This window comes from Pseudomonas sp. 6D_7.1_Bac1, from assembly GCF_025465945.1.
In the GTDB taxonomy this organism is placed as follows: Bacteria; Pseudomonadota; Gammaproteobacteria; order Pseudomonadales; family Pseudomonadaceae; genus Aquipseudomonas.
In genome coordinates this window covers 1-56,202 of sequence record NZ_JANLNW010000084.1, presented here as the reverse complement: position 1 = coordinate 56,202, position 56,202 = coordinate 1, and the positions used below count along the sequence as shown (strand labels likewise).

At 58.9% G+C, this 56,202-nt stretch carries 56 protein-coding genes and 5 tRNA genes (1 of these 61 only partly in view); 17 read left to right on the top strand and 44 right to left on the bottom strand.

All coding sequences use genetic code 11. The annotated features are described in order from the left end of the window. Positions 1-1,247, bottom strand: the 5' portion of a protein-coding gene (locus tag NTD87_RS26965; protein ID WP_262117214.1) for an ABC transporter ATP-binding protein. It extends 565 nt beyond the left edge of the window; only the first 1,247 of its 1,812 coding nucleotides appear in the window; its start codon is at positions 1,245-1,247; the stop codon falls past the left edge of the window. Positions 1,248-1,523: 276 nt separating this feature from the next. Between NTD87_RS26965 and NTD87_RS26960 the strand changes: the two genes are divergently transcribed. Continuing rightward, a complete protein-coding gene (locus NTD87_RS26960) occupies positions 1,524-1,937 on the top strand; it encodes a VOC family protein (RefSeq protein ID WP_262117213.1) in 414 nt (137 codons plus the stop codon). Between the two features lie 151 nt (positions 1,938-2,088). Here the strand turns inward: NTD87_RS26960 and NTD87_RS26955 are convergent, their stop codons facing one another. The 5 genes from NTD87_RS26955 to NTD87_RS26935 all read right to left on the bottom strand — a co-directional run bounded on the left by NTD87_RS26955 (position 2,089) and on the right by NTD87_RS26935 (position 9,088). Next, positions 2,089-3,696: a GMC family oxidoreductase gene (locus NTD87_RS26955; RefSeq protein ID WP_262117212.1), complete on the bottom strand. Its 1,608-nt coding sequence runs from the start codon at positions 3,694-3,696 to the stop codon at positions 2,089-2,091. 163 nt (positions 3,697-3,859) lie between these two features. Further along, a complete protein-coding gene (locus tag NTD87_RS26950) occupies positions 3,860-5,077 on the bottom strand; it encodes a mandelate racemase/muconate lactonizing enzyme family protein (protein ID WP_262117211.1) in 1,218 nt (405 codons plus the stop codon). Between the two features lie 13 nt (positions 5,078-5,090). Beyond that, positions 5,091-6,413, bottom strand: coding sequence for an MFS transporter (locus tag NTD87_RS26945; protein WP_262117210.1), 1,323 nt, complete (start codon positions 6,411-6,413; stop codon positions 5,091-5,093). Between the two features lie 84 nt (positions 6,414-6,497). Then, entirely contained in the window at positions 6,498-7,922 is a 1,425-nt protein-coding gene (aldA, locus tag NTD87_RS26940; RefSeq protein WP_262117209.1) for an aldehyde dehydrogenase, read from the bottom strand. 233 nt (positions 7,923-8,155) lie between these two features. Beyond that, positions 8,156-9,088: a LysR substrate-binding domain-containing protein gene (locus NTD87_RS26935; protein WP_262117208.1), complete on the bottom strand. Its 933-nt coding sequence runs from the start codon at positions 9,086-9,088 to the stop codon at positions 8,156-8,158. Positions 9,089-9,457: 369 nt separating this feature from the next. Here NTD87_RS26935 and NTD87_RS26930 point away from each other — a divergent pair, with 369 nt between their 5' ends. From NTD87_RS26930 to NTD87_RS26905, 6 genes are all read left to right on the top strand, one after another. Next, complete coding sequence (locus NTD87_RS26930) at positions 9,458-11,101, top strand: ABC transporter substrate-binding protein (protein WP_262117207.1); 1,644 nt, start codon at positions 9,458-9,460, stop codon at positions 11,099-11,101. 75 nt (positions 11,102-11,176) lie between these two features. Then, positions 11,177-12,130: an ABC transporter permease gene (locus tag NTD87_RS26925; RefSeq protein WP_262117206.1), complete on the top strand. Its 954-nt coding sequence runs from the start codon at positions 11,177-11,179 to the stop codon at positions 12,128-12,130. Next, the gene (locus NTD87_RS26920) at positions 12,127-12,963 is read left to right on the top strand and encodes an ABC transporter permease (protein ID WP_262117205.1); all 837 of its coding nucleotides are present in this window, start codon (positions 12,127-12,129) and stop codon (positions 12,961-12,963) included. The genes NTD87_RS26925 and NTD87_RS26920 overlap by 4 nt, the downstream gene beginning before the upstream one ends. Before the next feature lie 2 nt (positions 12,964-12,965). Next, on the top strand, positions 12,966-14,612 hold the full coding sequence (locus NTD87_RS26915) for a dipeptide ABC transporter ATP-binding protein (RefSeq protein ID WP_262117204.1): 1,647 nt from the start codon (positions 12,966-12,968) through the stop codon (positions 14,610-14,612). An 86-nt stretch (positions 14,613-14,698) separates the two neighbouring features. Beyond that, on the top strand, positions 14,699-15,880 hold the full coding sequence (locus tag NTD87_RS26910; protein WP_262117203.1) for a hypothetical protein: 1,182 nt from the start codon (positions 14,699-14,701) through the stop codon (positions 15,878-15,880). A 211-nt stretch (positions 15,881-16,091) separates the two neighbouring features. Further along, positions 16,092-16,967 (top strand): LysR substrate-binding domain-containing protein, encoded by an 876-nt coding sequence (locus tag NTD87_RS26905; RefSeq protein ID WP_262117202.1) that lies wholly within the window; start codon positions 16,092-16,094, stop codon positions 16,965-16,967. 123 nt (positions 16,968-17,090) lie between these two features. Here the strand turns inward: NTD87_RS26905 and NTD87_RS26900 are convergent, their stop codons facing one another. The 12 genes from NTD87_RS26900 to thrS all read right to left on the bottom strand — a co-directional run bounded on the left by NTD87_RS26900 (position 17,091) and on the right by thrS (position 27,942). After that, complete coding sequence (locus tag NTD87_RS26900; RefSeq protein ID WP_262117201.1) at positions 17,091-18,524, bottom strand: NAD-dependent succinate-semialdehyde dehydrogenase; 1,434 nt, start codon at positions 18,522-18,524, stop codon at positions 17,091-17,093. Continuing rightward, on the bottom strand, positions 18,521-19,555 hold the full coding sequence (locus tag NTD87_RS26895; RefSeq protein ID WP_262117200.1) for an aldo/keto reductase: 1,035 nt from the start codon (positions 19,553-19,555) through the stop codon (positions 18,521-18,523). Before NTD87_RS26895 ends, NTD87_RS26900 begins: the two co-directional genes overlap by 4 nt. Positions 19,556-19,564: 9 nt before the next feature. Next, positions 19,565-20,077 (bottom strand): formaldehyde-activating enzyme, encoded by a 513-nt coding sequence (gene fae / locus NTD87_RS26890; protein ID WP_262117199.1) that lies wholly within the window; start codon positions 20,075-20,077, stop codon positions 19,565-19,567. 410 nt (positions 20,078-20,487) lie between these two features. Next, a tRNA-Pro gene (locus NTD87_RS26885) sits at positions 20,488-20,564 on the bottom strand. Positions 20,565-20,653: 89 nt separating this feature from the next. Continuing rightward, positions 20,654-21,010 carry a MerR family transcriptional regulator gene (locus NTD87_RS26880; RefSeq protein ID WP_003179985.1) on the bottom strand — a complete coding sequence of 119 codons (357 nt, stop codon included), beginning with the start codon at positions 21,008-21,010 and terminating at the stop codon, positions 20,654-20,656. Further along, on the bottom strand, positions 20,991-21,293 hold the full coding sequence (ihfA, locus tag NTD87_RS26875) for an integration host factor subunit alpha (protein ID WP_002553164.1): 303 nt from the start codon (positions 21,291-21,293) through the stop codon (positions 20,991-20,993). The genes NTD87_RS26880 and ihfA overlap by 20 nt, the downstream gene beginning before the upstream one ends. A 3-nt stretch (positions 21,294-21,296) precedes the next feature. Then, positions 21,297-23,675 carry a phenylalanine--tRNA ligase subunit beta gene (gene pheT / locus NTD87_RS26870; RefSeq protein ID WP_262117198.1) on the bottom strand — a complete coding sequence of 793 codons (2,379 nt, stop codon included), beginning with the start codon at positions 23,673-23,675 and terminating at the stop codon, positions 21,297-21,299. A 26-nt stretch (positions 23,676-23,701) separates the two neighbouring features. Further along, the gene (gene pheS, locus NTD87_RS26865; RefSeq protein WP_007905876.1) at positions 23,702-24,718 is read right to left on the bottom strand and encodes a phenylalanine--tRNA ligase subunit alpha; all 1,017 of its coding nucleotides are present in this window, start codon (positions 24,716-24,718) and stop codon (positions 23,702-23,704) included. A gap of 109 nt (positions 24,719-24,827) precedes the next feature. Then, positions 24,828-25,184, bottom strand: coding sequence for a 50S ribosomal protein L20 (gene rplT, locus NTD87_RS26860; protein ID WP_007905879.1), 357 nt, complete (start codon positions 25,182-25,184; stop codon positions 24,828-24,830). Positions 25,185-25,213: 29 nt separating this feature from the next. After that, on the bottom strand, positions 25,214-25,408 hold the full coding sequence (rpmI, locus tag NTD87_RS26855; RefSeq protein WP_008145659.1) for a 50S ribosomal protein L35: 195 nt from the start codon (positions 25,406-25,408) through the stop codon (positions 25,214-25,216). Between the two features lie 60 nt (positions 25,409-25,468). Further along, a complete protein-coding gene (gene infC / locus NTD87_RS26850) occupies positions 25,469-26,020 on the bottom strand; it encodes a translation initiation factor IF-3 (protein WP_173860028.1) in 552 nt (183 codons plus the stop codon). Then, positions 26,020-27,942, bottom strand: a complete 1,923-nt coding sequence (gene thrS / locus NTD87_RS26845) for a threonine--tRNA ligase (RefSeq protein ID WP_262117197.1) — start codon at positions 27,940-27,942, stop codon at positions 26,020-26,022. The genes infC and thrS overlap by 1 nt, the downstream gene beginning before the upstream one ends. 385 nt (positions 27,943-28,327) lie before the next feature. Between thrS and NTD87_RS26840 the strand changes: the two genes are divergently transcribed. Continuing rightward, positions 28,328-28,627, top strand: coding sequence for a hypothetical protein (locus NTD87_RS26840; protein ID WP_262117196.1), 300 nt, complete (start codon positions 28,328-28,330; stop codon positions 28,625-28,627). A 292-nt stretch (positions 28,628-28,919) separates the two neighbouring features. Continuing rightward, complete coding sequence (locus NTD87_RS26835) at positions 28,920-29,132, top strand: cold-shock protein (RefSeq protein WP_003179963.1); 213 nt, start codon at positions 28,920-28,922, stop codon at positions 29,130-29,132. A 72-nt stretch (positions 29,133-29,204) separates the two neighbouring features. Here the strand turns inward: NTD87_RS26835 and NTD87_RS26830 are convergent, their stop codons facing one another. Both NTD87_RS26830 and NTD87_RS26825 read right to left on the bottom strand, forming a co-directional pair. After that, entirely contained in the window at positions 29,205-29,519 is a 315-nt protein-coding gene (locus tag NTD87_RS26830; protein ID WP_262117195.1) for an I78 family peptidase inhibitor, read from the bottom strand. Positions 29,520-29,682: 163 nt separating this feature from the next. Beyond that, a complete protein-coding gene (locus NTD87_RS26825) occupies positions 29,683-29,988 on the bottom strand; it encodes a hypothetical protein (protein ID WP_262117194.1) in 306 nt (101 codons plus the stop codon). A gap of 128 nt (positions 29,989-30,116) precedes the next feature. Here NTD87_RS26825 and NTD87_RS26820 point away from each other — a divergent pair, with 128 nt between their 5' ends. After that, complete coding sequence (locus NTD87_RS26820; protein ID WP_262117193.1) at positions 30,117-30,329, top strand: hypothetical protein; 213 nt, start codon at positions 30,117-30,119, stop codon at positions 30,327-30,329. A gap of 32 nt (positions 30,330-30,361) precedes the next feature. Here the strand turns inward: NTD87_RS26820 and NTD87_RS26815 are convergent, their stop codons facing one another. The 8 genes from NTD87_RS26815 to NTD87_RS26780 form a co-directional block, all read right to left on the bottom strand. After that, on the bottom strand, positions 30,362-31,390 hold the full coding sequence (locus NTD87_RS26815) for a nucleoside hydrolase (RefSeq protein ID WP_262117192.1): 1,029 nt from the start codon (positions 31,388-31,390) through the stop codon (positions 30,362-30,364). 59 nt (positions 31,391-31,449) lie between these two features. Beyond that, on the bottom strand, positions 31,450-31,854 hold the full coding sequence (rbsD, locus tag NTD87_RS26810) for a D-ribose pyranase (protein ID WP_262117191.1): 405 nt from the start codon (positions 31,852-31,854) through the stop codon (positions 31,450-31,452). Beyond that, positions 31,851-32,768, bottom strand: coding sequence for a ribokinase (gene rbsK / locus NTD87_RS26805; RefSeq protein WP_262117190.1), 918 nt, complete (start codon positions 32,766-32,768; stop codon positions 31,851-31,853). Before rbsK ends, rbsD begins: the two co-directional genes overlap by 4 nt. 23 nt (positions 32,769-32,791) lie before the next feature. Further along, entirely contained in the window at positions 32,792-33,811 is a 1,020-nt protein-coding gene (locus tag NTD87_RS26800; protein WP_262117189.1) for a LacI family DNA-binding transcriptional regulator, read from the bottom strand. A 3-nt stretch (positions 33,812-33,814) separates the two neighbouring features. After that, positions 33,815-34,792 (bottom strand): ABC transporter permease, encoded by a 978-nt coding sequence (locus tag NTD87_RS26795; RefSeq protein WP_262117188.1) that lies wholly within the window; start codon positions 34,790-34,792, stop codon positions 33,815-33,817. Then, positions 34,789-36,342 (bottom strand): sugar ABC transporter ATP-binding protein, encoded by a 1,554-nt coding sequence (locus NTD87_RS26790; protein ID WP_262117187.1) that lies wholly within the window; start codon positions 36,340-36,342, stop codon positions 34,789-34,791. The genes NTD87_RS26795 and NTD87_RS26790 overlap by 4 nt, the downstream gene beginning before the upstream one ends. Before the next feature lie 56 nt (positions 36,343-36,398). Continuing rightward, the gene (locus NTD87_RS26785) at positions 36,399-37,352 is read right to left on the bottom strand and encodes a sugar ABC transporter substrate-binding protein (RefSeq protein WP_262117186.1); all 954 of its coding nucleotides are present in this window, start codon (positions 37,350-37,352) and stop codon (positions 36,399-36,401) included. Positions 37,353-37,585: 233 nt separating this feature from the next. Next, positions 37,586-38,041: a hypothetical protein gene (locus tag NTD87_RS26780; protein ID WP_262117185.1), complete on the bottom strand. Its 456-nt coding sequence runs from the start codon at positions 38,039-38,041 to the stop codon at positions 37,586-37,588. 350 nt (positions 38,042-38,391) lie between these two features. On the opposite strand from NTD87_RS26780, the gene NTD87_RS26775 reads away from it, so the two are divergent. The 3 genes from NTD87_RS26775 (at position 38,392) to NTD87_RS26765 (ending at position 40,660) form a co-directional block, all read left to right on the top strand. Further along, complete coding sequence (locus NTD87_RS26775; protein ID WP_262117184.1) at positions 38,392-39,480, top strand: asparaginase; 1,089 nt, start codon at positions 38,392-38,394, stop codon at positions 39,478-39,480. 234 nt (positions 39,481-39,714) lie between these two features. Further along, positions 39,715-39,966 (top strand): DUF1654 domain-containing protein, encoded by a 252-nt coding sequence (locus tag NTD87_RS26770; protein ID WP_262117183.1) that lies wholly within the window; start codon positions 39,715-39,717, stop codon positions 39,964-39,966. A gap of 4 nt (positions 39,967-39,970) precedes the next feature. Beyond that, positions 39,971-40,660: an endonuclease I family protein gene (locus NTD87_RS26765; protein WP_262117182.1), complete on the top strand. Its 690-nt coding sequence runs from the start codon at positions 39,971-39,973 to the stop codon at positions 40,658-40,660. Positions 40,661-40,750: 90 nt separating this feature from the next. On the opposite strand, the gene NTD87_RS26760 is transcribed toward NTD87_RS26765, so the two are convergent. Continuing rightward, a complete protein-coding gene (locus NTD87_RS26760) occupies positions 40,751-41,116 on the bottom strand; it encodes an SPOR domain-containing protein (protein WP_262117181.1) in 366 nt (121 codons plus the stop codon). A 249-nt stretch (positions 41,117-41,365) separates the two neighbouring features. Between NTD87_RS26760 and csrA the strand changes: the two genes are divergently transcribed. Next, entirely contained in the window at positions 41,366-41,560 is a 195-nt protein-coding gene (gene csrA, locus NTD87_RS26755) for a carbon storage regulator CsrA (protein WP_007920550.1), read from the top strand. Positions 41,561-41,624: 64 nt separating this feature from the next. Here csrA and NTD87_RS26750 read toward each other — a convergent pair whose 3' ends face one another. Together NTD87_RS26750 and NTD87_RS26745 are read right to left on the bottom strand one after the other, a co-directional pair. Further along, complete coding sequence (locus tag NTD87_RS26750; RefSeq protein WP_262117180.1) at positions 41,625-41,819, bottom strand: hypothetical protein; 195 nt, start codon at positions 41,817-41,819, stop codon at positions 41,625-41,627. A gap of 145 nt (positions 41,820-41,964) precedes the next feature. Then, positions 41,965-42,420 carry a DUF2214 family protein gene (locus NTD87_RS26745; protein WP_262117179.1) on the bottom strand — a complete coding sequence of 152 codons (456 nt, stop codon included), beginning with the start codon at positions 42,418-42,420 and terminating at the stop codon, positions 41,965-41,967. Positions 42,421-42,692: 272 nt separating this feature from the next. Here NTD87_RS26745 and NTD87_RS26740 point away from each other — a divergent pair, with 272 nt between their 5' ends. Continuing rightward, complete coding sequence (locus NTD87_RS26740) at positions 42,693-43,892, top strand: DUF2252 domain-containing protein (RefSeq protein ID WP_262117178.1); 1,200 nt, start codon at positions 42,693-42,695, stop codon at positions 43,890-43,892. A gap of 217 nt (positions 43,893-44,109) precedes the next feature. On the opposite strand, the gene NTD87_RS26735 is transcribed toward NTD87_RS26740, so the two are convergent. Continuing rightward, a tRNA-Val gene (locus tag NTD87_RS26735) sits at positions 44,110-44,186 on the bottom strand. Between the two features lie 182 nt (positions 44,187-44,368). Between NTD87_RS26735 and NTD87_RS26730 the strand changes: the two genes are divergently transcribed. After that, a complete protein-coding gene (locus NTD87_RS26730; protein ID WP_262117177.1) occupies positions 44,369-45,652 on the top strand; it encodes an NAD(P)/FAD-dependent oxidoreductase in 1,284 nt (427 codons plus the stop codon). A 211-nt stretch (positions 45,653-45,863) separates the two neighbouring features. Here the strand turns inward: NTD87_RS26730 and NTD87_RS26725 are convergent. The 12 genes from NTD87_RS26725 to truA all read right to left on the bottom strand — a co-directional run bounded on the left by NTD87_RS26725 (position 45,864) and on the right by truA (position 55,260). Further along, positions 45,864-45,940: transfer RNA gene (locus NTD87_RS26725), tRNA-Asp, on the bottom strand. 95 nt (positions 45,941-46,035) lie between these two features. Then, a tRNA-Asp gene (locus tag NTD87_RS26720) sits at positions 46,036-46,112 on the bottom strand. A gap of 57 nt (positions 46,113-46,169) precedes the next feature. After that, positions 46,170-46,245 (bottom strand) — tRNA-Val (locus NTD87_RS26715). A 159-nt stretch (positions 46,246-46,404) separates the two neighbouring features. After that, positions 46,405-47,181 (bottom strand): SDR family oxidoreductase, encoded by a 777-nt coding sequence (locus NTD87_RS26710; RefSeq protein ID WP_262117176.1) that lies wholly within the window; start codon positions 47,179-47,181, stop codon positions 46,405-46,407. Further along, on the bottom strand, positions 47,178-48,389 hold the full coding sequence (locus NTD87_RS26705; RefSeq protein ID WP_262117175.1) for an O-succinylhomoserine sulfhydrylase: 1,212 nt from the start codon (positions 48,387-48,389) through the stop codon (positions 47,178-47,180). Before NTD87_RS26705 ends, NTD87_RS26710 begins: the two co-directional genes overlap by 4 nt. An 80-nt stretch (positions 48,390-48,469) precedes the next feature. Next, positions 48,470-49,975: an amidophosphoribosyltransferase gene (gene purF, locus NTD87_RS26700; protein ID WP_123425738.1), complete on the bottom strand. Its 1,506-nt coding sequence runs from the start codon at positions 49,973-49,975 to the stop codon at positions 48,470-48,472. 41 nt (positions 49,976-50,016) lie between these two features. Next, on the bottom strand, positions 50,017-50,577 hold the full coding sequence (locus NTD87_RS26695) for a CvpA family protein (RefSeq protein WP_262117174.1): 561 nt from the start codon (positions 50,575-50,577) through the stop codon (positions 50,017-50,019). 98 nt (positions 50,578-50,675) lie between these two features. Beyond that, positions 50,676-51,329: an SPOR domain-containing protein gene (locus tag NTD87_RS26690; RefSeq protein ID WP_262117173.1), complete on the bottom strand. Its 654-nt coding sequence runs from the start codon at positions 51,327-51,329 to the stop codon at positions 50,676-50,678. Next, positions 51,313-52,620, bottom strand: a complete 1,308-nt coding sequence (folC, locus tag NTD87_RS26685) for a bifunctional tetrahydrofolate synthase/dihydrofolate synthase (RefSeq protein WP_262117172.1) — start codon at positions 52,618-52,620, stop codon at positions 51,313-51,315. Before folC ends, NTD87_RS26690 begins: the two co-directional genes overlap by 17 nt. Then, positions 52,617-53,537, bottom strand: a complete 921-nt coding sequence (gene accD / locus NTD87_RS26680; RefSeq protein ID WP_262117171.1) for an acetyl-CoA carboxylase, carboxyltransferase subunit beta — start codon at positions 53,535-53,537, stop codon at positions 52,617-52,619. The genes folC and accD overlap by 4 nt, the downstream gene beginning before the upstream one ends. Positions 53,538-53,745: 208 nt before the next feature. After that, positions 53,746-54,372 carry a phosphoribosylanthranilate isomerase gene (locus NTD87_RS26675; RefSeq protein WP_262117170.1) on the bottom strand — a complete coding sequence of 209 codons (627 nt, stop codon included), beginning with the start codon at positions 54,370-54,372 and terminating at the stop codon, positions 53,746-53,748. A 63-nt stretch (positions 54,373-54,435) separates the two neighbouring features. After that, positions 54,436-55,260 (bottom strand): tRNA pseudouridine(38-40) synthase TruA, encoded by an 825-nt coding sequence (gene truA / locus NTD87_RS26670; protein WP_262117369.1) that lies wholly within the window; start codon positions 55,258-55,260, stop codon positions 54,436-54,438. A gap of 212 nt (positions 55,261-55,472) precedes the next feature. Between truA and NTD87_RS26665 the strand changes: the two genes are divergently transcribed. Then, the gene (locus NTD87_RS26665) at positions 55,473-56,132 is read left to right on the top strand and encodes an aminopeptidase P family protein (protein WP_262117169.1); all 660 of its coding nucleotides are present in this window, start codon (positions 55,473-55,475) and stop codon (positions 56,130-56,132) included. Positions 56,133-56,202 lie beyond the last annotated feature (70 nt).

Below are 56,202 nucleotides of genomic sequence, written 5' to 3'. Positions count from 1 at the left end.
AGCAAAATGCGCCCCTGATCGGGGCGATACAAACGGGTCAGCAACTTGATGAGCGTGGTCTTGCCCGAACCATTCTCACCCACCAGTGCCACACTGCGACCTGGTACAAGGTGCAGGTTGATACCCTCCAGAGCGGCTCGACTCGCCCCCGGATAGCGGAAACCTACATTCTCGAAACGCACCCCGTCACCGGGTACAGCGCCCATGCTCAGGCTACCGGTATCCACCACCACGGGTTCGGCCAGATACTCGTAGAGGCTGGACAGGTACAGCCCGTCTTCGTAGAGACCGCTGATGGCGCTCAAACTGCTGCTGACGGCAGTTTGCCCCTGCTTGAACAGCACCAGGTACATGGTCATCTGCCCGAGACTGATGTTGCCGTGAACGGTATCGACCACCACCCAGGCATAGGCCAGATAGAACGCCCCCGTACCCAGCAAACCGAGCACAAATCCCCAGCCATCCCGGCGTAGGGTCAGGCGCCGGTCCTCGGTGTAAAGACGAGCGAACGTGTCTCTGTATCGCTGCAACAGCAGCGGTGCAAAGCCAAACAACTTGACCTCTTTGATGTAGCCCTCGTGGGAGAGCAGCGTCTCGATATAACTCTGCTGCCGACTCTCCGGCGCACGACGGGTGAAGAGACGAAACGCATCGCCGGAGAAATGTGCTTCGGCGAAAAACACCGGCAACGCACCGACCACCAGCAGCACCAGCGCCCAAGGCGAAAAATGCACCAGCAACAAGCCGAAGCTGATCAGCACAATCAGGTTCTGGATCAGCCCCAGCGACTTGATCACCAGCGCCAACGGCCGGGTCGAGGCTTCGCGCCGCACCCGGACCAACTTGTCGTAAAACTCGGAGTTCTCGAACTGCACCAGGGACAAGGTCTGAGCCTTCTCCAGAATCAGGGTATTGACCTTCTGCCCCAACTGCACCCGCAACAATGACTGCTGGACCGAAAGTGCACGCTGCGTCCCGGACAACAACGCGAGCACACCGGCTTCAAACAGCACATAACGCACCACGGGCCACAACGGCGCGCTGCCCTGCTGGGCGTGCAACTGCATCGCGGTCACCACTGCATCGACAATGCGCTGCCCCAACCAGGCCGCCAACGCCGGCAGCACACCGGCAATCAGCGTCGCCAGCACCAGCCCCAGAAACAGCCCGCGTGACGTTCCCCACACCAGCAACAAGGCACGTCTCGCCTGGTCGAGCAACGAGGCGAAACGGTCAAGAGCAGGCATAGGGCGAAGGACTCGGCGGAGGATGGGAGATGGACGTGTCGGGGTCGTTGATCATGACCATGCGCCATGGTACTTCAGCTCGACAATGGGGCGCTCCCGCTAACGCGCGTGTCTGCAGCTGAGGCGATAAGCCTCGCCTCATCCATAGAGAAAACATCTAAAAAAACACACCCGCCCACCTCGTTTTAGCGCTTTGCTACTGGGGGTCAACCCCATCGGAACGCGAGGACAAACCCAACGTCCCGCCGATGCACCCACCATTACCGGGAGCAGAACATGAAAATCAATCCCTACCTGATCTTCAACGGCGATTGCCAAGCCGCCTTCACCTACTACGCCCAATGCCTGCCAGGCAAGATCGAACTCATGATGACCTTTGGCGAAAGCCCGGCGAGTGAGCATGTCCCAGCGGACAGTCACAACCTGATCATGCATACCCGCCTGCTGGTCGGCGATCAGGCCATCATGGGCTCGGACACCACACCCGACCGTCCCACTAACGGCATGAGCGGTTGTTCGATCTCGTTGAATGTCGACAGCGTTGCTGAAGCAGAGCGCATCTTTGCTGCACTGGCGGACAAGGGCAGCATCCAAATGCCACTGGAAACCACCTTCTGGGCGGCACGCTTCGGCATGCTGGTGGATCGCTTCGGCGTGTCGTGGATGATCAATTGTGAGAAGGATCAGTGAACCTGGCTTCAACCATTCGATAAGGGGTGAATGTGACGGGGCTATTTTTCAGGTATGAAAAAGCCCAACCTGGAAAGGTTGGGCTAAATCATTGAAAAATCGGCCATGAGCGGCCGATCCAAACGCTTTTCGATAGCGTATGGCAACGAAATCAGACGTCCTGCAGGATCAGATCGGCGCCCTTCTCCGCCACCATCAGTACCGCCGCGTGGGTATTACCGCTGGTGACGTTCGGAAAAATCGACGCATCGACGATGCGCAAACCGTCGAGACCGTGGACCTTCAGCCGCTTGTCCACCACCGATGTCTGCTCGTCCGCGCCCATGGCACACGAGCCGCACAGGTGATAAATCGAACCGCTGTTCTCGCGAAAGTACTGCAGCATCTGTTCATCGCTTTCGACCAGCGGCCCAGGCAACACCTCTGCAACAGTGATGCCCTTGAGCGCTGGCGCCTGCATGATCTTGCGCATCAGCCGACTGCCCTGGATCACCTCGTCGATGTCCTTTTGTGTGCTCAGGTAGTTGGGATCGATTAACGCAGCGTCCCGTGGATTTTTCGAGGCAATCTCGATATGCCCGCGACTGGTGGGCCGGCACGGGTTGAAGCACAGCAAAAAGCCTGAATACGGCTCGGGCTTGAGGCTCGCTTTGTTGTTTTTCGGGATCTGGTACGACAACGGGTTGAAGTACAACTGCAGGTTCGGATTGGCCTGCGCGTCATTCCCCCGGAAGAACCCGCCAGCCTGGTTGACGCTCATGGCCAGTGCGCCCTTGCGCGTCAGCAGGTATTTGAGGCCGAGCTTTAACTGACCGAACAGCGAGCTGAGCTGATCATTGAGCGTCGGGATGTTGGCCTTGTAATAGTAGCTGGCGCACAAGTGGTCCTGGAGGTTCTGCCCCACCGCCGGCAGGTGTTTGACCAGCGGGATCTGATGTTTGGCCAGCAGCGCCTGATCCGCCACACCGGACAATTGCAGAATCTTCGGCGTGTCCACGGCACCGGCGCAGAGGATCACTTCCTTGCGCGCGGCGAACGTGCGAACCACGCCGTGCTGGGTGACGCAAATACCGGTCGCACGCTCGTTATCGAACAACACCCGATCCACCAGGGCGTAATGCTCCACCGTCAGATTCGGCCGGCTCAGGGCCGGGTGCAAGTGCGCGAAGCTGCTGGAACAGCGCTGGCCGTCCTTGGTGTTGACGTCGTAGATGCCCGAGCCTTCGAATTTCGGCCCGTTGAAGTCATCACTGTGGGGGTAACCCAGTTCGTCGCAACCCTTGAGGAACACATCACAGATCGGATGGGTATGGCCCTTCATCGGGGTGATGCTGATCGGGCCGCTGCCGCCGTGGTATTCGCTGTCGCCCAGCGGATGGTTTTCCAGTTTGCGAAAGTACGGCAGCACGTCCTTGAAACCCCAGCCGTCGTTGCCATTGGCGGCCCAGTCGTCGAAGTCATGGGCCTGGCCACGGACATAGACCATCGCGTTGATCGAACCCGAGCCACCCTGCACCTTGCCGCGCGGGGCATAGATTTCCCGGTTGTTCAGCTGCTTTTGCGGCTGGCTGTAGTACATCCAGTTGAAGGTCGGGTTGTAATACATTTTGGCGAAGCCGACCGGGATCTTGAACCACAGGGAACTGTCCTTGCCGCCTGCTTCCAGCAGCAGCACCGTGTGTTTCCCGGAGGCCGAGAGCCGGTTGGCGAGGATGCAGCCTGCGGCGCCTGCGCCAGCGATGATGTAGTCGTATGTCATGCACGGTTACCGCGTAAGTCGTTATCCAAAAAAACCGCCAGGCGCGGCCCCTGTGAGAGCGAGCCTGCTCGCGAAGGCGGCAGCACATTCAGCATCAATGTTGACTGAGCCGGCGCTTTCGCGAGCAGGCTCGCTCCCACTAGGGGAACTGCGCCGCTTCCCGTCAGCCTCTGGCCGGCGATGTGTCTTTGACGTCCGCCGGGGTCGGCGCCATTTGCAGGTGCAAGCGCTCACCGGTGTACGGCGAATGCTTGCGCACCACGTCCATGTTCAGCTCCACCCCAAGGCCCGGCTCAGTGGACGGGATGATGTAGCCGTCCTCCCATTGCAGCGGTTTGGTCAGCACTTCGGCGTGGAAACCGCCCCAGGTCATGATGCTTTCCTGGATCAGGAAGTTCGGCGTGCAGGTCGCCAACTGGAAACTCGCCGCCGCGCCGATCGGCCCGTTGTAGAGGTGCGGCGCGATTTGCGCGTAGTAGGCCTCGGCCATGCTCGCGATCTTCTTGGCCTCCAGCAGACCGCCGCAGCGGGCGACGTTCATCTGCATAATCGACGCACCGCCCGCCTGAAGCAATTTGAAGAATTCGTACTTGGTGGTCAGCCGCTCGCCGGTGGCAATCGGGATGGTGGTCTTGGCCGCGACTTGCGCCATGGCCTCTTCCTGACCCGGCGGTACCGGTTCTTCGAACCACAGCGGGTCGTACTTCTCCAGGCGCTTGGCCAGACGAATCGCCGAGGACGGCACCATCTGCCCGTGAGTGCCGAACAGCAGGTCGCACTTGTCGCCCACCGCTTCGCGGATCTTGCGGCAGAAGGTTTCGCAGCGTTCCAGCACTTGCAGCGAGATCTGGTGCCCGGAGTACGCGGTGTACGGTCCCGCCGGGTCGAACTTCACGGCCGTGAAGCCTTTGTTCATATTCTCGATGGCGCATTCAGCGGCCAGGTCCGGGTCGTCGTAGTCGTACTCGCCCTTGCTGTTCACTGGGTACAGGTAGGTGTAGGAACGCAAGCGTTCGTTGACCTTGCCGCCCAACAATTCATACACCGGTTTGTTCGCCGCTTTGCCGATGATGTCCCAGCAGGCCATCTCCAGGCCGCTGACCACACCCATCATGGTCAGGTCCGGACGCTGGGTGAAACCACTCGAATAGGCCTGACGGAAAAAACGCTCGATGTGGTGCGGATCATGGTTGAGCAGGTAGCGTTCGAACACGTCTTCGATGATCGGCAGCATGGCTTTGGGGCCAAAAGTCGCGGCGTAAATCTCGCCTACACCTTCGATGCCGCAATCGGTCTTGAGCTTGACGAACAGCCAGTACATGCCGCCGATGTGCGGTGGCGGGACGGCAACGATATGGGTTTCTAAGGCGACGATTTTCATCACAGGCACCTGTTTAATTCAAAGAAGTCTGGTTCAAGGTTTTGCGATTGATACGTGCGCGCAAGGTCAGGGCCGCGAGGGTCCCCAGCAGGCCGACGAAAGCGATGTAGCCGAAATACAGCTTGTAACCAAAGGCACCGGGGAAATGCTCGGTGAGGTAGCCGTTGATCAAGGGAATAAAGGCGTCCGGCAGATAACCGACCACCGAGACAATGCCGATGGCCAGGCCGGTGATGCGCAGCGGAATGTCGCAGGTATCAAGGATCGCCCAGTACAGGCCGCGAATCGCATAGGTCATCAGGCCGATGAAAATCACCGTGCCGATCAGCAGGCCCAGGCTGTTGAGCGCCGGGAACACGATCAGGCCGACCATCGCCAACGTCGCGCAGAACAGCGCCACGATCAGCACCGAAATGTTCGAGAACTTGTCGCCGAGCCAGCCACCGCCGATACCGCCAATCGGGCGCATCCACAACTTGATGGTGGTGATGGTGCCGGCCATGACCGCGGTCATGCCGCCGCCCTGCAGGTAATCGGAGAAGCTGTAGGTGGCCCAGAAAATGTGGTAACCGCAGAACACGATAGCGGTGACCAGCCACAGTTCAGGGATTTTCACCAACGTGGTCAGGTCGCTGAGCAGGTTGAACTTGCCCTTCTCCACTGCTGCGGTTTCTTCCATCGACTTCGGGTCCTTGATCAGCACCAGCACACAGCCGATGGCGATACAGGTGAAGGCATACAGGTAGACCACGTGCTTGAAGCCTTCGGCGGCCGACTCGCCACGGGTTTCGGTGGCGAACGCAAACAGTCCCAGGGCGACAGTTGCCAACAAGGCTTCCACCAGGCCGCGACCACCGTCGAGGATGCCGAAAAACCGGCCCTGTTCAGTGTGATGGGCAATCATCTTCACCCGCTTGAGCACCGAGGCCCAGAAGGTCAGGCCGGTGGTCAGGCCCCAGCAACCGAAGATGATCATCAAACCGGTCATCGACGGCGCCGTGGAGTACCAAAGCCCCAGGGCTCCGGTGGCCACCAGCGAAAAGAAAATCAGAAACCGTGGCGCAACCCGGTCCGCCAGCCAGCCGCTCGGCAAGTAGCTGAGCAGGAAAATCGTCCCGAGCATCGAGTACAGATAACCCAGCTCGCTGTGGTTGATCTGGAACACTTCGAGCATGGTGGTCTGGTAGACCTGACGCAGGTACAGAATCGGGTAGATCGCACCGGCGGCCAGCACCAGCAGCGTCAGTTGGAAATAGCGACTTCCTTTGTCACTGTGGCTTTTTAAACCCGCGTTCGAACCCTGAACAGCGGCAACAGTGGTTGCAGGCTTGGACATCTGTGTGACCTCGGGCAGCCCGGTGGTCCGGGTGCCCCAAATAATTGTTTTTATAGGTGTGGCCTGAGGCGTGTTGCCGGTGGATCAGTACTTCATCACCACCAGGCGGGTCTGGGTGAATTCGAGCATGCCGTGCTTGCCGTCATCGCCGCCCAGGCCCGAGCGTTTCCAGCCGGCATGGAAGCCCTGGTACGGGTCGGCCGGGGTGCGATTAACGTACAACTCGCCAGCCTCGATGGCGTTGGCGACTTTCATGGTGGTGCGGTAGTTCTCGGTGTACAGCACCGACGACAGGCCGAACTGGTGATCGTTGGCCATGGCCAGCGCTTCGTCGATGTCGCGGTACTTGAGCACTGGCAGCACCGGGCCGAAGATTTCTTCCTGGATGATTTCCATGTCCTGGCGGCAGCCGCTGAGCAGGGTCGGCGGGTAGAAGTGGCCGTTGCCCTGCGGGATACAACCGCCTGTTTCCAGTACAGCACCGTCGGCGATGGCGCGCTCGACCATGGCGTGGATGTTCTGCTGCGAACTGGCGTTGACCAACGGGCCCATCAGGCTGGCATCGGTGGCGCGGTCGCCGAACTTCACCGCGCTGATCTTGGATTTGAGCAGTGCGAGGAACTGGTCGTAGACGCTTTCCTGCACGTAGACCCGCTCCACAGCCGTACACAACTGACCGCAATGGGTGGTCTTGGAGGCGATGATGTCGCTGGCGGCTTTTTCCAGGTCGGCGTCGGCTTCGATGATCGCCGGGGTTTTGCCGCCCAGCTCCAGCGATGGCTTGGCGATGTTGGCCTTGCAGTAATCGAGCACGATGCGCCCGGCGTTGACGCTGCCGGTCAGGGTGATCAAACCGACAGCCTTGTGGGTGCAGACGCTGGCGGCGGTGGCGTGGTCCATGGTCAGGATGTTCACCACGCCGGCCGGCAAGCCGGACTGCTGCACAGCCTTGGCGATTTCGAAGGCCGAAGTCGGAGTGTTGTTGCTCGGGCGCACCACCACGGTGTTGCCGGCAATCAGCGCCGGGGCGATTTTGCGCAACAGCGTATAGACCGGGTAGTTGAACGGAATCAGGCACGCGACCACGCCAATCGGCTCGCGGTGCAGGAACAGGTTTTCGTTCGGGGTGTCGCTGGGAATGATCTCGCCTTCGATACGACGCGCCCACTCGGCGTGGTAACGGGTGATCTGCGCGGCGTAACGGGCTTCGTTGCTGGCATCGCTGACGCTCTTGCCGGACTCGGCGGCCAGGGCGGCACCGATGTTTTCGGCGCAGGCTTCAAGGGCGTCGGCAAAGGCCCGCAAGTGTTCGGCGCGTTCAATGCTGGTGAGTTTGCCCCAGACCTTCTGGGCGGCGGCTGCGGCGTCTACGGCGGCCGTGGCTTCAGCAGTAGTCGCCGCCGAGACCTGACCGACCAAGGCTTCGGTCGCCGGGTTGTAGACTGCAATCAGCGCGTCGCTGGCAGGCTCAATGAAGTGACCGTTTACAAAGTTTCGCTCGAGTCGCATGTGAATCGCCCATCGTTGTTTTTATCCAGTTCCTGCAGTCTTGGCATCCTGCACGGGTTGAACAAACGATTTATTGAGCGGCGGAACATTCGAAAAAGGCAGGTTCCCCCTCAAACGACACATTTCCCTGTGGGAGCGAGCCTGCTCGCGATGGCGGAGTGTCAGACGCCATCAATGCAACGGACCCACCGCTATCGCGAGCAGGCTCGCTCCCACAGGGGGTTTGCGGTGATTTAGCTGGCTGCGGTGGAGGGCTCCAACTGCCGCTGCGCCAACCAGATCTCCTCCTGCAACCACTGGCTGAACATCTGCAATTGCGGCATCAAGGTCTGCTCCGGCCGGGTCACCAGCCAGTAGGATTGGTGCCCTTCCACGTGCACGTTCAGCACCTGGGTCAACTGCCCGTTGGCCAGTTCCGGGGCGACCATGTGCCAGTCGGCGATGGTGATGCCCAAACCGTCAGTAGCCGCGCGGATCGCCAGGTCCAGCAGGTCGAATTCATAACCGCCCTGGGTGTCGACGCCGGTGATTTTCGCGGCGTCCAGCCAGTGTTTCCAGGTCAGGTAGCGCTGATCTTCCCGGGCCAGCACATGCAGCAACGTCAGGCGATTGAGGTCGATGCCGCCCTCGCTCCACTCCCGCGCATACAAGGACGGCGCACACACCGCGATGTGCCGTTCCTGAATCAGCAGCGAACTGTCCAGCCCATCCCATTCGCCATCGCCGAAACGGATCGCGCAGTCCAGGGTGCTGGTTTCCGCCAGGCTGTCCTGCAGGCGGGTGGTGATGCTCAACTCCAGTTCCGGGTGCTTCTCCCGCAGTCGTCCCAGACGCGGCATCAACCAGCGGCTGGTGAAGGTCGGCGGCGCGTTGATGTGCAGCCGATTGGCGTGGGATTTCTGCTGGATGCTTCGCACCGTCAGCTCGATCTTGTCGAAGGATTGATGCAGCGCCCGCAGCAAAACCCGGCCGGCGCTGGTCAGTTCAAGGTGATGATGCCGACGCTCCAACAGGTTCTCGCCCAGTTGTTCCTCCAACTGACGCACCTGCCGGCTGACCGCACTCTGGGTGACATTGAGCAACTCCGCCGCCCGGGTAAAGCTGCCGGTGCTGCCGGCCACTTCGAAGGCTTTGAGCGCATTGAGCGCGGGCATTTTGCGTTTCATGAAGGTGACTCGCGCAAGGGCTGACGAGTGCCAAGCATCCCACGCCTTATGGGAAATTTCCTGAGTAACATGCATTTTTGTGTTGTGTAGGACGATTTCTACTGGATGAGCAATTGCTCTATGTGGGAGCGAGCCTGCTCGCGAATGCGGACTTTCAGTCACTTAAAAGGTGGCTGTCAGATTGCTTTCGCGAGCAGGCTCGCTCCCACAGGAGCGGCATCCGGCCTGTCTAGCTCAGGCGTTGACAGAATCATCCGTCAGTAACATGCATTTATCGAACGTTTACGCGTTGAATTTATCGTTTGTCGATCTTTGCGCCGATGACAAAACTGCGGCCATCTCAAATAAAAACAACATGAGAGCTGCCCCATGCCTTATCTCGACGAGTTAAAGACTCTGGACGGCGCCTTGCCGCATCCAGCGGTAAACGACCTGTGCACCCAAGTCAAAAGCGGCGAGATCAACCGCCGGCAATTCCTGCGCACCGCCGCGCTGCTGGGCATCACCGCCGCCAGCGCCAGCACCTTCCTCGGTTCCGCCCTGCTCGGTAATCCGGCCCGCGCCGCCGATGTCGTCCCGCCGCGCCAGGGCGGCAGCCTGCGGTTTGCTTGCGCCATCCAGGAAATCCAGGACCCGATGCTGATCACCTGGATCGAAGCCTCGAACCTGCTGCGCAACGCGCTGGAATACCTGACCTGGGTCGACGCCGACAACATCACCCACCCGTACCTGGCCGAGAGCTGGAGCCCGTCAGACGACCTCAAGACCTGGACCTTCAACCTGCGCCAGGACGTGAAGTGGAGCAATGGCGACACCTTCAACGTCGAGGACGTGCAGCACAACATCGAGCGCTGGATTGCCGCCGACTCCAAGTCGGTCAACCGCACCGCGTTCCAGGACATCCGTGCCTTCGAAAAACTCGGCGACTTCCAATTCCGCCTGGTGCTCAAGCGACCGATGCTGGCGATCCCGGAAATGCTCAACGCTTTCACTTGCGCCATCGTTCACCGCAGCTTCAAGGCCGGTGATGACTGGGCGAAAAACCCGCTCGGCACCGGGCCGTTCAAACTGGTTTCGTTCGCGGTCAACAAGCAAGCGACCTTCGCCAAGCGTGCCGATTACTGGCGCAAACCGGCCAACCTCGACGAGTTGCGCTACGTCGACATGGGCACCGACATCTCCACCCACCTCGCGGCGTTGCAGGCTGGACAAGTGGACGTGCTGTACCGGGTGACCGTGGCCGAACTGGACCTGGCCAAGCGTTTACCGGGTGCGCAATTGCTGACCTGCAAATCGGCGCAAACCGTCGTTATGCGCATGGCCTGCGACCAGAAACCGTTCGATGACCTGCGAATTCGCAAAGCGGTGGTGCTCTGCGCCGACAACGCACAGATGCTGAAAATCGCCTATCGCGGCATGGGCACCCTGGGTGAAGACCATCACGTCGCCCCGTCCCATCCGGAATACTTCCCGTTGCCCAAACGTGCCCGGGACGTCGCTGGCGCGAAGAAACTCCTCGCCGAAGCCGGTCATCCGAACGGCATCGACATCGACCTGATCATCGGCAACACCCAAGGCCGCTATGAACAGGATTGCGCGCAGATCTTGCAGCAGAACTGCGCCGAGGCCGGCATCCGCATCAACCTCAAGGTGATCCCGGCCACCCAGTACTGGCCGATCTGGAACAAAGCCGCGTTCAGCCTCACCTACTGGGCCCACCGCCCGTTGGGCGTGATGTCCCTGGAACTGGCCTATCGCAGCGGCGCGGCCTGGAACGAAAGCCACTACAGCGACCCGGCCTTCGACGCTGCGCTGGACAAGGCCATGGGCATCATCGACCCGAAACAGCGGGCTCTGGCGATGGAAAGCGTCGAGCAAATCCTGCATGACGCGTGCGTCATGGTGCAGCCGTTCTGGGGTGACAAGTTCACCGCCGCGAGCACGAAGGTCCAGGGGTTCAAGGTTCACCCTTCGGACTTCTACCCAATGGATGAAGTCTGGTTGAGCGCCTGATTCAAGCGCCCAGAACGAGCTCGCCCACTAAGGTGCGGCGGGCCGCCATCCCTTGATTAGCCGGAGCGTGCGAGCATGGCTGAATTTCTATTGCGCAAGTTATTGGCGCTGGCGGCAACCCTGCTGTCGGTGTCAATGATCGTGTTCCTGGCCCTGGAACTGAACATCGAGGACGTTGCGATCAACGTCCTCGGCCCCTACTCCGCCGCCGACCAGCGCGCTGCGTGGCTGGTGGAACACGGTTACAACCAACCCTTCGTCTGGCGTTATCTGGTGTGGCTAAAGGATTTTGTCCACGGCGACTGGGGCACCTCGGTGCACTTTCGTGAGCCTGTGATTGACCTGCTGCTGCCCAACCTTGGGCAAACCCTGATCCTCGCCGGACTGGCCTTGCTGGTGATGGTACCGGTGGCGCTGACACTCGGCATTCTGGCGGGCATTCGCCAGGGTTCGGCGGTGGATCGGCTGGTGTCGTTTCTGTCGATCGTTACCACCTCGATTCCGGACTTCGCCAGCGCGGTGTTTGTCTCGGCGATCTTCGTGTTCTGGCTCAACTGGCTACCGGGCGTGAGCAGCATGAGCGACGGCTTCAACGCCGTGGAGCTGGCGCTGCCGCTGATGGTGCTGTGCCTGTTCGGCATCGGTTATCTGGCGCGGATCACCCGGGCCTCGATGGTCGAAGTGATGCAGGCGCCGTACATCCGCACCGCCCGCCTCAAAGGCGCGTCCACCTCACGCATCGTGTTGCGCCATGCCCTGCGCAACGTCCTGATCGCCCCCATCACGGTGATCATGCTGTACATCCCGTGGTTGTTGTCGAACGTGATCGTGGTCGAAGTGTTTTTCGCCTACAAAGGCTTCGGTTCGCTGCTCTACACCGCGTCGCTGAACCATGACGTCTACTTGATCGAAGCCTGCGCGATGATCAGCGGCATCGTAGTCGGCGCGACCAAAATCTTCTCGGACCTGGCCTACACCTGGCTCAACCCGCGCATCACCTTGCGCAGTCTTGGCGGAGGTGGCCAATGAACTTCCTCAATTCGTTCAAACATCCCTTGGCGTTGCTCGGTTTGCTGCTGGTCGGCGGCTGGGTGCTGATGGCGCTGTTCGCACCATGGCTGGCGCCCCACGATCCACTGGAAAGCTTCACCCCGTTGCTGACGCCAATGACCCCGGATGGCAATGGCCTGAGCTTCCTGCTGGGCACCGACATGATCGGCCGGGACATTCTTTCGCGGCTGATCTGGGGCACGCGCACCGTGCTGTTCTGGTCGATCCTGGCGACGCTGACCGCGTTCGCCGTGGGCATCGCCATGGGCCTGTGCGCCGGCTACTTCAATGGCTGGGTCGATGCGTTGCTGTCGTATGTCGCCGACACCGTGCTGTCGTTCCCGGTGCTGGTGTTGTACATCGTGATCATTATCGCCCTCGGCGCTTCGGCGCTGAACATCCTGATTGCCGTGACCTTCACCAGTGCCCCGGCGATCTTCCGGATAATGCGCGCACTGACCATCGACATCCGCTCCCGGGACTACGTGCTCAGCGCCATCACCCAGGGTGAAGGTTCGCTGCGGATCATGCTGGTGGAAATCCTCCCCAACTGTGGCGGCCCGTTGATCGTCGATTTCTGCCTGCGCATCGGCTACACCGCGATCATGATCGGCGCGCTCGGCTTCCTCGGCCTCGGTCTGCCACCGCCCACGCCGGACTGGGGCGGCATGATCAACGAAGGCCGCAGCATGGCCATCGCCTTCCCGCACCTGGTGATCTTCCCGTGCATCGCCATCTCCAGCCTGATGCTGGGCCTGAGCCTGCTGGCGGACGGTCTGGACGAACACGCCCAGAAAGGCACAAGGAGTTGAGCATGAGTCATCTACAAGTATTGAAGGTGGAAAACCTTTCCATCGAACTGCCTGCCGGCGCCGACCGTAGCCATGCGGTCAAGGGCATCAGCCTCGACGTGCGCAAGGGCGAAATCCTCTGCGTGATCGGCGAGTCCGGCTCCGGCAAATCGGTGCTTTCGGCGGCAATCATGGGCGACTACGCCAAGGGCCTGCGCCACAGCGAAGGGGTGATCGATTTTCTCGGCGACGACATCTGCCGCATGGACGAACACTCGCTGCGCCGGTTGCGTGGCAACCGCATCGCGATGATTTTCCAGGAGCCGATGGCGGCGTTGAACCCGGCGATTCGCATCGGCCAGCAGGTCGAAGAGATCTTCGACATTCACGCGCCGACCATGCCCGCCGCCGAGCGCCGGGAACGCATGCTCGCCCTGTTCGACTCCACCCAATTGCCCGACCCGCCACGGATCGCCAACAGCTTTCCCCATCAGCTCTCCGGCGGCCAATGCCAACGGGTGGTGATTGCCATGGCGTTGGCGATGAACCCGGACTTGCTGATCGCCGACGAACCGACCACGGCGCTGGACGTGACCACTCAGGCCCAGGTGCTGAAACTGGTGCGTGACCTGCGTGGTCGCGGTCAGCACGGCATTCTGTTCATCACCCACGACTTCGGCGTGGTGGCGGAAATCGCCGACCGCATCGCCGTCATGGAGGGCGGTGTGCTGGTAGAAATCGGTGAGCGCGATCAAGTGCTCAACGCGCCGAAACACCCGTACACCCGAAAGTTGATCGCCGCCGTGCCGGCGCTGCATCCCGAATTGCACGCGCCGTGCGCCGATGGCGAACTCGCGCTGCGCATCGAGCACCTGACCAAGACCTACAACGTCGGCGGCCGCTTGGTCCCGGCGCTCAAGGACGTCTCGCTGCAACTGCCACGGGGCAAGACCCTGGCGATTGTCGGCGAATCCGGCTCGGGCAAGAGCACGCTGGTGAAAGCGGCGATTCGGCTGGTGGAAAGCGACAGCGGCCACGTCTGGGTCGGTGACACGGATTTCCTGGTATTGCGCGGGTCGGCCCTGGCGGCCAATCGGCGACGGATCCAGATGATTTTCCAGGACCCTTATGGCTCGCTCAATCCACGGCATCGGGTCGGCGACATCATCGCCCGCGCTGCGCAACTACGTGGATTATCGGCCAGGGATGCGTGGACCGAGGCCGGCGACTTGCTGGAACAAGTCGGGCTCAAACGTGACGCTCTCAAGCGCAAGCCACGGCAGTTCTCGGGTGGCCAGCGCCAGCGCATCGGCATCGCCCGCGCCCTGGCGATGCGCCCGGAAGTGTTGATCGCCGATGAAAGCGTCTCGGCGCTGGATGTCTCGGTGCAGAAGCAGGTGCTGGAGTTGCTCGCCGAGCTGCAACAGCGCCTCAATCTGAGCATTTTGTTCATCACCCATGACCTGCGAGTGGCGGCGCAGATCAGTGACTACATCGCGGTGATGCGCCAGGGTGAAGTGGTGGAGTACGGCACAGCGGAACAGGTGTTGTTGCGACCGCAAAACACCTACACCCAGACCTTGCTGGCGGCGGCACCCGGCGCTTCGGTGATACCGGTTGCGCCCGCGATTGCCCCCCCGTTGAGGCTGATCCGACCTCAGGCCAACTGAGTCAATAACCCTTTCCCCAGGCCGCAGCGTTCGTTGCGGTCCGGGTTGCTGCTGCCAACTATAAATCAGAAATCAGGAGTCTCACTGTGCGCACAACCACCCCTCGCGCGATCCGTTCCATTGCTCTAATTCCTGTGCTCGGTGCCCTCGCGGCACCCGCTATGGCGGTTCAGGTGACCGACAACCTCGACCTTGGCGGAGCCGTCCGGGCGCGTTGGGACTATGACCCGGATCGCGACATCCAGACGTTCAACTTCGACACCGCGTTCCTCACCGCCAAGTACAACTCCGACACCTGGATCGGCGCGGCCAAGTACCGATTCTACGGTCGGTCCTACCCGTACAAGTACACCGATCGCATTGGCGCGGTTCAGTTCGCCGAAACCGCCTGGGTGGGCTACAAATTCAACCCGGACCAACAGGTACAAGTTGGTCTGAACCAAGTGCCGTTCGGCCTGCAGCCCTATTTCGGCAGCACTTTCTACGAGACCCTGGGCAACGTGGTTGGTCTCGAAGACGTGGAACAGGTGGGCGCCAAATACATCCAGCAGTACGGTGACTGGAACCTCCAGGCTGGTTACTACCTGCGCCCGGCACTGCAGGGCCGAGGCACCAGCAACGGTGACACCTACTCCACGGTGGTTTCCAAGGCCGACAGCTACGTGGCCGATGGCAGCAACAACCAAGAGCACAACACCGCGGTGGTGCGCCTGGCAAAAGCCGTGCAGTTGGGTGACTGGAAATCCGAAGTCGGGATCTCGGGCCTGACCTCGACCCTGGAGAACCGCGACACTCGCGAAGATGGCCGACGCAATGCCCTGGCCCTGCATTACCTGGGCAAGAACGGCCCATGGGGCGTGCAACTGCAAGCGGCCCGCCAACAGATGTCGCCGCGCAACCCCGGAACCGACCAGGTGGTGACCTTCGGCGGCTACGACGGCACGTTCAACGTCGCCAGCCGCGGCAACCTGTACGTCGCAGACCTGAGCTACGACGTGGACGGTAAATACTTGTTCGACGAGATCAGCGGGATCAAGCTGTACGCCAACTACAGTGCCTTCGACAAGTCGGCGGACGACTTCAAGACCTCTCAGCGAATGATCCTCGGCACCTCGTTCTCGGTGAGCAAACTGTGGATCGCCACCGAGTGGCTGTTCGGCAAGAACGACCCGTACATTGGTGGCAGCAGCTACACCCAGAGTTTGGGGGCTGGCGGCAGTAACCAGTGGGAAAACCAGTTGTACATGAACATTGGGTATTACTTCTGATCCGGATTTTTTGGCGCCCTTGAAGGCGCCTTCGCGAGCAAGCTCGCTCCCACAGGTTTAGCGCATAACCTGTGGGAGCGAGCCTGCTCGCGAATAGCCCAAACAACACTTGCATCAGCCCATGCCAGAGGAGTCAGATACGCCCTACAAAACATTCGCCAAAAACAATAAACCTGTCCCACATCGGCGTCAGGTGCGGAGTCATCCTTTCATGCGTCAACTGCCCTCGCTCAACATGCTGCGAGTCTTTGAAGAAGTCGCGCGGCATCGCAGTTTCAGCCAGGCGGCGCTGGGTCTGAACGTTACCCAAGGCGCAGTCAGCCGTCAGATCAAGCAACTCGAAGACTATCTCGGTGTAGCCCTGTTCATTCGCACGCCTCAGGGTCTGTCGCTGACCGAAACCGGTATCGCCCTCTTCCCACACTTGAGCGACGCCTTCGACCACATCGAACACGCCCTGCAAGCGGTACGCGTGCCCAACCTGCGCCAGCGCCTGCGTATCGTCGCACCACCGACCTGGGCCACGCGCTGGTTGTCGGCGCACTTGCGCGCCTTTTGCCAACGCTATCCGGACATCAGCCTGAGCGTGATCCACCAGAGCGGCCACGACAACCTCGCGGAAATCGACTGCCACATCCGCTTCGGCCTCGAAGCAGCGAGCCATTGCAGCAGCCAGTTGCTGGTGATGGAACGGCACATGGCGGTGGCTAGTCCGGAGTTGTTCGTCAACGGCCAGCCGCCGGACTTGCGGCAGTTTCCACTGCTGCACATCCTGCACGACGGCAAGCGCTTGAAGGTTTGGGAGAATTGGTTGGCGGCGATGGGGCGTGACGATATCGATGCCGCGCAGGGGCTGGAATTCAGCACGCTGGATCAGGTGATTCACACGGCTCTGGCCGGTGGCGGGTTGGCGGTGATTGACCGGCAGATGATCGAGAAGGAACTGGCCAATGGCAGCCTGCTGCCGATCACCCCGGTGGAAGTGGTGGGGCCGTATGGCTATTGGCTGGACGTGGCGAACGACAAACAGGGGTTGTCGAAGGTGCGGTTGTTTACGCAGTGGTTGGGGTTGGTGAGTAATCCATAGAACACCAATATCCCCTGTGGGAGCGAGCCTGCTCGCGAAAGCGGAGTGTCAGTCAACATAGATGTTGAATGTAATGCCGCCTTCGCGAGCAGGCTCGCTCCCACATTGGTTAATGGGTGGGCCTTAGAGCCCGCCCATCAACAGGTATTTGATTTCCAGGTAGTCCTCCAGACCGTACTTCGAACCCTCGCGACCGAGGCCCGATTCCTTGATGCCACCGAACGGTGCAACTTCTGTGGAAATGATTCCTTCGTTGATCCCGACCATGCCCGCTTCCAGACCTTCGGCCATGCGCCACACGCGGCCGATATCGCGGCTGTAGAAGTACGCCGACAGCCCATACGGCGTGTCGTTGGCCCGTTGCAGCACTTCGGCTTCGTCCTTGAAGCGGAAGCATGCGGCCACCGGGCCGAAGGTTTCGTCCTGGGCGATCAGCATGTCGCTGTTGGCTTCGGTGAGGATGGTCGGTTCGAAGAACGTGCCACCGAGCGCATGCCGACGACCACCACACAACAGCTTGGCGCCCTTCTCCAGAGCGTCACCGACATGCAGTTCAACCTTGGCCAATGCCGCTACGTTGATCAGCGGACCTTGCTCGGTTTCACCGTCCAGTGCACTGCCGACACGCATCGCCGCGACCGCTTCAGCGAGTTTGCTGGTAAAGGCTTCGTACACGCCGTCCTGAATGAAGAAACGGTTTACACAGACGCAGGTCTGCCCGGTGTTACGGAATTTCGAGGCCATGGCGCCTCTGACGGCGGCGTCCAGATCGGCGTCGTCGAAGACAATGAACGGCGCGTTGCCGCCCAGTTCCAGCGAGACCTTTTTCAAGGTGTCGGCGGCCTGGCGCATCAACAGTTTGCCGGTGCGAGTTGAGCCGGTGAACGACAGTTTGCGCACGATGCTGGAGGCTTGCAGCGCCCCGCCAATCGCCACCGCGTCTCCCGAGACGATGTTGAACACGCCGGCCGGAATGCCCGCCTGCTCGGCCAGCACCGCGAGGGCGAAGGCCGACAGCGGGGTTTCTTCAGACGGTTTGAGGATCATTGTACAACCCGCCGCCAGCGCCGGACCGACCTTGCGGGTGACCATCGCCAACGGGAAGTTCCACGGGGTGATCGCCGCGACCACGCCGATGGCTTCCTTGACCACAATGATTCGTGCGTCAGCCTTGTGGCTCGGGATCACATCACCATAAGCGCGCTTGGCTTCTTCGGCGAACCACTCCAGGAAGCTTGCGGCGTAGACCACTTCGCCCATGGCTTCGGCCAACGGTTTGCCCTGTTCGCGGCTGAGCAAGGTGGCCAGGTCCTTCTGGTTGCTCAGCATCAGCTCGCTCCAGCGCTTGAGCCGCTGGCTGCGTTCCTTGGCGGTCAGTTTGCGCCAGGCCGGCAAGGCACGATTGGCGGCGGCGATGGCGAGGTTGGTTTCTTTTTCACCGGCCTTTTGCACCTCGACGATGAGTTCGCCGTTGGCCGGGTTGAGCACCGGATAAGTTGCGCCACCGCTGGACCATTGGCCATCGATGAAGTTGCCATTGCGGATCAGCGCGTTCATGCCACAGCCTCGGTCAGATTGAAGCGTTCCAGACCCGGCCGGGCCGAGCGCAGGATGCGTTTACCGGCGGTGTAATCGTTGATCACGTCGCACGGGGTGTAGTTGCGTTCCAGTTCATGCAGTTCTTCGGCATCGAGCCTGGTCTCCAGCGCCGCCAGGGCGCTGTCGAACTGTGCAGTGGTGTCGGCGCCCACCAGCATGCAATCGACGCCCGGATGGTTGGCGACCCAGGCCTGGGCGATCTGCGCGTTCGATACACCACGGGCACGGGCCACGCGTTGCACCGAATGAGCGATTTCGAACGAGGCTTCGTCGCTGTACATCTGTTGAGTGAAAAAGTCGGTCTGGTTGCGGGTCGATTGCACGTCACCGGTCAGCAGGCCACGGGCCAGCGGACTGAACACCGAGACGCCGAGACCTTGATCGCGGCAGAACGGGATCATCTCGCGCTCTTCTTCGCGGTAGGCACAGTTCAGTTGCAACTGCATGTTGATCGGCTTGACCCAACCATTGCGCTCGCAAGCCATGAGGATCTTCGCCAATTGCCCGGTGAGCATGGTCGACACGCCGATGTAACGGGCCTTGCCGGAACGCACGATGTCGTTCATCGCGCTCATGGTTTCTTCAACCGGGGTGTTCATGTCGAAATAATGCAGCATGTAGACATCGACGTAATCCATGTTCAGACGCTTCAGCGAGGCGTCGATGCTGTCCATGATGTGCTTGCGCGAATGACCGCTGGCATTGATGCCGTTGCGGGTGCCGTAGCCTACCTTGGTGGTGATCACCAGGTCGTCCCGACGAGCCAGACGCTTGACGATGCGCCCCACCACTTCCTCACCGACCCCAGCGGAATAGAAGTCCGCCAGGTCGATGAAATTTACCCCGTTGTCGAGGGCGTGGGCGACGATCGGCTCGCTTTGCTTCTCGTCGAAAATCCACGGTTTCCAGTCCGGGGTGCCCATGTTCATGGTGCCCAGGCACAGGCGGGAGACTTGCAGGCCGGAGTTGCCCAAACGAATGTATTGCATGGCGCGACCTCAGGCTTTTGGGGTGTAGAAAGGGTTGCTGATGTGATCGACCACATCCGCCAGTTGCGCGGTTTCCGGCTTGCCGGTCAGGGCGGCGCGGATCGCTGTGCGGCAGGCGTTGTAGTTGTTGCGGTAGACCGCATCGAGGTCATCGCAGGCCGGGTTGACCCAGTTGGCCGTCACGATGGCCCACTCGTCTTCGGCTTCCGGCGGCAAGGTGCCGTCCAGCAGCGCTTCAAGCACAGCCTTGGCAATCCCGGCCTGGGAGGCGCCCCAGGTCGCGTTGCCATGCAGATCGCTGCTGATCGCGGCTTTGTTGACGTAAAGGGTCATCGGTTTGACCGGAATGTTCGGCTGAGCGATCACCATGAATGGGCAATGCCCCTGGCTCGGCGATGCCAGGCTATTGGCAAACGCCTGCCCTGCCGGACCGTTGCGCGGCCCAATCAGAATGTTGATGTGCGCGGCGTTCACGCCAGGGCCTTCGAAACCTTCACCGATATACAAGTCGAGTTCTTTCATGGGTCATTGCTCTTTTTGGATTTTTGGGGGTGATCAGAAGTCCACGCGGATCTCGAAGATCGCGGGGCAAATATCGGGGTTCGAAGAGCGCAGCACAGGGCTGGCGAGGACACGGCAGTGGGGCTTAGTCATGATTGCAAACGCTCTTTTTTGTTGTTGATGAGCTGTGTTTGCGATTTTTTAACACTGGGGATTCGGGGGGCTGTAACCATTAAAAGTCATGGGGGTATGAGTTCTGGTCATACCCAGCGAACTCAAGGGCGAATCAGGCCGGAGACTTGGTGCTCGGTAAAACTGTGCGGATTGTTACCATGCGTTCTGAATGCTGGGCTAAATCGACGAGTCACGCAAAACTCACGCACGTAAAAAAGGCCAATACTGTGAGTATTGGCCTAAGTTACTGATAAATATGGTCGGGACGGAGTGATTCGAACACTCGACCCCTAGCACCCCATGCTAGTGCGCTACCGGACTGCGCTACGCCCCGACTAGGCGTGAAACCTGTTCCTCATCTCGAGGAACGCTCAAGAATATATCGCAAGCTTTTGAAAACTGGAAGTATTTAAAAGCAGGAATTTATTTCTTGAGTACCACCAGAACATCTTCCAGTTCGGCGATCATCTGGCGGATCATTTGCTTGTATTGGGTGGTGTCGTCTTTGGCTTCATCGCCGGAAAGGCGCAGGCGCGCTCCGCCGATGGTGAACCCCTGGTCGTACAGCAACGCGCGGATCTGCCGGATCATCAGCACATCCTGGCGCTGATAGTACCGGCGGTTTCCGCGGCGCTTGACGGGGTTGAGTTGAGGAAACTCCTGCTCCCAGTAGCGCAGCACGTGCGGTTTTACCGCACAAAGCTCGCTGACTTCACCAATGGTGAAGTAGCGTTTGCCTGGGATGACGGGGAGCTCGTCGTTATGACTTGGTTCCAGCATAAGCCTCAACTCGGGCCTTCAACTTCTGCCCTGGACGAAAGGTGACCACACGGCGAGCCGTGATCGGGATTTCTTCTCCCGTTTTCGGATTGCGGCCAGGCCGCTGGCGTTTGTCCCGAAGGTCGAAGTTGCCGAAACCGGACAACTTCACCTGTTCGTTGTCTTCAAGAGCGTGCCTGATTTCTTCAAAAAACAGTTCGACCAATTCCTTGGCCTCCCGCTTGTTCAGGCCCAGCTCTTCATACAGACGTTCCGCCATCTCAGCTTTCGTCAAAGCCCCCATACGTCACTTCCTTAACGTGGCGTTCAACCTTTGTTCGAGCGAGGTGAGGATGTTTTGCGTCGTGGTATTCACCTCATCGTCATTAAGAGTGCGCGATGGATGCTGCCAGGTCAAGCCAACTGCAAGGCTTTTTCTATGCGGATCAATACCTTTACCCTGATACACGTCAAATAGCCTGAGGTCCGTCAGCCATTCGCCTGCATTTTCACGGATTACATCCAGTACGGCACTGGCTGCAACGTCTTTGTCGGCCAGCAGCGCAAGGTCACGACGCACTTCAGGGAAGCGCGACAACTCGCTGAATTCAGGCATTTTGCCCAATGCCACTTCAGCCAGCACCAGCTCGAAAACGAAGACCGGACGGTCGAGACCGAGGGTTTTCGACAGTTCAGGGTGGATAGCGCCAACGTAACCGACTTCGCGACCATCACGCTCGATGCGCGCGGTTTGACCCGGGTGCAACGCAGGGTGTTTACCCGGAACGAAGGTGAACGAGTCCAGTGCACCGGCAAAGCCCAGCACGGCTTCCACATCAGCCTTGACGTCGAAGAAGTCCACGACATCGCGACCTTGAGCCCAGCCTTCCGGCAGACGGCTACCGCACACCACACCGGCCAGCATCGGCTCTTGCTTCAAGCCTTCCAACTGACCGACAAAGCGCAGGCCGCTTTCGAACAGACGGACGCGATCCTGCTGACGGTTCAGGTTGTGCTGAAGCGCCTTGACCAGACCTGGCCACAAGGACGAGCGCATGGCCGCCATGTCGTTCGAAATCGGGTTGGCCAGCAGCAACGGCTCGACGCCTGGGTTGAACAGCTCGAACTGTTTCGGATCGATGAAGCTATAGGTGATCGCTTCCTGATAACCACGGGCCACCAGCAGACGACGCAACTCAGGCAGGTCGCTACGCGCTTCAGCCTTGGCTTGTGGCGCCAGACGGGCTTGCGGGTAGCGAACCGGCAGACGGTTGTAACCGTACAGACGGGCCAGCTCTTCGATCAGGTCGACTTCAAGGCTGATATCGAAGCGATGGCTTGGCACTTCAACATGCCACTGCCCTGCCCCATCAGCAGAAATCGTCAGGCCCAAAGCGCTGAGCAGACGCTCGACTTCAGCCGAATCCATTTCCATACCCAGCATCTGGGTGATACGCTGGGCACGCAGCGTGATCGGCGCGATCGACGGCAGGTGCTGCTCGCTGACGGTTTCGATGATCGGGCCAGCTTCGCCACCAGTGATTTCCAGCAGCAGGCCAGTGGCGCGCTCCATGGCTTCACGGGCCAGTTGCCAGTCCACGCCACGCTCATAGCGGTGCGAGGCATCGGTGTGCAGGCCGTAGGAACGAGCCTTGCCAGCGACGGCAATCTGATCGAAGAACGCGCTTTCCAGGAATATATCGCGAGTGGTTGCGGAGACACCGCTGTGCTCGCCACCCATCACGCCGGCAATCGCCAGGGCGCGGGAATGGTCGGCAATCACCAGCGTATCGCTACGCAGGCTGACTTCCTGACCGTCGAGCAGAACCAGCTTCTCGCCTTCTTCGGCCATACGCACGCGGATACCGCCATTGATTTCGGCGAGATCGAAAGCGTGCAACGGTTGACCCAGCTCCAACATTACATAGTTGGTGATGTCGACGGCAGCGTCGATGCTGCGCACGTCGGCACGACGCAGACGCTCAACCATCCACAGCGGCGTAGGCCTGGACAGGTCGACGTTACGGATCACACGACCCAGGTAACGTGGGCAAGCGGCCGGCGCCAGAACCTCAATCGAACGCACTTCATCGTGTACGGCTGGAACGCTGGCAATAACCGGACGTGTCACTTCAGCGGCGTACAGAGCGCCAACTTCACGGGCCAGACCGGCCAGGGACAGGCAGTCGCCACGGTTCGGGGTCAGGTCGACCTCGATGCTGGCGTCGTCCAGGTTCAGGTATTCTCGAATATCCTGACCGACCGGCGCATCGGCCGGCAATTCCATCAGGCCATCGTTGCCTTCGCCCACTTGCAGCTCGACTTGCGAGCACAGCATGCCGTTCGACTCGACGCCGCGCAGCTTGGCTTTCTTGATTTTGAAGTCGCCTGGCAGTTCGGCACCGATCATGGCGAACGGGATCTTCAGGCCAGGGCGCACGTTTGGCGCGCCGCATACCACCTGAAAGGTCTCCGAACCGTTGCTGACCTGGCAAACGCGCAGCTTGTCGGCGTCCGGGTGCTGCTCGGTGCTCAGCACCTCGCCCACGACCACGCCACTGAATACACCGGCGGCCGGCGTAACGCTATCGACCTCAAGACCGGCCATCGACAGACGAGCAACCAGCTCATCGCGACTTACCTGCGGGCTTACCCAGCCGCGCAGCCATTGTTCACTGAATTTCATCCTGCTCTCCTAAGAATTCGTTACGACTAGCGAAATTGCGCGAGGAACCGCAAGTCGTTGTCGAAGAACAGACGCAAGTCGTTCACGCCGTAACGCAGCATGGCCAGACGCTCAACGCCCATGCCGAAGGCAAAGCCCGAGAACTCTTCCGGGTCGATCCCGGACATGCGCAGCACGTTTGGGTGAACCATGCCGCAGCCCATGACTTCCAGCCAGCCGGTCTGCTTGCAGACGCGGCAGCCTTTACCGCTGCACATCACGCATTCCATGTCGACTTCAGCGGATGGCTCGGTGAACGGGAAGTACGAAGGACGGAAACGCACGGCCAGTTCTTTTTCGAAGAACACGCGCAGGAACTCTTCGATGGTCCCTTTCAGGTCGGCGAAGTTGATGTCGCGATCGACCAGCAGGCCTTCGACCTGGTGAAACATCGGCGAGTGGGTGATATCCGAGTCGCTACGGTACACACGGCCTGGGCAGACGATGCGGATCGGCGGCTGTTTCGACTCCATGGTGCGGACCTGTACCGGCGAGGTATGGGTGCGCAGCAGCATGTTGGCGTTGAAATAGAAGGTGTCGTGCATCGACCGGGCCGGGTGATGGCCTGGGATGTTGAGCGCCTCGAAGTTGTGATAATCGTCTTCGACCTCAGGGCCTTCGGCGATGCCGTAGCCAATATGGGTGAAGAATTGTTCGATACGTTCCAGAGTGCGGGTAACCGGATGCAGACCACCCGAGGTCTGACCACGGCCGGGCAGGGTCACGTCAATGGACTCGGCGGACAGTTTGGCGGCTAGATCAGCCTCTTCAAACAACGCCTTGCGCGCATTGAGAACCTCTGTGACACGCTCCTTGGCGACGTTGATCAGAGCACCGACCTGCGGACGCTCCTCTGCCGGCAAATTCCCCAGGGTCTTCATCACCTGAGTCAACTCACCCTTCTTGCCAAGGTAGTGAACCCGGATTTGCTCCAGGGCATTGATATCTTCAGCGCTTTGCACAGCCTCTAGTGCTTGAGAGACCAGCGCATCCAGGTTTTCCATGTACAGACTCCAGATACAAAATAGGGGAAGAGCTTGAAGGCTCTTCCCCTATTTATGACGTTTAACACCTGGGTCCACAGAGGTGAACCCGGGTGACTGTCGGGGATACTTAAGCCAAGGTGGCTTTAGCTTTCTCGACAATCGCAGCAAACGCCGCTTTTTCGTTCACTGCCAGATCAGCCAGAACCTTACGGTCGATCTCGATGGACGCTTTTTTCAGGCCGGCGATGAAACGGCTGTAGGACAGACCGTTGATACGAGCACCAGCGTTGATACGAGCGATCCACAGAGCGCGGAACTGACGTTTTTTCTGACGACGGTCACGGTAGGCGTATTGGCCTGCCTTGATTACCGCTTGCTTGGCAACACGGAATACGCGCGAGCGAGCGCCGTAGTAGCCTTTAGCAAGTTTCAGAATTTTTTTGTGACGTTTACGGGCAATGACGCCACGCTTTACACGAGCCATGAGTTACTTCCTCTATTCTTAACCAAAAATTAACGAAGGCGCAGCATGCGCTCGACTTTTGCCACGTCACACGGAGCAAGCAAGCTGCTACCGCGTAGTTGACGCTTACGCTTGGTCGACATTTTGGTCAGGATGTGGCTCTTGAAAGCGTGCTTGTGCTTGATACCGTTAGCAGTTTTCAGAAACCGCTTAGCAGCACCACTTTTAGTTTTCATCTTTGGCATGTTCGGATACTCCGCATTCAGTTGATAAACATAATCGCAAGGCCTGCCGTGCCCTGTTGATTACTTCTTCTTTTTCGGGGCGATGACCATGATCAGCTGGCGTCCTTCCATCTTAGGATGCTGTTCGACCGAACCGTACTCGAGCAGGTCACCTTCAACCCGCTTGAGGAGTTCCATCCCCAGCTCCTGGTGGGCCATCTCACGGCCGCGGAATCGCAAGGATACCTTGGCCCTGTCCCCGTCACTCAGGAAACGTACCAGGTTGCGCAGTTTTACCTGGTAATCCCCTTCCTCCGTCCCTGGACGAAACTTGATTTCTTTAACCTGAATCTGCTTCTGGTTCTTTTTCGCTGCGGCAATCTGCTTCTTCTTTTCGAAGATCGATTTGCCGTAATCCATCACACGGCAAACCGGTGGGATTGCGTCGGCGGAAATTTCCACCAGATCCAGTTTGGCTTCTTCAGCAATACGAAGCGCTTCATCAATCGAGACGATGCCAATCTGCTCGCCGTCAGCGCCAATTAACCGAACCTCGCGTGCCGAGATATTCTCGTTGATCGGGGCTTTCGGTGCAGCTCGTTTATCTTGTCTCATTTCACGCTTAATAATAATTACTCCGAATCTGGGCGACCACGCCGGGAAACCGCTTGCGCGAGGAACTCAGCGAACTGGGCGACGGGCATCGAGCCCAGGTCAGCACCTTCACGAGTACGCACAGCGACAGTCTGCATCTCGACTTCCCGATCTCCGATAACCAAGAGATAGGGAACCTTGAGCAAAGTATGCTCGCGGATTTTAAAGCCGATCTTTTCATTTCTCAAGTCAGACTTGGCACGAAAACCGCTTTGGTTGAGAGTTTTTTCAACTTCAGCGGCAAAATCTGCCTGTTTATCAGTGATATTCATGATCACTGCCTGAGTCGGAGCCAGCCACGCAGGGAACGCGCCCTCGTAGTGCTCGATCAGAATCCCGACGAAACGCTCGAAGGAACCGAGGATCGCCCGGTGCAACATAACCGGGTGCTTGCGACTGTTGTCTTCGGAGACGTATTCGGCTCCCAGACGGATCGGCAGGTTAAAATCGAGCTGCAAGGTACCACATTGCCAGACACGACCGAGGCAATCTTTTAGCGAGAACTCGATTTTCGGACCATAGAAAGCCCCTTCGCCTGGCTGTAGATCGTACGGCAGGCCTGCATTATCAAGGGCTGCGGCCAGCGCCGATTCTGCGCGATCCCACAACTCATCGGAGCCGACGCGTTTTTCCGGACGAGTGGACAGCTTCATTTCGACGTCTGTAAAGCCGAAATCGGCGTAGACATCCATGGTCAGCTTGATGAACGCAGCGGATTCGGCCTGCATCTGGTCTTCAGTGCAGAAGATGTGAGCATCGTCCTGAGTGAACGCACGCACACGCATGATGCCGTGCAGCGCACCGGACGGTTCGTTACGGTGGCAAGCACCGAACTCGGCCAGACGCATCGGCAGTTCGCGGTAACTTTTCAGGCCCTGGTTGAACACTTGCACGTGGCAAGGGCAGTTCATCGGCTTGATCGCGTAGTCGCGGTTTTCCGACTGCGTGGTGAACATGTTCTCGGCGTAGTTGGCCCAGTGCCCGGATTTCTCCCACAGGCCACGGTCAACCACTTGCGGAGTCTTGATCTCCAGATAGCCGTTTTCACGCTGGACCTGGCGCATGTACTGCTCGAGTACCTGGTACAGGGTCCAGCCGTTCGGGTGCCAGAAAACCATGCCCGGCGCTTCTTCCTGGGTATGGAACAGGCCAAGACGCTTGCCGATCTTGCGATGGTCACGCTTTTCAGCTTCTTCAATACGCTGGATGTAAGCCGCCAGTTGCTTCTTGTCAGCCCAGGCGGTGCCGTAAACGCGCTGCAATTGCTCGTTTTTCGCATCGCCGCGCCAGTAAGCGCCGGACAGCTTGGTCAACTTGAAGGATTTCAGGAAGCGGGTGTTCGGCACGTGCGGACCGCGGCACATGTCGACGTATTCTTCGTGATAGTACAGGCCCATGGCCTGCTCGTTCGGCATGTCTTCGACCAGGCGCAGCTTGTAGTCTTCGCCACGGTTGGTGAACACGTCGATCACTTCGGCGCGCGGAGTGACTTTCTTGATGACGTCGTAATCTTTTTCGATCAGCAGGTGCATGCGCTGTTCGATCGCCGCCAGGTCGTCCGGAGTGAAAGGACGCTCGTAGGCGATGTCGTAATAGAAGCCTTCATCGATGACCGGACCGATCACCATTTTCGCCGTCGGGTACAGCTGCTTGACCGCATGGCCAATCAGGTGGGCGCAAGAGTGGCGAATGATCTCCAGCCCCTCTTCATCCTTTGGCGTGATGATTTGCAGGGTTACGTCGCTGTCGATGACATCGCTGGCGTCAACCAGTTTACCGTTGACCTTACCGGCCACGGTGGCCTTGGCCAGACCGGCACCAATGGATGCGGCGACCTCGGCTACGGAAACCGGATGATCGAAGGAACGTTGACTGCCGTCGGGAAGAGTAATAGTGGGCATGGCGCCTCCTCTCCTAGTGGTGACCCCTACCAAAGGTCACGTGGGTTGGGATGAGCAGCCAGTACGCGATTCAGTCCAGGCCATTCAATCATGAACGCCTGCCTTACAGCGGCAGGAGCCTTGCGGCCAACCGGAAACCGAACCAGAGTGACTGGAGATCAAATCAGGGTTATTCAGGTATAAGCCGCCACTGGAGAACAGATCATCCAGAGCCTGAAAATACCCGAGCGTTGGATCCTAGCACAGATGAACGGTCATCACCGCGACCTTGTTTGAGCAACGCCGAATTCAGGGCTTTTGCATCAAAAACTGAACTTGAGATGTACGGCTCACCTCAAATAGGCTGAGAATCGCCACAAATCATTGATCTCAAGGAGTTCCAGTCATGCGTCTTATCCGCCTTTTCGCCCTTGCCACTCCACTGGCGCTGCTGCTGCCACTGAGCGCACAGGCTGCCTGGCCTGCAGGTGTAAAAGCCAGCTACATGAAGGACTGCACTGCTGCTGCCAGTCAAAGCGTCAACCCTGAGCTCGCCAAGCAACACTGCACCTGCGGCGCCGACGTTCTGGAGAAGAAGTTTACAACTGAAGAGATCAAGCAATTGATGGATCCGAAGAACCCTCCAAGCGCCGATCTGAGCAACCGCGCACTGAAGGAAATCTCCGCCTGCAAAGTTCAGAAATAGGCCGTTTCGGCGCAAATGTTAAGGCTCCGGAAGCCTGAAACAGCCAGAAAAACGGTTGATTCACACAATTTACGCAGCTTTTACGGCTTTTTTTAATGGCCCTTTTACAGGCTGCAAGCCCCTGAAACCGGGGCTTACAGCCCATCAAGGGCACAAATAAAGCACAACCGAGGGGCAAACAGCGCGTCCGGGGGGCTCCCAAACCGAACATTTCGACTATGATACTCGGGTGTGCCCAGTTGGCCTGAGCAGCACAGTACTACTGAAAATATATGTTTCTTGGAGATACACCATGTCTAATCGCCAAACCGGCACCGTTAAATGGTTCAACGATGAAAAAGGCTTCGGCTTCATCACTCCTCAAGGTGGCGGTGACGACCTGTTCGTACACTTCAAAGCTATCGAAAGCGACGGTTTCAAAAGCCTGAAAGAAGGCCAGACTGTTTCCTTCGTGGCTGAGAAAGGCCAAAAGGGTATGCAAGCTGCTCAAGTTCGCCCAGAGTAATTTCCAGGCGCACTAAAAAAACCCCGTCCATGTGACGGGGTTTTTTATGGCCGCAACAAAAGCCTGACGCGATCAGCCGCAGTTGACGCGGGTAATCACCAGGTTGGCGTCAGTGTTGAGGTTCAAACGATCTGAACGGTATTCCAGAGTGATCATGTCGTTCGGCCCGAGAATCCGTGCATTCTGCGCCCCGGAACGCGTGCGGGCCTGCTCCAGCAGCTCTGGCGAAGCCTTCTTGCCAATGGCGAATTCGGCAGCCTTTGCCTCACAGCGGCCGTGACCGGCCTCGGCGACCACAGGGTCCTTTGCCGACTCGGAGGTACTGCTGCAACCTGCCAACATGACAGCGGCCAGCAAAGTACCTAATGACGCGAGCTTCCAAGGCATGACGCCTCCTTTTCAATAGTTGAGCTGAATTCGTGCGACAGCCGTTTTGGTGTTTGGTTTCATGGTCGCCGCCATCATCCGCCGTCAACACCGCCAAGCATGCAAGTTTGCCTGAGCCATGACGCACTGTTCAGCGCGCAATCGTGACTGAATATGAGCAGGCTCAGTAGATATCGATGTAATCGTAGGGCGGTTTCGGCCAGTTCTGCTTCAACGCGTTGAATATCTGCATGACCCAGACCTCATCACTGGCGGCAACCAAACCTACATACCCGGAACCCTTGGCCCACGTCTCCAGGCGAAACAACAGCCCGTCGATATCCGTTCCGCCGACGACCCCCGACGAAATGTAGGCAATACCCGACTTCGTGACCCGCAACTGGGTGTGCGCATCGTCGCTGGCAGACGCCAGCAACTGGCGCACAGCCTCAAGCGTCAAGCCATCCGGGGTATTCAAATCGATCTGCACAGCACGTTCCTTGATATCCACAAAGCCTAAGTGTCGCATAGCCCTGCTTTCGTGCCTAAGTCGGAGTGCCAAAAGCTGCGCAAGGTGGTTAACTCAACACACAGACTTCCCGACCTCGCGAGACACTCATGACCAACGTAACCATTGAAGTCGACATCAAAGCCAGCTGGCCCGAGGGCCACAGTTCTTACAGCCCCGGCAGCCCGGAAGAGCTGGCAATCATAGCTGTTGATCTGTTGGTCAAGGACCTGGGCACGCAAGGCGCCCAGACCTTCATCGCACAGATATTCGAGAAGTACCTGGCCGATCACGGGGGCGCACCCCATACCGAAAGGGCGTAAACCCCGCAGGCTGGCACCTGCGGGTGTAAGGCTTACTTCAGACGCGCCAGACGCGCCGTCAGCAAGTCGAAGAAGCCCTGAGCATCGCCGTTCGCGACCCAGAACGCGTTCTTCGGGGCTTTCAGACCGTCGTACCAGTCAACGATGGTCTGGCCGAAGGTTGGCCCTTCGCGACTGTCGACCACCACGTTCACCGCACGGCCGGTAAACAGTTCGGGCTTGAGCAGGTACGCGATCACCGTGGCGTCGTGCACCGGGCCACCTGGAATACCGTAGTGTTCCATGTCGCCTTTGACGTATTCGTTGAGAATGTCACCCACCAACTTGCTGGCATTGTTGTTCAGCGCAGCAATCTGCTTCAGGCGAGCGTCGCTGGTCAGAATCTTGTGGGTCACGTCCAGCGGCAGATAGGTCAGTTTCACACCACTCTTGAGCACAACTTCAGCCGCTTGCGGGTCGGCAAACAGGTTGAACTCAGCGACCGGGGTAATGTTGCCGCCGTTGAAGTGCGCGCCCCCCATGATCACCACTTCCTTGATGCCTTGGGTGATCTCCGGATCCTGAATCAGCGCCAGCGCCAGGTTAGTCTGCGGCCCGAGCATTGCGATAGTGATGCTGTGAGGCTTGGCTGCGCGCAAGGTGTCGATCAGGTATTTGACCGCGTTGCCTTTGGCCAGCCCGGCCTTGGGTTCATGCACCGTGACACCGGAAAGGCCTTCCTTGCCGTGAATGTTCTCGGCATAGATCGGCGTACGCATCAGCGGTTTCGGTGCACCCGCATAGACCGGCACCTCTTCGCGCCCTGCCCACTCACGGGCCAGTCGCGCATTACGCGAGGTTTTGTCCAGACGAACGTTACCGGCAACGGTGGTAAGCGCGCGGATGTTCAGTTCTTCGGGCGACGCCAGGGCAAACAGCAGCGCCACTACGTCATCGGCCCCCGGATCGGTGTCGATGATCAGATCAATCTTTTCCGCCGCGTGGGCGCCTGTAGCGGTGAGCAAGGACAAAAGCAGCAGACTCCGGATCAGGTGATGCAATTTTTGAGCATAGCGGTACATAGCGCACTCCTTGTGCTTGGATAAATCGGTCCTGGATAGATCGGATGGGGTATGGAGAACTAAAACGTCACCCCTGCAACCAGCACGATATTGCAGTACGGCTGACATTCGCCCGTACGAACAATCGCCCTGGCCTGCCGGCTAAGGAGCTTGAACTCGTCATGACTGAGCAACTGCCGCTGGCCCATCGCAGCCTTGGCCGTCAGTTCGTCGATCGCTTGCAGCGCCGGAGGCTGCTTGAGCAGGATCTCTTCGGCCAGCACGTGGCTTTCCACCTGCATTTCACTGAGCACAACGTGCAAGGTGCTGACAAAATCCGGAATGCCCTGGGTCAACGCCAGGTCGATCAACTCAACCCCGGGGGGCACCGGCAGACCGGCATCGCCAATCACCACCATGTCGCCATGACCCAGAGAAGCAATCAGCCGCGACAGCGCGATATTGAGCAAGGGTGTTTTTTTCATGATGCGTTAAAGGCCTGTACGTCTGACAAGAAAGGGATCGAGGGTTGCGCACCGGCCCGCGTCACCGACAAGGCTGCCGCGACCTGACCGAAACGAATCGCCTCGGCTTCGCTTTTGCCTGAGGCCAACGCCGCCGCAAAACCGCCGACAAAGGTGTCGCCAGCCGCCGTGGTGTCGACTGACTTGACCTTGGGCGCCGGAAAATGCTCAACACTCTGCCCGTTGGCGAACAGTGAACCCAGGGCACCCAATGTGATGATGACCTTGCCGGCTCCGGCAGCGATCAACCGACGCGCGGCCAGTTCGGCGCTCTCCAGAGAGTCCACCGGCAAACCGCTCAGGGCCGAAGCTTCGCTTTCGTTGGGGATCAGATAATCGATCGACGAGTACCAATCGGCCGGTAACGGACCAGTAGCCGGCGCCGGATTCAGGATCACCGTTTTACCCAACGCACGACCGCGCTTGAGGACATAACCGACCGTGAGCATCGGCACTTCAAGCTGACAGATGACCACATCCGCTGCCGCAAGCACCGCGTCGAACCCGGCAACCACGCCAGGGGTCAGCAGACCGTTGGCCCCCGCAACGATGACAATCGCATTCTGGCTGTTGTCATCGACCACGATCAGCGCCACACCGCTGGCCCCCTCGACCGATGTCAACGCCTGACAGTCGATCTGCTCTGCCAACAGCGCAGCACGCAACTGCCCGCCATAAGCGTCCTCACCCACGCAACCGATCATCGACACCTGCGCGCCGAGCCGGGCAGACGCGACGGCCTGATTAGCACCCTTGCCGCCCGACACGGTGGCAAACGACTCGCCAATCAGTGTCTCGCCGGCACGCGGCAATCTTTGAGCACGGGTCACCAGATCCATGTTCAGACTGCCTACAACCACTACTTTTGCTGGCATACATCACTACTCATCAAGTCATTTCAGCGGTATTGGTTGAATACGCCGGCCAGCGGCGCGGTCGACTCTCGCATGACAATGCTGGGCGTCACGATCCGCTGTTCGGTCGCCAATTCAGGTGTCGCGATCCGTCGCAGCAGCACTTGCGCAGCCATCTCACCAAGCTGCAGGATCGACTGACCGACCGTGGTCAGCGCCGGATAGACATAACGGCTCATCTGAATATCGTCAAAGCCGATGACCGAAAGCTCGCTCGGCACCCGGATATTGCGCTCGGCGGCTGCCCGCAGCACGCCGATACCGATCATGTCGTTACCAGCAAAGATCGCGCTGGGCGGGTTCTTTTCCAGCAAGACTGCCGCCGCGTTGTAACCGCCGGTGCTGGTGAAGTCACTTTCAAGCATCCACTCTCTCGGCACTTCGACGCCCGCCTCTTTCAAGGCCCGGCAATAACCTGCCAGACGCATCTGCGCCACACTGGTATGTGCCGGGCCGCCGATGGTAGCGATGTCGCGATGGCCCAGTTCCAGCAAATGCCGGGTCGCCAGGTAAGCACCGTATTCGTGGTCGATGCGCACCAGGTCAGCATCGAGTCCTTCCAGCCCACGGTCGACGATCACCATCGGCGTACGCACGCCGACCAGCCCTTGCGCCAGCCCGCTATCGCCGCCAACAGACGCGACAATCAGCCCGTCGATGCGTTTTTCCAGCAGCACGCGCAGGTAACTGCGCTGTTTGTCCGGGTTGTCGTCGGAGTTGCAGAGGATCACGCAATAACCATTGCGCTCGCAGTAATCCTCGATGCCACGAGCCAGCTCCGCGAAGTACGGGTTGAGGCTGTTGGGCACCAACAGACCGATGGTCGCGGTGGTCTTTGCTTTCAGCGAGCGCGCAACGGCGCTGGGCACGTAGTCCAGACTCTTGATCGCCGCCTCGACCTTTAGCCGAACCTCTTCGCTGACGGGCCGGGTCTTGTTCACCACATGGGAAACCGTGGTGTAGGAAATCCCCGCGAGCGCCGCTACATCCTTGATCGTTGCCATGATTCAGCTCCGTCGACTTGCGCGTTGGCTGCGGTAAGTGTCCAGCACCACCGCGACCACGATCACCGCACCCGTGATGATGCGCTTGGTCGGTTCGGTCGCGCCGATTTGCGCCAGCCCGGCAGCCAGTACGGAAATGATCAACACGCCGAAGAAGGTACTGATCACCGAGCCACGGCCGCCCATCAGGCTGGTGCCACCGATCACCACGGCAGCGATGACTTGCAACTCCAGGCCGGAACCGGCATTTGGGTCCGCCGCTTCCAGACGCGAGATCTGGAACAGTGCGGCGATACCCGCCAGCAGCCCCATCAGACTGAACACCAGGATCTTGTAGGGTTTTGGGTTGATGCCCGCCAGACGCACAGCTTCCTCGTTGGTGCCGATACCGATCAGGTAGCGACCGAACACGGTGCGGGTCAACACCGCCTGAGCGATGAAAATAATCAGCAGCGCGATGATGAACGACGGCGAAATACCAAAGGCAATCGGATTGGACAACCAGGCAAAGGCATCACCAATGTAGGCCGTGCGTGAGCCGGTCATCTGATAGGCAACGCCGCGAGCCATCTCCAGCACGCCCAGCGAGACGATGAACGACGGAATGCGCCAGGCCACGGTGATCGATCCGGTGAGGGTCCCGGTCACCGCAGCTGCGGCCATGCCCAACAACGCCGCCGGCAACACACTCCAGCCCCAGCCGAGGATCGCCACGCTGACGGTCGAGGCCGCCAAGGCCAGCACCGAACCCACCGAGAGGTCGATGCCGCCGATGATCAACACGAACGTCATGCCGACCGCCAGCACCATCAGGTCCGGAATCTGATTGGCCAGCGTGCTGAAGGTGTCGTAAGAGAGGAAATGGCTGCTCAAGACCGAGAACAGCGTAATCATCGCCAGCAAGGCACCGGCCAGGCCCAGATAGGTACCGAGACCGTAAAAATTGCCACTACGTTTGCCAGCAGACAGTGCAGTTATCATGGGAGATCCCTAGGCGCCACTTCGTTGAGCAACGCATCACGTTTTTGGTAGCCGGCAAAAGCGGCGGCAAGCAAATCATCCTGAGTCCAGTTGTCGCGCTCGAAGGTATCGATCAAGCGCCCGGCCGACAACACGCCGATGCGATCGCAGATCAGCATCAGCTCACGCAAATCACTGGAAACCACCACCAGCGCCTTGCCCTGGCGCGTCAGCTCGCCGAGCAATGCATAAATATCGAATTTGGCGCCCACATCAATGCCGCGAGTCGGCTCATCGAACAACAGCACCGAACACTCGCGCTCAAGCCAGCGGCCGATCACGACCTTCTGCTGATTGCCACCCGACAACTCGCAAACCAGCTGCGCAGGGCTGGAACTGCGAATGCGCATGGCGTCGATCTGCCGCTGCGCCAACGCCATCTCGTCACCCGGGTTGACAATGCCGCCACTGGAGATCACCTGCATGTTGCCCAAGGCAATGTTCGCGCTGATCGATTGAGTCAGCAGCAGGCCTTCGCCTTTGCGATCTTCGGTGATCAGGGCAATGCCGTGACCGACCGCGTCGGCGGGTGACCGGATGCTCACAACTTGCGCCGGCGAACCAAGGGCGACCGTGCCGCTGTCTGCCGCATCGGCGCCGAAAATCAGGCGCAACAGTTCCGTGCGCCCTGCCCCGATCAATCCGGAAATCCCGAAAATTTCGCCGCTGCGCACCTCAAAGGACACATCGCAAACCTTGTCCGAACGGCTCAGCCCTTTGACGGTCAAGGCCGTCGCGCCGATTTGCCGTGGACCGAGGTCGATGTGCTCGCCCAACTCGCGACCCACCATCAGATTGACCAGTTGCTCGCTGTTGTAATTGGCCATGGGTTCGACACAGACCAGATTGCCGTCACGCAACACGGCAATACGCTGAGCAACCCGAGCCAGCTCTTCCAGACGATGGGAAATGTAAATGATAGCCACGCCGCGGGCTTGCAGGCGGGTGATTTGCTCAAAGAGCATCTCGACTTCACGGGCCGTCAGCATCGCAGTCGGCTCATCGAGAATCAGCACATGGCAGTCGCCGATCAGGTTGCGGGCGATCTCGACCATTTGCTGATGACCGATGCCCAGCTCGCCGACCAGGGTGTCCGGATCGATCGCATCGAGCCCGACCTGAGCCATGGCTTCGATCGCCGCTTTACGCAGCTGCTTGCGACTGATCCATCCGCCATTGCTGGGCAGGTTATCGAGAAACAGGTTTTCCGCGACGGACAAGGTCGGCAGCAGATTGAGCTCCTGCATGACCATGCGAATGCCCAGTTCTTCAGCCTGGGTTCGGCTGCCAGGACGGTAGTCGCGCCCCTGGAACTGCATCTGGCCGGTGGTCGGAGTGACCAGCCCACCAATGATTTTCGATAGCGTGCTTTTGCCAGCACCGTTTTCGCCGGTCAACGCCAGCACTTCACCACGCATCAGCGTCAGGTCAATGCCGGTCAACACCGGTTGCGCGTACGTCTTGCCGATTCCGCTGACCGAAAGGACCGCGTTCGGGGCACAAACTGACATAAGAAATCTCCATGCGCTCGCCCTTGCGAGCGAGCGCCGTTGTGTCGCCAGAATGACTACTTGGTAACCAGCTCAACCGGAGTTTCGATGACGCCGTTGGTACCGCTGTCGACCTTTTCGCCCTTGAGCATTTTCAGCGCGGTTTCAATGCCGAACACCGCTTGCCTGGCAGCGAACTGATCGGCAGTCGCCAGCACGCGACCGTCCTTGAGCATCGGTTTGATGGCGTTGATGTTGTCGTAGCCCACCACTTGCACCTTGCCCGCCTTGCCTGCGGCGCGCACCGCAGAAACGGCACCGACCGCCATGCTGTCGTTACCCGCCAGCAGCGCCTTGATTTCCGGGTATTCGCTCAGCATTGACGAGGCAACCTGGTTGCCCTTGTTGATTTCCCAGTCGCCGGATTGCAGGGACACAACCTTGATCTGCGCCGCCTCCATCGCATCCTTGAAGCCAGCGGTGCGTGCCTGGGCGTTGGTGGTGGTGGAAACGCCTTCGATGATGCCAACTTCGTCGCCGGCTTTCAGTTGCTTGGCCAGGTACTCGCCGACCAGACGCGCACCTTTGCGGTTGTCCGGGCCTACGAACGGCACACTGAGGTTTTTGCTTTTGAGCACAGCCGGGTCGAGCTGGTTATCAATGTTGATAACCGTGATACCCGCGTCGACGGCTTTCTTGATCACTGGCACCATGGCCTTCGAATCAGCTGGCGCGATCACCAGCGCATTGACCTTGGAAACGATCATTTGCTCGACAATGCGAATCTGGTTGGCGGTGTCGGTTTCGTCCTTGATCCCGTTGGAGATCAGTTCGAAATCGGCTGGATGTTCTTTCTGGTAAGCCTTGGCGCCATCTTCCATGGTCAGGAAGAACTCGTTGGCCAGGGACTTCATGACCAGAGCGACTTTAGGTTTTTCAGTGTCAGCAAAAGCCGAAGAGAGGGGCAAGGCAGCGGATGCGGCAGCCAGCATGGCGACAGCAAGAAGACGTCCAGCGAATGGCAGCTTCATGAGTTCACTCCGATCTTATGATTATTGTGAGCAACGCTTGCACTGCATACGCTTCAGATCCGTTCATCGCGTTTTGATACGCGGGAACGAGGATCGCCATGCCAACGAAATCAAACCGCTGACAGACTCGCGCAAACGTTTGCGTAGACCGAACTATGCGAACCCTGCTGACATTTGTCAACGACCGGAAAAAGCTGTTTTGTGGGACGGTTGGCAAAAGCCGGCAATGCACATCATGCCGTTGTGTTGACCACCGATCCGCTACTGGAGCCCTTGGCCATCTCCTTGACCAGATTGCCAGCCACCTCCATAAGCGCGCCGTTGGTGCTAGCGATCTGCGCCTGAATCGCCATGACCACAGTGGTCTTGGCTTCCGGCGTCGGGTATGACGCTGCCTGGGCCGCAGCCAGTTGCTGCTGTTGTTGACGCAGTTGCTCTTGCAGTTCTTTCATGCGCTTGAGCAGGGTCTTCACCGTGATGCTGGCGTTACCGCCGTCATCCGCGTTGGCCTCCGTGCCCTGACTTTGGCCGACCGGGCCTGTCCTGACTTGCTTGCTGTCACCCTCCTTGCCACCCACCCGTTGCGCTGCGGTTTCTGCCGTGGCGTCGTTCAATGCTTTGAGGGTAGCGAGCGACTTACCACCAATGGTGATGCCTCCAGCGTTTGGAAAACCGACAGTAATGGACATATAAGCTCCTGAACAAAAATGATCCCTCAAAAGATCATCGACCGCTGAGCGGTTTTCTTTAGCGTTAATGACCTGTCAAAAATGCGTGAATTTTCAACTAGCGCTGTAGGCATTTTCGGACAGCCGAACACTTCCCTTGTACATGTTCGGAAACCCGGACGGCGCGAGCCTCGAGCGCGAGCGTCACTAGCCAATAAGTTGATATAAATCATAAAGTTAAAATAATTTTCAATCCAAAGTATGACTGGTACAGATCCTGCTCTTACTGGGTACCCCCGGCATTCAGATCTGCTTGGGGTGTTTCTAGATGAACCTGCATCAGCACCGTCATCACGACTAGAGAGAAAATAATGAAATCTGCCTTCAACACCTTTGTTCCGGGCGCTTTGGCCCTCCTGCTGCTCCTCCCGAGCGCACTGCAAGCAAAAGAAGTCGAAACCCAACACAAACTGGCGAACGTGGTCATCCTCGCGACAGGCGGCACCATTGCCGGTGCGGGCGCCAGCTCAGCCAACAGCGCTACGTACCAGGCTGCAAAAGTCGGGATCGAGCAATTGATCGCCGGCGTCCCTGAACTGAGCCAATTGGCCAATGTTCGCGGCGAGCAAGTGATGCAAATCGCCTCCGAGAGCATCACCAACGAAAACCTGCTGCAACTGGGCCGCCGCGTAGCCGAACTGGCCGACAGCAAAGACGTCGATGGCATCGTTATCACTCACGGCACCGACACCCTGGAAGAGACCGCCTACTTCCTGAACCTGGTGGAAAAAACCGACAAGCCAATCATCGTTGTTGGCTCGATGCGCCCAGGCACCGCGATGTCGGCTGATGGCATGCTCAACCTGTACAACGCCGTTGCCGTAGCGAGCAGCAAAGACGCCCGCGGCAAAGGTGTGCTGGTGACCATGAACGACGAGATTCAGTCGGGTCGTGACGTCAGCAAAATGATCAACATCAAGACCGAAGCGTTCAAAAGCCCGTGGGGTCCGTTGGGCATGGTGGTCGAAGGCAAATCCTACTGGTTCCGCTTGCCAGCCAAGCGCCACACCATGGATTCGGAATTCGACATCAAAACCATCAAGAGCCTGCCTGACGTCGAAATCGCCTATTCCTACGGCAATGTCGACGGCACGGCTTACAAGGCCCTGGCCAAATCTGGCGCCAAAGCCATCATCCATGCCGGTACCGGCAATGGCTCAGTGTCTTCGCGTGTCGTTCCAGACTTGCAGGCATTGCGCAAGGATGGCGTTCAGATCATCCGCTCTTCTCACGTCAATGCCGGTGGCTTTGTCTTGCGCAACGCCGAGCAGCCAGACGACAAGTACGACTGGGTCGTTGCTCATGACCTGAACCCGCAAAAAGCCCGCATCCTGGCGATGGTTGCACTGACCAAGACTTCGGACAGCAAAGAGCTGCAACGGATGTTCTGGGAATACTGATTCATTGCGTCCGGCCTGATCAGGCCGGACGCTTGCCACACCCACTCGCCCGCTCGGGCGAGTGATCTGCCTCCTGCCTTCCCCTCCTGCTTGCAATTTCTTCGCAAGCATTACCAACCGGTTTACACCAAACGGGAAAACTCGCTGTCAGAGGATTTTCTTGAGTTTTAAGCAGTTGCGAAATTACCCACAGTTAAATACTGTATGCACGTACAGCTTAATAAGGATTACTCCGTGGCCACGACCTCTTCAGCAGCGACTAACCCTCCAGGCACTTACGAACGACTCGGTTTGCGCATTCAAAAAATCATCAACTCCCCGACCACCCAAAAAGCCAAAGCCGCCTTGATCTTCCGCCTCCCCGACGAGCCGGTAGATGAGTGGGAGCGCTTGCTTGAGGAAATTGCCGAGAACGACAACGTCACCCTCGCTTATCGCGACGATGGCGGCGTACAGATTTTCTGGGTTGTGCCGAAGGAAGACTGAGTCAATGAGTGTTCGTTGTTTTGCTTTGCTGTTGCTCTTCGTTGCCGCCGGGGCTCTGGCGGATGCGCCACGCACCTTCAATGAGGCGAAAAAGGCCGCCTGGAAACTGTACGCCCCACAGTCCACCGAGTTCTATTGTGGCTGCAAATACACAGGCAATCGGGTCGATCTGAAGGCCTGCGGTTACGTGCCACGAAAAAACGCCAATCGCGCCGCGCGTATCGAATGGGAGCACATCGTGCCTGCGTGGCAAATCGGTCACCAACGCCAGTGCTGGCAGCAGGGTGGTCGCCAGAACTGCACCCGTCACGATCCGACCTACCAGCGCGCCGAGGCCGATCTGCACAACCTCGTGCCAAGCATTGGTGAGGTGAACGGGGACCGCAGTAACTTCAGCTTCGGCTGGCTTCCTGTGCAATCCGGTCAATACGGCTCGTGCCTGACCCAAGTCGACTTCAAGGCAAAAAAGGTCATGCCCCGCCCGTCCATTCGCGGGATGATCGCTCGCACCTATTTCTACATGAGCAAGCAATACGGGCTGAGTCTGTCCAGGCAGGATCGACAACTCTTCGAAGCCTGGAACAAAACCTACCCTGCGCAAAGCTGGGAGCGCCAACGCAATCAGCGCGTGGCGTGCGTGATGGGACGCGGCAATGAGTTCGTCGGCCCCGTTGACATGAAGGCCTGCAGCTAACAGGCACCCAGTACAAAAAAGGCCTCGAGTTGCACACTCGGGGCCTTTTCAATTCAGCGCAACGGTGGGACTTCTGCCCTCCAGAATCAGCTACTGAACCGCGCCGTGCTCAACGACCATTGATTCGATATTCATCTTCTTCGCCTTGGCCAGGGCCGCGGTCAGCTCGGCTTGCCTTGCCTCGGCTTCGGCTTTTGAGTTGAACGGCCCGACCAGCACGCGTTGTTTGCCGTCTTGCGTGACAACGTAGGAAACAAAACTGTGCTCGATCAGCCAGCCGGTGAGATCACTGATTGCCTGCACGGTCTCGCCCTGAACCAGAACATCCCATTGTGGTGCAGCAGCCACTGCGGGTGCAGACACCACCGGTGCTTGAGCCTTTTTCGACTCCCCGGATGTTTCCTGGCCACATCCAGTCAATGCCAATACCGCGATCACCAACGCCATTTTGCGCACAACGTTTCCCTCTGAATGCCAAAAGCCGGGATTTTATCACCCCCAAATGCCTCACGACCCGGTAAACAGGCCTCAAAACAACGAGAAGGATGTTTCTCGCCTCTGTATAGTCGCACCTTGGGAATTAATGCAGCGTCTGCGCGTCAGAAAGAGGCACCCAAACCGTGACACTTCGCACTAATCTATAGGTACTACCGACATCTGCATTGTTTGAGTCAGGTGCCCTACAAAGCTATCAAGGAGAAGATCATGCTGATACTCACCCGCAAAGTCGGTGAAAGCATAAACATCGGTGATGACATTACAATCACCATTCTGGGCGTTAGCGGCCAGCAGGTCAGAATCGGCATCAATGCCCCGAAAGACGTTGCAGTGCATCGTGAAGAGATCTACCAGCGTATTCAGGCCGGTCTTACCGCGCCGGACAAGCGCGAAACCCCCTGAGTCACGCCAGCAATCAGTAGCCAGCCCTTTCTCTTAAGCAATGGCTGGCTAAAGATTCTGCGCGCTATCGCCCGCCGCCCCTTTCTCTATGACGTCGGCGCACACCCAAACCGCGATCACCACCGCCACAGACCAGATACAGCAGCGCAGCAGCGATGCACCCCACCGCAAATCCCTGCAACACCAGAAATCCCAGCATATCGACGAAGCCACCGTTGAAGCTCAGTGTGGGCACGAGAACGCGGTGAGTAGATGTCATGGCATTTCTCTGGGATGCCGCTGAAAAGGTGAGGCCGATACTAACGACATCACCATGAGCCTTACTGTCAGACGATTCGGATTCAACCCGGTGAAAACCTCACAGCCGGGCGGACGACGCAATCCCTTGCACAACCCACAGCCGACTATCCGAACGTCACGCCTCGTGCCATGCCTGTCGCGGCCACGACCATCAAGATGACCAACAGCGCCTCGATATGACTGATGCGCGCAAAGAGGCTAACCCGCCCGACATCAATCGGCGCACCTCTGCTCAGCGCGATCCGCCATTTGATCAAGGTCACCATCGGCGCGATCTCGAGCAACAGGATGATGACGAACAGGGTCATTTTCAGATGGAACAGCGGTTGATGCAGGTAATAATCCGAACCCTTTTCGTACCCGCCAAAGGCACGAATCCCGCCGGTAATCAGAAGAATCGCTGCGCAAATCCCCCAGAAGTTATCTGCAAGCAAAACACTTCGAGCCCCCGCGCCATCCGGGGCGACCCGACGAAAAGCCATACCGCGTGTCAGCACTCCCCAGAGCGCCAGGGCATAGGCCAAGAGGTGGAGCGCTGCAAGAAACCATTGAACCAGCATCGATTTACTCCCTGCTCAGGACGAAAAATATCGGCCTGACAGTAGTAGCCCATAACGCCTGGCTTTGCTCACAAGACAAACAATCGTTGCGCTCACGCCTTCAATGGAACGTGATCAAACCGATACCCCGGAATGGATGACACAAACGAATTGTTCACACCTCTGCTGTCGGCACCGGGAAGACTCGATGATCTCTGACGGAGATCCGTGCAGATCACGCAGCAAACAGCCCATACTGATATCGATCATCTTCCCTGCGAAGGAGCGTGCATGTGAAATTGCCCCGCCCATCAGAACGAGCAGAGACGCTTCGAAACCTTCGCAACGAGAAAATGGCACGCTCGGCTCACGCCTATGTGCGCGGCAGTGCAATCGAGTTCTATGAGTGGCTTCACAGCCAACGCGGCCGCCACCTGCCTCATGGCCCAAGCGTCTGGATCTGTGGGGATTGTCACACCGGAAATCTAGGACCTACCGCTGACGCACGTGGCGGGATTGATATTCACATCCGCGACCTTGACCAAGCCGTTATCGGAAACCCCACACACGATCTAGTCCGTCTGGCGCTATCGCTCGCCACCGCTGCCCGCGGCTCCGACCTGCCAGGCGTCACCACTGCGCGAATGATGGAAGAAATGATCAAAGGGTATGAACAAGCCATGGCAGATGAACCTGACACTATTCCTGAGCGACCCCGCGAAGTAAGAGCCACTATGCGCGATGCCGTTAAGCGAACGTGGAAGCACCTGGCCAAGGAACGAGTCGAGAATACGAAACCCACTATCCCCAAAGGCCTACACTTCTGGCCACTGGCGCAGAAAGAAAAGGCAGCGCTAAAAGACCTGTGCGCAGGACCGGAAATCCAGCGATTGGTGAGCTCGATCAAAGGCCGGTCGAATGATGCAAGCGTTGAGCTTCTCGATTCCGCCTATTGGGTGAAAGGCTGCAGTTCCTTGGGCCTATTACGCTATGCGGCGTTGCTCGGCGTGGGTGAACAGGAGGAGCACGACTATTGCCTGATTGATATCAAAGAAGCCATAGCCGCCGCAGCGCCACGCCGCTCGCATACTCACATGCCGCGAGACAATGCTCGAAGGGTCGTTGAGGGAGCTCAACAATTATCGCCTTCACTGGGTCAGCGCATGATGGCTACGCGGCTTCTTGATCATGGATTTTTTATTCGGGAGCTGCTTCCTCAAGACCTGAAGCTCCAAGTGGAGACACTTAGCCAAGTAGACGCCAGGCGCGCCGCAGGTTATCTAGCGCGCGTGGTAGGCATTGCTCATGCGAGGCAAATGGACGAAGAGACGCGTAAAAGTTGGCTCGCCGAATTGCAACACTGTCGTTCAAAAACGCTCGATGCGCCTTCATGGCTATGGAGCAGTGTCGTACAGCTGGTCGGCAAGCATGAGCAGGGTTACCTCGAGCACTGTCGCCGGTATGCCTTAGGTGCGCCCGCGAAAACTTCATAGCTCGCTCGCACGCATTCAGGGAGGTTGTTTATCGGATTCGGCAGCGGAAAGTACCCCATAGGATGCGGGCAAAGACAAAGAAATCGAGTATCTGGAAGTGGGCACCGATTTGGCGTTTTGAGTGGGGACTCTGCAAAAGCTGGAAAATGATCAGACACAAAAAAGGGCCAACCTTTCGGTTGACCCTTCTAGACCGCCCAGCAGAGCGGATTTTGTTTGGTAGGCGCGATTGGACTCGAACCAACGACCCCCACCATGTCAAGGTGGTGCTCTAACCAACTGAGCTACGTGCCTGCTGTGAGGCGGCATTCTACGGAATTCCGGAGGGGTGTCAACACCTTTTTTCGCCTAACCCTATGAATATGCAAAATATTTAATTTTTGTACTGCGCAGAAGATATTCGGGTAGCTGGCAGTCGATTTTTAACTCAGGTAGGATCGGAGCACTCGTAAAATATATTAAACAGAGGCTGCAGGATGGCGAACACCCCTTACCCGGAATCCTATTACGCTGCGTCGGCCAATGCCGCCCCGTCGCGCCCGTCGCTGCAGGATGACGTAGAGACCGATGTCTGCGTAATTGGCGCAGGCTACACCGGCCTGTCCAGCGCACTGTTTCTGCTGGAAAACGGGTTTCGGGTGACGGTCCTGGAGGCTGCCAAAGTCGGCTTCGGCGCCTCGGGTCGCAATGGCGGTCAGATCGTTAACAGTTATAGCCGCGACATCGATGTGATCGAGCGCAGCGTCGGCCCCAAGCAAGCGCAAATGCTCGGGCAGATGGCGTTCGAAGGCGGGAGGATCATTCGCGACCGCGTAGCCAAATACCAGATCCAGTGCGACCTGAAGGACGGTGGCGTGTTTGCCGCCATCACCAGCAAGCAGATGGGCCATCTGGAGTCGCAAAAGCGCCTGTGGGAGCGCTACGGCCACACCCAACTGGAACTCCTGGACAAGCGCCGCATTCGCGAAGTCGTCGCCTGCGATCAATACGTAGGCGGCATGCTCGACATGAGTGGCGGCCACATCCACCCTCTCAACCTCGCCCTGGGCGAAGCCGCAGCCGTCGAGTCGTTGGGCGGGACCCTTTATGAGCAGTCGCCGGCGATACGCATCGAGCGCGGCGCCAATCCGGTGGTGCACACACCTCAAGGTAAAGTCCGGGCCAAATTCATCATTGTCGCCGGCAACGCCTACCTGGGTAATCTGGTTCCAGAGCTGGCCGCCAAATCGATGCCGTGCGGTACTCAAGTAATCACCACCGAACCCTTGAGCGATGAGCTGGCGAAGAGCCTGTTGCCACAGGATTACTGCGTCGAGGACTGCAACTATTTGCTCGACTACTACCGTCTTTCCGGCGACAAACGCCTGATCTTCGGTGGCGGCGTAGTGTATGGCGCGCGGGACCCGGCAAACATCGAAGCGATCATCCGGCCGAAGATGCTCAAGGCCTTCCCGCAGCTTAAGGACGTGAAGATCGACTACGCCTGGACCGGCAATTTCCTGCTGACCCTGTCGCGCTTGCCGCAGGTCGGGCGCCTGGGCGACAACATCTATTACTCCCAGGGCTGTAGCGGCCACGGGGTGACTTACACGCACCTGGCAGGCAAAGTCCTGGCTGAAGCGTTGCGCGGCCAGGCAGAGCGCTTTGATGCCTTTGCCGACCTGCCACACTACCCGTTCCCGGGTGGCCAACTGCTGCGTACGCCGTTTGCCGCGCTAGGTGCCTGGTATTACGGCCTGCGAGACAAGTTCGACTTCTGATTTATCGCACTCACAAAAAACCGCCAACAGGCGGTTTTTTTTGTGAAAAAGCAATTGAGCACCACCTTGACATGGTGGGAGCCAAAATTCGGATTCCAAAATCCAGAAACAAAAAACCCCGGTCTTTCGACCAGGGTCTTTGCTATCAATGCGAAGCAGCCAGTGGCTTTCTTCGTAGCTTCAAGGCGTTCAGTGGGCCTTGAGGCAGATATGGCGCAGCGGACGGGACTCGAACCCGCGACCCCCGGCGTGACAGGCCGGTATTCTAACCGACTGAACTACCGCTGCGTATCGCTCAGACTTGCGTCTGTGTGAACCTTTGTCGGACTGAAAAGCCTGGAGGCTTTTCAATCTCAAACCGGGAAAACCCGATCTGGAAAATATGGCGCAGCGGACGGGACTCGAACCCGCGACCCCCGGCGTGACAGGCCGGTATTCTAACCGACTGAACTACCGCTGCGCGTCGGTGGAGGCTTTTGACAGCTTCCTTCCTGCTTTCGCAAGACTCTCAAGAGAGTGGTGGGTGATGACGGGATCGAACCGCCGACATTCTGCTTGTAAGGCAGACGCTCTCCCAGCTGAGCTAATCACCCTTTGCTTCTCTGAGGCCGCGAAATTTACGCAGATACCGAAGCTAAGTCAATAGCCCGCTTGAAGTTTTTCTGAAAAAGACAAATTCATGTCATCTTCCGCGGCACCAACCAACGACACCCGCCACTTCGAGCCGCAGGCACCAAGGCCCCGGGCCTCGGTTAAGCGCTATAAATCATTTTCTTGGTCATGCCGCCATCGACCACAAACTCCTGGCCCGTGACAAACCCGGCATTCTTCGACAGCAGCCAGGCCACCATCGCCGCCACATCCTCAACCGTCCCCACCCTGCCCGCTGGATGCTGAGCATGATCAGCGTCGCTCAGCGGCTCGGCACGCCGCGCCGCAGGGTCACGCGTATCGATCCAGCCGGGGCTGACCGCATTGACCCGGATCTCCGGCCCAAGACTGATAGCCAACGCATGAGTCAATGCCAGCAAACCACCCTTGCTCGCCGCGTAAGCCTCGGTATCCGGCTCCGACTGCGCGGCCCGGGTTGAGGCCAGATTGACGATGGCGCCGCTGTGAGCACGCAAATAAGGCGCGCAGTGCTTGGCCAGTAGCATGGGTCCGCTGAGGTTCACCGCCAACACACGATTCCAGTAAGCCAGATCGAGACTTTCCAGTGTGATGTTGTGCGGATCGGCGACCGCCGCATTGCACACCAGCGCATCGAGGCGACCGAACTGCCCAAGCACCTCGGCAACGCCCCGAGCCACTTGCTGCTCATCGGCCACGTCCATGGTGATGAACCAGGCGTTTTCACCCAGCACCTTGGCAACCTTCGAGCCGCGAGCCCGATCAAGATCGGTCAGCACCACCTGCCAGCCTTCGCTGATCAGCCAGGCGGCAATCCCCAGGCCTATGCCGCGCGCAGCACCGGTGACCAGTGCAACCCGGCCTTTAGTGCCACTCGCAGGCGCAGACAACTCGATCACAAGGCAGCCAGCCCGCGCGCCAGATCCGCTTGCAGGTCAGCGACATCTTCCAGGCCGACCGCAATACGGATCAAGCTGTCACGAATCCCGGCAGCCTCACGCTCTTGCGGCGCCAGGCGACCGTGAGAGGTGGTGCTCGGATGGGTGATTGTGGTCTTACTGTCACCGAGGTTGGCAGTGATCGAAATCAAACGCGTGGCATCGATAAAGCGCCAGGCGCCCTCTTTACCGCCCTTGACCTCGAAACTCACGACCGCACCGAACCCCTTCTGTTGACGCTGAGCCAGCTCATGCTGCGGATGGCTCTTGAGGCCGGCGTAATGAACCTTCTCAATGCCGTCCTGCTGCTCCAGCCACTCGGCCAACTGCTGGGCGTTGGCACAGTGCGCCTTCATCCGCAGGCTCAACGTTTCCAGGCCCTTGAGGAAGATCCAGGCGTTGAACGGACTCAAGGTCGGCCCGGCAGTGCGCAGGAAGCCAACGATTTCTTTCATCTGCTCGCTGCGACCGGCCACTACGCCGCCCATGCAACGGCCCTGGCCGTCGATGAACTTGGTAGCCGAATGCACGACCACGTCCGCACCGAGCTTCAGCGGCTGCTGCAAGGCTGGTGTGCAGAAGCAGTTGTCGACCACCAGCATCGCGCCTTTGGCGTGAGCGATTTTGGACAACGCAGCGATGTCCACCAGCTCGGCCAAAGGGTTGGACGGCGACTCGACGAACAGCAATTTGGTGTTGGCCTTGATCGCCGCATCCCAGCCAGACAGCTCCGCCAGGGGCACGTAATCGACTTCGATGCCAAAACGCTTGAAGTACTTTTCGAACAGGCTGATGGTCGAGCCGAATACGCTGCGCGACACCAGCACATGATCGCCAGCACTGCACAGGCTCATCACCACCGCAAGAATCGCCGCCATGCCGGTGGCCGTTGCCACTGCCTGCTCAGCACCTTCGAGAGCGGCAATGCGCTCTTCGAACGCGCGAACGGTCGGGTTGGTGTAGCGCGAGTAAACGTTGCCCGGCACTTCGCCAGCAAAGCGCGCCGCCGCATCGGCAGCGGTACGGAATACGTAGCTCGAAGTGAAGAACATCGGCTCACCGTGTTCGCCTTCCGGCGTGCGGTGCTGACCGGCGCGTACGGCCAGGGTATCGAACGCTACGCCATCGAGGTCGCTGTCCAGCCGACCGGCATCCCAATCCTGACTCATGCTGTCACTCCTTGCCCCGTTCTTGATGGATAAAAGTTCTTTGGTAGATGCAAAACCGGCCCCTCAGGGCCGGTAGTTACTCAGTTGTTGTACAGATCGATGATCGCACTGACTGCCTGCGTCTTGACCTTGGAGGCATCGTTACGTGCCTGCTCGATCTTGTTCAGGTAAGCCTCGTCGACGTCGCCGGTGACGTACTTGCCGTCGAACACCGCGCAATCGAAGTTCTCGATCTTGATCTTGCCGCCACCGACCGCTTCGATCAAGTCAGGCAGATCCTGATAGATCAACCAGTCAGCGCCGATCAGGTCGGCCACATCCTGGGTCGAACGGTTGTGGGCGATCAGCTCATGAGCGCTCGGCATGTCGATGCCGTAGACGTTCGGGTAACGCACGGCCGGTGCCGCGGAGCAGAAGTAGACGTTTTTGGCGCCGGCTTCGCGAGCCATCTGGATGATCTGCTTGCAGGTGGTACCGCGAACGATGGAGTCGTCCACCAGCATCACGTTTTTGCCGCGAAATTCCAGCTCGATGGCGTTGAGCTTCTGGCGTACGGATTTTTTCCGGGCGGCCTGGCCCGGCATGATGAAGGTCCGGCCGATGTAGCGGTTCTTCACAAAGCCTTCGCGGAATTTGACGCCCAGATGGTTCGCCAGCTCCAGCGCCGCAGTGCGGCTGGTGTCCGGGATCGGGATAACCACGTCGATGTCGTGCTCTGGACGCTCGCGCAGAATCTTCTCGGCGAGCTTCTCACCCATGCGCAGGCGAGCCTTGTAGACCGAAACACCGTCGATGATCGAATCCGGACGCGCCAGGTAGACGTGTTCGAAGATGCACGGAGTCAGCGATGGATTGGTCGCGCACTGACGGGTGTGCAGCTTGCCGTCTTCAGTGATGTAGACCGCTTCGCCCGGTGCCAGGTCGCGAATCAGGGTGAAACCCAGCACGTCCAGGGAAACGCTTTCGGAAGCAATCATATACTCGACGCCTTCGTCGGTATGACGCTGACCGAAGACGATAGGACGGATGCCGTGCGGATCGCGGAAACCGACGATGCCGTAACCGGTCACCATTGCCACGACCGCGTAGCCACCTACGCAACGATTGTGCACGTCGGTGACGGCCGCAAACACGTCTTCTTCGGTTGGCTGCAACTTGCCGCGCTGAGCCAGCTCGTGAGCGAACACGTTGAGCAGCACTTCCGAATCGGAGTTGGTGTTGACGTGGCGCAGGTCAGATTCGTAAATCTCCTTGGCCAGCTGTTCAACATTGGTCAGGTTACCGTTATGCGCCAGGGTGATGCCATACGGCGAGTTGACGTAAAACGGCTGAGCTTCGGCCGAAGTCGAACTGCCTGCGGTCGGATAACGCACATGACCAATGCCCATGTGACCGACCAGGCGCTGCATGTGACGCTGATGAAAAACGTCACGAACCAGACCGTTGTCCTTGCGCAGGAATAACCGGCCATCATGGCTGGTCACGATACCGGCAGCGTCCTGGCCGCGGTGCTGGAGGACGGTTAGCGCGTCATACAGCGCCTGATTGACGTTCGACTTACCGACGATACCGACGATGCCACACATGCGACGCAACCCCTACTTAATGAAACTGAACTGAACACATCTCACTGCGGCGTTTTGGCCGTCGGCAAGAGGTGCTCCTTGAACGGTATGTCAGCGGGTATGCTGATACCGCTGGCCAGCCACTGACTGCTCCACCCTAATATGAGGTTTTTGGACCAGTCTGCAACCAATAGAAATTGTGGCACGAGCCTTGACTCCTGCCACCACTTATCCTGCTGTACCGGACCCAGGCTCAACAGCCCGACGGCGGTGACCACCAGCAGCGCACCACGCGCCGCGCCGAAGGCCATGCCGAGAAAACGATCGGTCCCGGACAGGCCGGTGACGCGAACCAGTTCGCTGATAAGATAATTGACCATTGCGCCGACCATTAAGGTGGCGACAAACATGATGGCACAGCCCGCGATCACGCGAGCTGACGGTGTTTCGATGTATCCGGCGAGGTACTCGGACAGTGAGCCACCGAACATCCAGGCAACGGCTCCTGCGATGATCCAGGTCAGCAGCGATAACGCTTCTTTAACGAAGCCGCGGCTCAGACTGATCAAAGCGGAGATGGCGACGATTGCAACGATCGCCCAATCAACCCAGGTAAATGGCACAGTGCAGCCTACAGACGGATAAGGCGACGCATTTTAGCAGAGCCCATGGCTGTCGGTAAGCTGCGATTGCGAGTGCATTTGAAATCAGTCGGTTAGCGTCAGCCACGCTCTGGCTGGAAGCGAACGACAAAGCCTTTGAGGTTTTGTTGACGACCCAGCAGATCACGCAGGCGATCAGCTTCTGCACGCTCGATCAACGGCCCGACAAACACCCGGTTCTTGCCATCGGCGGAACGGATATAGGCGTTGTAACCCTGGCTACGCAGGTTTTTCTGCAAGCTTTCAGCGCTTTCACGGCTCGACAGGCTGGCCAACTGCACCGACCAACTGACCGAAAGGCCATTGGCATCGACACGGCTCTGACTGGTATCAGGCTTGCTCGGCGCTGCAGTGACCGGTTGCGCGGGAGCAGGTGCCGGCTTGGGCGCAGGCGGCGTTACCGGTTTGGCGACAACCGGGGCCGGTGCAACAGGAGCGCTGGGGGCAACCGGCTTGGATGGCGCTTGCTCCTGGGCGATCTCCTCATCGGTCGGAACCGGTTCCTGCGGCAATGCTTGCGGCTCCGGCACCACCACGGGCTCGACCTGCACTTGCGGCATTGCCGGGGCCTGAGGTGCAGCCGGGGCCTGCACCACCACCTGACGCTGCTCATCCTCTCGGGAGAACAGCATTGGCAAGAAAATCACCGCCAATGCCACCAGAACCAGAGCTCCAACCATCCGCTGCTTGTACGCGTTATCCAGCAAAGCCATGTGCAGCTTCCTCCGTGGAGCGCCGAGCCAACCATTCGAGGGCCTCGGCAACACAATAAAATGATCCGAACAGCAGAATTTCATCTTCCGCCGTCGCCAGCGCGCACTGCCCTTCCAGGGCATCCGCGACACTTGCATAGGATGTTACCGACGCCCCACGGTTCTGCAATGCAGCCTGCAAGTCCGCAACCGGACGTGCACGCGCAGAATCGAGCGGGGCGACAGCCCAATGCTGGACACTACCACTCAATTCGCCGACAACTCCATCGAGATCCTTGTCAGCCAACAAACCAAATACCGCCAAACGTCGACCCGCCACTGGCCGGCGAGCCAGACGCTGAGCCAGGTACTCGGCCGCGTGAGGGTTATGCCCCACATCCAGCATCAGATTCAGGCGCTTGCCGTGCCAGTTGAATTGACGACGATCCAGGCGCCCGACCACTGTCGTTGCTTTCAATGCTGCGACAATCTGCTCCGCCTGCCACGGCAACCCCAGCAGTGCGTACGCCTGCAACGCCAGCGCGGCGTTTTCCATCGGCAGATCGAGCAGCGGCAAATCGTGCAGCTCAATCGCACCGCCTTGAGAATCGACACCCCGCCACTGCCAGTTCTGCTCGGTCACGCCCAAATCAAAATCACGACCGCGCAGGAAGAACGGGCATTTGAGCTCGCGCGCTTTATCCAGCAGGGGTTGAGGCGGATTGAGGTCACCACAGAGCGCAGGCGCGCCCTGACGGAAGATACCGGCCTTTTCGAAGGCTACGGATTCGCGGGTATTGCCGAGATAATCGGCGTGGTCAACGCCAATACTGGTGATCAGCGCGACGTCGGCATCCACCAGATTGACGGTGTCCAGACGCCCGCCGAGGCCGACTTCCAGCACCACCGCATCAAGACCGGCACGCTGAAACAGCCAGAACGCCGCCAGGGTGCCCACCTCGAAATACGTCAGGGAGATTTCACCGCGCCCGGCGTCGACCGCAGCAAAGGCTTCGCACAGCTGCGCATCAGTGGCTTCGACGCCGTTGACCTGCACCCGCTCGTTGTAACGCAGCAGGTGCGGAGAATTGTAGACACCGACCGTGAGCCCTTGCGCCCGCAGCAATGACGCCACGAACGCACAGGTAGAACCCTTGCCATTGGTGCCGGTGACCGTGATCACCCGAGGCGCCGGCTTGCCCAATCCCATCCGGGACGCTACCTCTTGCGAACGCGCAAGCCCCATGTCGATGGCTGACGGATGCAACTGCTCAAGGTAGGCGAGCCAGTCGCCAAGGGTACGCTCGGTCATAGGTTTGCAGGCACCGGCGGAACCACGACTGGCTCGACTGGCACAACCACGAATTCAGGCGTCGGCAAGCCCATCAGTTGCGCCAGCAGGTTACCCAGGCGTGGACGCAGCTCCTGACGTGCAATGATCATGTCGATGGCACCATGCTCCAGCAGGAACTCGCTGCGCTGGAAGCCTTCCGGCAGTTTTTCACGCACGGTCTGCTCGATAACCCGCGGACCGGCGAAGCCGATCAGGGCTTTTGGTTCGCCGACGATAACGTCGCCGAGCATCGCCAGGCTGGCGGAAACACCGCCGTAGACCGGGTCGGTCAGCACGGAAATGAACGGAATGCCTTCTTCGCGCAGACGCGCCAGTACCGCAGAGGTCTTGGCCATTTGCATCAGCGAGATCAGCGCTTCCTGCATCCGCGCACCGCCGGAAGCGGCAAAGCAGATCATCGGGCAACGGTTTTCCAGTGCGTAGTTGGCCGCACGCACGAAGCGCTCGCCGACGATCGCACCCATCGAACCGCCCATGAAGGAGAACTCGAACGCCGACACCACCACCGGCATACCCAGCAAGGTACCGCTCATGGAGATCAGCGCGTCTTTTTCACCGGTCTGCTTCTGCGCAGCGGTCAGGCGATCCTTGTACTTCTTGCCGTCACGGAACTTCAGACGGTCAACCGGCTCCAGGTCGGCGCCCAGCTCGGCACGGCCTTCGGCATCAAGGAAGATGTCGATCCGCGCACGTGCGCCGATGCGCATGTGGTGGTTGCACTTGGGGCAAACATCCAGGGTCTTTTCCAGCTCCGGACGATACAGCACCGCCTCGCAGGATGGGCACTTGTGCCACAGACCTTCAGGCACCGAGCTTTTCTTCACCTCGGAACGCATGATCGAAGGGATCAGTTTGTCTACTAACCAGTTGCTCATGCTTTCTTTCTCCAGTACCGGCGGCCCGAACGCTTTGGTTCGCAGCCCCGCGTATGCCCTTGAGCTAAATTCATGTGTGCGGCGATGATCGGTGGATGGCCGGGTCAGCAAGACTGACCTTCGTACAACCCAAAAACCCTCAGCCATGTCTGCCCTATGCAGTACACCTGTTTGTACAGTGCAGTGGACGGCGGCAGTCTGCCAGCCGTCACATCGAGCTACTGCGTACAGCCTTGATAAATGCGCGAATCTTCGCGTGATCCTTAATGCCCTTGCTCTGCTCTACCCCACCGCTGACGTCCACGGCATAAGGGTGAACCCGGGCAATGGCCTCGGCCACATTGGCCGCCGACAACCCACCTGCAAGGATGATCGGCTTGCTCAATCCTTGCGGTATCAATGACCAGTCAAAGGCCTCGCCGGTTCCGCCGGGAACACCTTCGACATAGGTATCGAGCAAAATGCCGCTGGCTTTAGCGTAGGCATCGCAGCTGGCAGCGATGTCGTCGCCCGCCTTGACCCGCAACGCCTTGATGTACGGCCGATGGTAACCTTCGCAATCGGTCGGGGTTTCATCGCCGTGAAACTGCAACAGGTCCAGCGGCACCGCGTCGAGAATCTCACCGAGCTCGCAGCGGCTGGCGTTGACGAACAAGCCCACCGTGGTCACGAATGGCGGCAACGCGGCGATGATCGCCCGCGCCTGCTGCACGGTCACCGCCCGCGGGCTTTTGGCATAGAACACCAAACCAATCGCGTCTGCCCCGGCATCGACCGCCGCCAACGCATCTTCAATGCGGGTAATCCCACAAATTTTGCTGCGAACGGCTGGCATGTCGTTTGAACCTCAGGGCAAATCCAGGGAAGTCCCGGATGGTAGCAAATGCATTCGAGGGCGTCAGCCGTCAAGTTCCGAGAAGCCGGTCAGGAAGTGCGGGCCGATGTAACGCTCAGGTAATTGGAACTCATCGCGATATTCGACCTGCACCAGGTACAGCCCGAACGGATGGGCCGTGACACCGCCGGTCCGGCGAATCCGGCTTTCCAGCACTTCCTTGGCCCACTCCACCGGACGCTCACCGGCACCAATGGTCATCAGCACGCCGGCGATGTTGCGCACCATGTGATGCAGGAACGCGCTGGCGCGGATATCCAGCACAATCATCTTGCCGTGCTGGGTGACTCGCAGGTGATGGATTTCCTTGATCGGCGATTTGGCCTGGCACTGCCCGGCGCGAAAAGCGCTGAAATCGTGAGTGCCAACCAGATGCTGCGCCGCCTCGGCCATGCGCTGGACATCCAGCGGCCGGTGATTCCAGGTGACCTCTTCGTTGAGGTGCGCCGGGCGGATCTGATCGTTGTAGATCACATACCGATAACGACGAGCAATCGCCTTGAAGCGCGCATGAAAATGCGCCGGCATGACCTTGGCCCAACTGACGCTGATGTCGTGGGGCAAGTTGATATTGGCGCCCATGACCCAGGCTTTCAACGAGCGGTCGACTTGAGTATCGAAATGCACCACCTGGCCACAAGCGTGCACGCCAGCGTCGGTGCGACCCGCGCAGTGCAGGGACACCGGCGAATCCGCGACCTTCGACAGGGCCGTTTCAAGGGTTTGCTGCACGGTGGCCACACCGGACGCCTGACGTTGCCAGCCGCGATAGCGCGAGCCTTTGTATTCAACGCCCAACGCGATCCGGAAAAAGCCGTCGGCCGCCATTTCGGCGGCCGGGTTATCTATATTTGCCAAGGAGTGACAGCCTGCTGATGTACGCAAAGGCGGGCATTATAAGGCCGTCGGGGCGGGACGCCATGTTCACGGTGTTTTTTGTTCGCGCCCTGGCAAACCAATGAGTATTTGCAACAGCCTTCGCTGTTTCGCTATATAGATAAATACATAACGAAGATCGACCACCTGATGAGAACTGATCAATGAGCGCCATACAAAAGGAAGCCGTTGGCTTGGCCTACAGCCTGGAGGGAATGCTCCACGCCAAACGCAAGACCTGGGAAGCCATCGATGAAATGGCCCGCCGAATCAAACCCGGCATGCGGGAGTCCGAAGCGCAGGCGATGGGGCTTGATGTACTGAACACGCTGGGCATGGACCGCATCTGGCACCCGACCAAGATCCGCTTCGGCGAGAACACCCTGAAAACCTTCAAGCAGCCCTCCAGCGGCGATCCGGTGCTGGGTGAGCACGATATTTTCTTCATTGACCTTGGGGTCGTGTGGAATCTCCACGAGGGCGACGCTGGCGCCACGTTCACCACCGGCAGCGACCCTGAAATGATTGCCTGCGCTGCGGCCGCGAAAACCCTGTTCGATCAGGTCGACGACTATTGGCGAACCCACCAGGTCGCCGGCCCCGAGCTGTATCGCTACGCAGAAGAACAGGCATCCGCCATGGGCTGGGTGTTGAACCTGGACATCAAGGGCCATCGGGTCAGCGACTTCCCCCATGCAATCTATCGTGCCGGCGACCTGGGCAATTTTGAAGCCTGCCCGAATGTCGGACTGTGGATTCTCGAAATCCAGCTTGCCCACCCTACCCGGCCATTCGGCGCGTTTTACGAGGACTTGCTGGCCTGATGTGATGCACTTGTGGCGAGGGGGCTTGGTCCCTCCCCACCGGGTTACTGTCCAAACCCCAAAAAAATCC

What these genes read in the sequence shown, in the direction of transcription:
- NTD87_RS26880 (WP_003179985.1), bottom strand. Translation starts at nt 21,010, where the DNA reads ATGCTGGAACCAAGTCATAACGACGAGCTCCCCGTCATCCCAGGCAAA.
- pheT (WP_262117198.1), bottom strand. Translation starts at nt 23,675, where the DNA reads ATGAAATTCAGTGAACAATGGCTGCGCGGCTGGGTAAGCCCGCAGGTA.
- NTD87_RS26900 (WP_262117201.1), bottom strand. Translation starts at nt 18,524, where the DNA reads ATGAACGCGCTGATCCGCAATGGCAACTTCATCGATGGCCAATGGTCC.
- folC (WP_262117172.1), bottom strand. Translation starts at nt 52,620, where the DNA reads ATGACCGAGCGTACCCTTGGCGACTGGCTCGCCTACCTTGAGCAGTTG.
- NTD87_RS26675 (WP_262117170.1), bottom strand. Translation starts at nt 54,372, where the DNA reads ATGCCAGCCGTTCGCAGCAAAATTTGTGGGATTACCCGCATTGAAGAT.
- NTD87_RS26925 (WP_262117206.1), top strand. Translation starts at nt 11,177, where the DNA reads ATGGCTGAATTTCTATTGCGCAAGTTATTGGCGCTGGCGGCAACCCTG.
- NTD87_RS26790 (WP_262117187.1), bottom strand. Translation starts at nt 36,342, where the DNA reads ATGTCAGTTTGTGCCCCGAACGCGGTCCTTTCGGTCAGCGGAATCGGC.
- NTD87_RS26800 (WP_262117189.1), bottom strand. Translation starts at nt 33,811, where the DNA reads ATGGCAACGATCAAGGATGTAGCGGCGCTCGCGGGGATTTCCTACACC.
- rplT (WP_007905879.1), bottom strand. Translation starts at nt 25,184, where the DNA reads ATGGCTCGTGTAAAGCGTGGCGTCATTGCCCGTAAACGTCACAAAAAA.
- NTD87_RS26730 (WP_262117177.1), top strand. Translation starts at nt 44,369, where the DNA reads ATGGCGAACACCCCTTACCCGGAATCCTATTACGCTGCGTCGGCCAAT.
- NTD87_RS26780 (WP_262117185.1), bottom strand. Translation starts at nt 38,041, where the DNA reads ATGTCCATTACTGTCGGTTTTCCAAACGCTGGAGGCATCACCATTGGT.
- NTD87_RS26920 (WP_262117205.1), top strand. Translation starts at nt 12,127, where the DNA reads ATGAACTTCCTCAATTCGTTCAAACATCCCTTGGCGTTGCTCGGTTTG.
- NTD87_RS26785 (WP_262117186.1), bottom strand. Translation starts at nt 37,352, where the DNA reads ATGAAGCTGCCATTCGCTGGACGTCTTCTTGCTGTCGCCATGCTGGCT.
- NTD87_RS26955 (WP_262117212.1), bottom strand. Translation starts at nt 3,696, where the DNA reads ATGACATACGACTACATCATCGCTGGCGCAGGCGCCGCAGGCTGCATC.
- ihfA (WP_002553164.1), bottom strand. Translation starts at nt 21,293, where the DNA reads ATGGGGGCTTTGACGAAAGCTGAGATGGCGGAACGTCTGTATGAAGAG.
- NTD87_RS26690 (WP_262117173.1), bottom strand. Translation starts at nt 51,329, where the DNA reads ATGGCTTTGCTGGATAACGCGTACAAGCAGCGGATGGTTGGAGCTCTG.
- rbsD (WP_262117191.1), bottom strand. Translation starts at nt 31,854, where the DNA reads ATGAAAAAAACACCCTTGCTCAATATCGCGCTGTCGCGGCTGATTGCT.
- NTD87_RS26830 (WP_262117195.1), bottom strand. Translation starts at nt 29,519, where the DNA reads ATGCCTTGGAAGCTCGCGTCATTAGGTACTTTGCTGGCCGCTGTCATG.
- NTD87_RS26905 (WP_262117202.1), top strand. Translation starts at nt 16,092, where the DNA reads ATGCGTCAACTGCCCTCGCTCAACATGCTGCGAGTCTTTGAAGAAGTC.
- NTD87_RS26950 (WP_262117211.1), bottom strand. Translation starts at nt 5,077, where the DNA reads ATGAAAATCGTCGCCTTAGAAACCCATATCGTTGCCGTCCCGCCACCG.
- rpmI (WP_008145659.1), bottom strand. Translation starts at nt 25,408, where the DNA reads ATGCCAAAGATGAAAACTAAAAGTGGTGCTGCTAAGCGGTTTCTGAAA.
- NTD87_RS26840 (WP_262117196.1), top strand. Translation starts at nt 28,328, where the DNA reads ATGCGTCTTATCCGCCTTTTCGCCCTTGCCACTCCACTGGCGCTGCTG.
- csrA (WP_007920550.1), top strand. Translation starts at nt 41,366, where the DNA reads ATGCTGATACTCACCCGCAAAGTCGGTGAAAGCATAAACATCGGTGAT.
- NTD87_RS26750 (WP_262117180.1), bottom strand. Translation starts at nt 41,819, where the DNA reads ATGACATCTACTCACCGCGTTCTCGTGCCCACACTGAGCTTCAACGGT.
- rbsK (WP_262117190.1), bottom strand. Translation starts at nt 32,768, where the DNA reads ATGCCAGCAAAAGTAGTGGTTGTAGGCAGTCTGAACATGGATCTGGTG.
- NTD87_RS26835 (WP_003179963.1), top strand. Translation starts at nt 28,920, where the DNA reads ATGTCTAATCGCCAAACCGGCACCGTTAAATGGTTCAACGATGAAAAA.
- NTD87_RS26705 (WP_262117175.1), bottom strand. Translation starts at nt 48,389, where the DNA reads ATGAGTCAGGATTGGGATGCCGGTCGGCTGGACAGCGACCTCGATGGC.
- NTD87_RS26815 (WP_262117192.1), bottom strand. Translation starts at nt 31,390, where the DNA reads ATGTACCGCTATGCTCAAAAATTGCATCACCTGATCCGGAGTCTGCTG.
- NTD87_RS26795 (WP_262117188.1), bottom strand. Translation starts at nt 34,792, where the DNA reads ATGATAACTGCACTGTCTGCTGGCAAACGTAGTGGCAATTTTTACGGT.
- NTD87_RS26820 (WP_262117193.1), top strand. Translation starts at nt 30,117, where the DNA reads ATGACCAACGTAACCATTGAAGTCGACATCAAAGCCAGCTGGCCCGAG.
- aldA (WP_262117209.1), bottom strand. Translation starts at nt 7,922, where the DNA reads ATGCGACTCGAGCGAAACTTTGTAAACGGTCACTTCATTGAGCCTGCC.
- accD (WP_262117171.1), bottom strand. Translation starts at nt 53,537, where the DNA reads ATGAGCAACTGGTTAGTAGACAAACTGATCCCTTCGATCATGCGTTCC.
- NTD87_RS26775 (WP_262117184.1), top strand. Translation starts at nt 38,392, where the DNA reads ATGAAATCTGCCTTCAACACCTTTGTTCCGGGCGCTTTGGCCCTCCTG.
- fae (WP_262117199.1), bottom strand. Translation starts at nt 20,077, where the DNA reads ATGAAAGAACTCGACTTGTATATCGGTGAAGGTTTCGAAGGCCCTGGC.
- pheS (WP_007905876.1), bottom strand. Translation starts at nt 24,718, where the DNA reads ATGGAAAACCTGGATGCGCTGGTCTCTCAAGCACTAGAGGCTGTGCAA.
- NTD87_RS26960 (WP_262117213.1), top strand. Translation starts at nt 1,524, where the DNA reads ATGAAAATCAATCCCTACCTGATCTTCAACGGCGATTGCCAAGCCGCC.
- NTD87_RS26665 (WP_262117169.1), top strand. Translation starts at nt 55,473, where the DNA reads ATGAGCGCCATACAAAAGGAAGCCGTTGGCTTGGCCTACAGCCTGGAG.
- truA (WP_262117369.1), bottom strand. Translation starts at nt 55,260, where the DNA reads ATGGCGGCCGACGGCTTTTTCCGGATCGCGTTGGGCGTTGAATACAAA.
- NTD87_RS26895 (WP_262117200.1), bottom strand. Translation starts at nt 19,555, where the DNA reads ATGCAATACATTCGTTTGGGCAACTCCGGCCTGCAAGTCTCCCGCCTG.
- NTD87_RS26935 (WP_262117208.1), bottom strand. Translation starts at nt 9,088, where the DNA reads ATGAAACGCAAAATGCCCGCGCTCAATGCGCTCAAAGCCTTCGAAGTG.
- NTD87_RS26945 (WP_262117210.1), bottom strand. Translation starts at nt 6,413, where the DNA reads ATGTCCAAGCCTGCAACCACTGTTGCCGCTGTTCAGGGTTCGAACGCG.
- purF (WP_123425738.1), bottom strand. Translation starts at nt 49,975, where the DNA reads ATGTGTGGCATCGTCGGTATCGTCGGTAAGTCGAACGTCAATCAGGCG.
- NTD87_RS26765 (WP_262117182.1), top strand. Translation starts at nt 39,971, where the DNA reads ATGAGTGTTCGTTGTTTTGCTTTGCTGTTGCTCTTCGTTGCCGCCGGG.
- NTD87_RS26930 (WP_262117207.1), top strand. Translation starts at nt 9,458, where the DNA reads ATGCCTTATCTCGACGAGTTAAAGACTCTGGACGGCGCCTTGCCGCAT.
- thrS (WP_262117197.1), bottom strand. Translation starts at nt 27,942, where the DNA reads ATGCCCACTATTACTCTTCCCGACGGCAGTCAACGTTCCTTCGATCAT.
- NTD87_RS26745 (WP_262117179.1), bottom strand. Translation starts at nt 42,420, where the DNA reads ATGCTGGTTCAATGGTTTCTTGCAGCGCTCCACCTCTTGGCCTATGCC.
- NTD87_RS26915 (WP_262117204.1), top strand. Translation starts at nt 12,966, where the DNA reads ATGAGTCATCTACAAGTATTGAAGGTGGAAAACCTTTCCATCGAACTG.